At 61.6% G+C, this 57,671-nt stretch carries 24 protein-coding genes and 3 pseudogenes (2 of these 27 running past the window's edge); 19 read left to right on the plus strand and 8 right to left on the minus strand.

What is annotated here, in order from left to right; all coding sequences use genetic code 11:
* Window positions 1-106 carry the final stretch of a hypothetical protein gene (locus ACZ1J6_RS23070; protein ID WP_465128643.1) on the plus strand. The gene continues 167 nt to the left of window position 1, outside the view, so 106 of the gene's 273 nt are visible here — the last part of the coding sequence; the start codon falls outside the window, past its left edge; it ends in the stop codon at window positions 104-106.
* Window position 107: 1 nt separating this feature from the next.
* Window positions 108-1,031, plus strand: coding sequence for a Kiwa anti-phage protein KwaB-like domain-containing protein (locus ACZ1J6_RS23075; protein WP_465128644.1), 924 nt, complete (start codon window positions 108-110; stop codon window positions 1,029-1,031).
* A gap of 538 nt (window positions 1,032-1,569) precedes the next feature.
* On the opposite strand, the gene ACZ1J6_RS23080 is transcribed toward ACZ1J6_RS23075, so the two are convergent.
* The 3 genes from ACZ1J6_RS23080 to ACZ1J6_RS23090 all read right to left on the minus strand — a co-directional run bounded on the left by ACZ1J6_RS23080 (window position 1,570) and on the right by ACZ1J6_RS23090 (window position 4,286).
* A complete protein-coding gene (locus tag ACZ1J6_RS23080) occupies window positions 1,570-2,403 on the minus strand; it encodes a hypothetical protein (protein WP_465128645.1) in 834 nt (277 codons plus the stop codon).
* A 107-nt stretch (window positions 2,404-2,510) separates the two neighbouring features.
* Complete coding sequence (locus ACZ1J6_RS23085; protein ID WP_465128646.1) at window positions 2,511-2,960, minus strand: DUF488 domain-containing protein; 450 nt, start codon at window positions 2,958-2,960, stop codon at window positions 2,511-2,513.
* Between the two features lie 570 nt (window positions 2,961-3,530).
* The gene (locus tag ACZ1J6_RS23090) at window positions 3,531-4,286 is read right to left on the minus strand and encodes a hypothetical protein (RefSeq protein WP_465128647.1); all 756 of its coding nucleotides are present in this window, start codon (window positions 4,284-4,286) and stop codon (window positions 3,531-3,533) included.
* A gap of 433 nt (window positions 4,287-4,719) precedes the next feature.
* Here ACZ1J6_RS23090 and ACZ1J6_RS23095 point away from each other — a divergent pair, with 433 nt between their 5' ends.
* The 5 genes and pseudogenes from ACZ1J6_RS23095 (at window position 4,720) to ACZ1J6_RS23115 (ending at window position 15,791) form a co-directional block, all read left to right on the plus strand.
* Window positions 4,720-11,019, plus strand: coding sequence for a hypothetical protein (locus ACZ1J6_RS23095; RefSeq protein WP_465128648.1), 6,300 nt, complete (start codon window positions 4,720-4,722; stop codon window positions 11,017-11,019).
* Between the two features lie 34 nt (window positions 11,020-11,053).
* The gene (locus ACZ1J6_RS23100; RefSeq protein ID WP_465128649.1) at window positions 11,054-11,710 is read left to right on the plus strand and encodes a hypothetical protein; all 657 of its coding nucleotides are present in this window, start codon (window positions 11,054-11,056) and stop codon (window positions 11,708-11,710) included.
* A 661-nt stretch (window positions 11,711-12,371) separates the two neighbouring features.
* Window positions 12,372-13,153 (plus strand): annotated as a pseudogene (locus tag ACZ1J6_RS23105) (IS5 family transposase).
* A gap of 83 nt (window positions 13,154-13,236) precedes the next feature.
* The gene (locus ACZ1J6_RS23110; protein ID WP_465128650.1) at window positions 13,237-14,916 is read left to right on the plus strand and encodes an AAA family ATPase; all 1,680 of its coding nucleotides are present in this window, start codon (window positions 13,237-13,239) and stop codon (window positions 14,914-14,916) included.
* A complete protein-coding gene (locus tag ACZ1J6_RS23115) occupies window positions 14,913-15,791 on the plus strand; it encodes a hypothetical protein (protein WP_465128651.1) in 879 nt (292 codons plus the stop codon). Before ACZ1J6_RS23110 ends, ACZ1J6_RS23115 begins: the two co-directional genes overlap by 4 nt.
* A gap of 401 nt (window positions 15,792-16,192) precedes the next feature.
* On the opposite strand, the pseudogene ACZ1J6_RS23120 reads toward ACZ1J6_RS23115, so the two are convergent.
* Window positions 16,193-16,485 (minus strand): annotated as a pseudogene (locus ACZ1J6_RS23120) (transposase domain-containing protein); the annotation flags it as partial.
* A 273-nt stretch (window positions 16,486-16,758) separates the two neighbouring features.
* On the opposite strand from ACZ1J6_RS23120, the gene ACZ1J6_RS23125 reads away from it, so the two are divergent.
* The 9 genes and pseudogenes from ACZ1J6_RS23125 (at window position 16,759) to ACZ1J6_RS23165 (ending at window position 45,663) form a co-directional block, all read left to right on the plus strand.
* On the plus strand, window positions 16,759-17,391 hold the full coding sequence (locus tag ACZ1J6_RS23125; RefSeq protein ID WP_465128652.1) for a tyrosine-type recombinase/integrase: 633 nt from the start codon (window positions 16,759-16,761) through the stop codon (window positions 17,389-17,391).
* 603 nt (window positions 17,392-17,994) lie between these two features.
* A complete protein-coding gene (locus tag ACZ1J6_RS23130) occupies window positions 17,995-19,710 on the plus strand; it encodes a ShlB/FhaC/HecB family hemolysin secretion/activation protein (RefSeq protein WP_465128653.1) in 1,716 nt (571 codons plus the stop codon).
* Between the two features lie 119 nt (window positions 19,711-19,829).
* Window positions 19,830-38,780 carry a two-partner secretion domain-containing protein gene (locus ACZ1J6_RS23135; protein ID WP_465128654.1) on the plus strand — a complete coding sequence of 6,317 codons (18,951 nt, stop codon included), beginning with the start codon at window positions 19,830-19,832 and terminating at the stop codon, window positions 38,778-38,780.
* Window positions 38,781-38,790: 10 nt separating this feature from the next.
* Entirely contained in the window at window positions 38,791-39,168 is a 378-nt protein-coding gene (locus ACZ1J6_RS23140) for a barstar family protein (protein WP_465128835.1), read from the plus strand.
* A gap of 689 nt (window positions 39,169-39,857) precedes the next feature.
* Window positions 39,858-40,102, plus strand: a pseudogene (locus tag ACZ1J6_RS23145) (BrnT family toxin).
* Entirely contained in the window at window positions 40,099-40,386 is a 288-nt protein-coding gene (locus ACZ1J6_RS23150) for a BrnA antitoxin family protein (protein ID WP_465128655.1), read from the plus strand. Before ACZ1J6_RS23145 ends, ACZ1J6_RS23150 begins: the two are co-directional and overlap by 4 nt.
* 338 nt (window positions 40,387-40,724) lie before the next feature.
* On the plus strand, window positions 40,725-42,428 hold the full coding sequence (locus ACZ1J6_RS23155) for an arylsulfatase (protein ID WP_465128836.1): 1,704 nt from the start codon (window positions 40,725-40,727) through the stop codon (window positions 42,426-42,428).
* A gap of 110 nt (window positions 42,429-42,538) precedes the next feature.
* The gene (locus tag ACZ1J6_RS23160) at window positions 42,539-44,569 is read left to right on the plus strand and encodes an alkyl/aryl-sulfatase (protein ID WP_465128656.1); all 2,031 of its coding nucleotides are present in this window, start codon (window positions 42,539-42,541) and stop codon (window positions 44,567-44,569) included.
* A gap of 461 nt (window positions 44,570-45,030) precedes the next feature.
* Entirely contained in the window at window positions 45,031-45,663 is a 633-nt protein-coding gene (locus ACZ1J6_RS23165; RefSeq protein ID WP_465128657.1) for a tyrosine-type recombinase/integrase, read from the plus strand.
* A 350-nt stretch (window positions 45,664-46,013) separates the two neighbouring features.
* On the opposite strand, the gene ACZ1J6_RS23170 is transcribed toward ACZ1J6_RS23165, so the two are convergent.
* The 3 genes from ACZ1J6_RS23170 to ACZ1J6_RS23180 form a co-directional block, all read right to left on the minus strand.
* Window positions 46,014-48,278, minus strand: a complete 2,265-nt coding sequence (locus ACZ1J6_RS23170; RefSeq protein ID WP_465128658.1) for a YbhB/YbcL family Raf kinase inhibitor-like protein — start codon at window positions 48,276-48,278, stop codon at window positions 46,014-46,016.
* 26 nt (window positions 48,279-48,304) lie between these two features.
* A complete protein-coding gene (locus ACZ1J6_RS23175; RefSeq protein ID WP_465128659.1) occupies window positions 48,305-49,564 on the minus strand; it encodes an alpha/beta hydrolase family protein in 1,260 nt (419 codons plus the stop codon).
* A gap of 158 nt (window positions 49,565-49,722) precedes the next feature.
* Entirely contained in the window at window positions 49,723-52,587 is a 2,865-nt protein-coding gene (locus ACZ1J6_RS23180; protein ID WP_465128660.1) for a TonB-dependent receptor domain-containing protein, read from the minus strand.
* A 298-nt stretch (window positions 52,588-52,885) separates the two neighbouring features.
* Here ACZ1J6_RS23180 and ACZ1J6_RS23185 point away from each other — a divergent pair, with 298 nt between their 5' ends.
* Window positions 52,886-54,031 (plus strand): lactonase family protein, encoded by a 1,146-nt coding sequence (locus ACZ1J6_RS23185; RefSeq protein WP_465128661.1) that lies wholly within the window; start codon window positions 52,886-52,888, stop codon window positions 54,029-54,031.
* 11 nt (window positions 54,032-54,042) lie between these two features.
* On the plus strand, window positions 54,043-54,411 hold the full coding sequence (locus ACZ1J6_RS23190; protein WP_132269584.1) for a glutathione S-transferase N-terminal domain-containing protein: 369 nt from the start codon (window positions 54,043-54,045) through the stop codon (window positions 54,409-54,411).
* 36 nt (window positions 54,412-54,447) lie between these two features.
* Here the strand turns inward: ACZ1J6_RS23190 and ACZ1J6_RS23195 are convergent, their stop codons facing one another.
* The gene (locus tag ACZ1J6_RS23195; protein ID WP_465128662.1) at window positions 54,448-56,727 is read right to left on the minus strand and encodes a TonB-dependent receptor; all 2,280 of its coding nucleotides are present in this window, start codon (window positions 56,725-56,727) and stop codon (window positions 54,448-54,450) included.
* Window positions 56,728-57,054: 327 nt separating this feature from the next.
* Between ACZ1J6_RS23195 and ACZ1J6_RS23200 the strand changes: the two genes are divergently transcribed.
* A protein-coding gene (locus tag ACZ1J6_RS23200) for a hypothetical protein (RefSeq protein WP_465128663.1) crosses the window boundary here: on the plus strand, window positions 57,055-57,671 show its beginning. 1,255 nt of this gene lie beyond the right edge of the window; only the first 617 of its 1,872 coding nucleotides appear in the window; the start codon lies at window positions 57,055-57,057; its stop codon lies off the right edge, out of view.

Here is a 57,671-nt window from a genome sequence, read left to right on the forward strand (position 1 = left end):
TACCTTCAAAGCGAGCGTGCTTTCAAAAGGCCATCTCATTCCAGGACATTACAAACAGTGCCCACTGCAAGAAATTCTAATTATTAAGCCTGAGGATGTTGCTTAGCATGCCGATACCCCAGAATTTTGCGGACTTCGACATCGAAAATGCCGGGGTCACTGTGTGGCTATTTAAGAAGTCGGGCGGGATGGGCGGCGGAACCCCCATTTTTACCGGGCGGTGGATATCTACTACAGGCGCGTTGGAGGCGGCCCTTAAAGAGGCCGTGGTTAACGCGCGTGCTGCTATCGAAGAAGTTAATCCCTATGGTCTTCTGGCTCAAAACAATGAGGCGAGTGTTCTTAGCATTGACACGCTAGAAACGCATGCTGATCTGATCGTGTCGGCTGCAGCAGACGCATTGCCGGAGCGGAAGGTCAAAAACTTGGGCCATGTACAAAACACAGATTTTTACGTGATCAGGCTCACGAGTGGGACGAACGTGTTGCACGCCGTACGTAAGACCGATGTTTCTTGGCGATCGAGCAGGCGTGGTAACCATATCGACGTTCTATTCCGGGATGAGGGGCTTGAGCTGGATGATTCCCCACAATTCACTTTGTCAAAATATATCGACTTCTTCATTATTAATGATCAGCTTTTGATCAAGGAAAAAGCAAAATTCGAGTCGATTGTAAATTATCGACAAGCGCATGCTGATGACTTTGTTGAGCTTCAGGCCGAGCCCAAGTTCTCCGATCTTTTTACTAATCTTGCACCACTTGTCGCCTTTGTTGGGACTAATAAAATACAACTTCGCCGTGTCTGCGCTATTCGCCAGAAGGGCCACTATCAAGACGAAGCTTTTATGAACCGGCTGCGGAAGCACCACTCCCAATACCAGCTCAACCTTGAGTTCGACGCGAAGGGACTCATCCAACCCACGGCCGAAACCTGCGCCGACATCATTACCGCCCTACTTGATCATCGGCTCTCATCGGCGTTTTCGCAAAACGTCTATGACGTGCCCGACGCAACGCAGGTCAACTAGAGAATCTGGAACGCTGTTAGGCAGCTTGGCCACTTATGTTCATCCAGCATTGCAAAATTGTCGGGCGCTGTGGCAGGTGACGGCTCCAGTCGGTCGAAGGATTTGCCCGGATTTCCAAAATCGGATCGTTCGCCTCGATTGCCTTGGAGGCGGGAAGGAGTTGGATGCCGAAGGCAGTCTGTCCCCGGGCCTGTACATTCATGTGCCGGGCTGCGGGTTCGTGGAGGTGTTATCCATGGGTGATGCGTGAACCGAGACGAATGTGGAGACGGGCAGATATCGCTGGGCAGCTGTTAACTTCGGTTATTAGCGAGTAGGCCGTCATGCGACGATGTTTCTTGAGCCGATTGAGAAGCGTCACGCGCTTTAGCGTGGATCGGCAATGGCATTCGAGCGCAGCGTTGACCCAATCTCAGGGGCGTGCGTTTCATTCATTACGCAACACATACGGCCGGCGGCTGGTATTGCGAGCTGATATGCCGATGCTAGAAGGTAGTGCGCTGTGTGTGGGCGGTCCTCTTGCGGCAGCCTTGCTCGCTCATATGAACATCTCGGATTGAACAGGGCGGTCCGCAGGAATTTTGGGCGGATAGATCATGCTAATGATAAGCCACTGATCGGGAAAGCGATGAATTGTTCCCATCAGGAACTGCAGATCCTTGGCGGGTAGCTCGGTTTCGAGCTTTTGCCTGAAAGGCCCCTCCCAACTGTCGCCGTACTTGTCGACGCAGTGCCAGTATAGGGCTCCAGCTTCCCAATCGGCGATCTTATGGCGATAGCTACGCGTCTCGCCACCAACCACGCATTCGTAGTGGTAGTGGAAATTGTGCGGAAGTTTGCGCAGCAAGCGAACCTCGCGGTCGTCGTGTTCGTCGAAGAGTCCGCCCTGGATCTGGTTGCTGACCAACTTTTTGAGCTCTGCCTCGGTCCAGTCAGGATTATCTGCCTTTGTGATTTCGAGTCGGTTGATCCGTGTCGGGCGCAGTAGGGCCAGGGTCCCGCCTTGACTTCTGCGCGCGGCTTCAAGGGCTGCAAAATCCGAAAAGAGTGGGAGTTTGCTCAGTTCGCTGCGGCGCGCGGCCCATTCGTTCTTGGTGCTGATCGGCTTGCCGGCCAAAGTAATTGTATCGACAGAGATTGTGTGACTTTCGGGACGGTGATCCTTCTGGGCTTTACGGATTTGGGCGGAGATCCATTGCCACTTTTGGAATTGCTGGTTGTCGCGGATTAGGCGAAAGGGAACCGGATAGAGTCTAATGAATTCGCCCGATAGCGTCATTCCCGCAACACAAGATGTCTCTGCGTGCTTTTCGCTGGGAGAAGGATAGGTCTTGCACAGAATGAGTATGCGTTCGGTACGGACAACTGCCATAGGCCCCTCCAAGCCGGAAGTGACCGGCAGTCAGGTCAGTGTTAGCATGGAATGTCGGTAGCGTTTAAGGGCTTTAACGCATCTTAATCGGCAGTTTCTACGCGTCGTCAGGGATTGATGCCCACGTTCTTTACATCGAATGCAGCGAGCCGCACCATTTCGTTTGCCACCACTGTGCGATGGCACTGTGCCGGGCTACGCTCATAGCAAAGCAGGATGGATGGGCTCTCTTCGGCCAACTCAACTGCTACGCGCAAGGCTTCCTGTCCCTCGGGCGTTGCAATATGCGAGGTGTAGATCTCAAGAAAACCCGGATAGTCCCCACGGCGCATGGCTTCTCGCCCTGCTTTGGGATCGCCTAACGCCTTGAGATGGCTGTAGGCGATGCCCTGTTCTTCCAGAGCGTCCGCCAACGCGGTTTTCGAAAAGCCGCGCTTGCGCGACACTGGAACGTCGCGGATGTCGATCAGGCGTTTGATGCCGCAATCCTTCAATGTCCGCAGGAAATGGGCGATATCCGCCCCTTCATAGCCGACGGTATATAGGGCGCTGGGCATACAATTCTCCTTGATGCGCGGCCTGATACACAGAAAGGCGGATTTCCGTTAGTGCGAATCCTGCGTTTTATAGCCTAACCTAGGCGAGCCTCAGGACTACGCCCATGCCCAATGCGGCCATGGCGCCTATCTAGTGGGCCCATCAGCCCCAACAGTCGATCGCAGGACAAGATTCGGGGCATTGCGCTTCTGACCGTGCCGAATCTCATAGGAACCGGACACTTTTAAGCGGGCCAGGCAACGAGCTTAAATAGTCGAACAGGGCGTCATCGGCCGGTATCGGCTCAGACGGGACGCTTCCGGCCCCTCTCTGGAACGCTAGCCCACGCCAGACGCAGTAATCGGTGAACGATGCAGTCGCCTGCCAGCTATGCTGCACGCAACACGGTCGCTTAGCGATTTGTGAACAATGTGCGGTCGTGCGAAGGTAGAGACACATTTTGTTGCAGAAAGTGGCGCCCTTCGACAATTGCCCGCTTCGAGGGGGCAGCCCGGGGCTTCGGATCGCGGAGCCTTTAAGCTCAAACCGGGCAAATTAGAGGAAGTCGGTGGCTCGGCTACCGGCTTCGTTCAAGAAGTCCTGCTGCTGCCCGCCCGCGCAACCTGTCGCAGGTCTCGATACTCTGCGGTCCCTTCGAACGGCGCCACGAACGAGACGAGATCCGCTTGCCCGTTGATCACCAGCGGCCACAGGGAAAGGGGGACGGGGCGACTATCAGCGATGAGATGGAACTGGAAGCCGCCGACTGTGAAGACATAGGTGTTTAGGTCCCTCAAGCGGCGGCGGCTCGGAAGGACATAGACATGCCGGACATCGAGGCGATTGCTGCTGAGCCGGTTCGCGATCACGGGGAACTCCGAAAGGCTGTCGCCAAACGCTATGTCGCGCGCACGATCCGAATGGGGGCCAAGATCAATCCCAGCGAAATCCGGATGGCTTGAAATGGACGCGCGCCATATGACGGAGGTGACGAACGCCGCGAGACGGCTGCATGAAACGCCATCGATCCGTTCCAGCCTGCCGATCCGGGCCTCGGTAAACGGGCGTTGGGTGAATTTCAACGCATAGTCGTCAAGGCGTCCAAGCTTCCGGTCGCACTGAGCGCAAAGAATTGTTTTGTCGAAGGCGCCGAGTTGGTGACGAGCGCGCCGGGCGCCATCGGCCACGACGCGCAGATTATAGCCCCCTTCGCTGTGGAGGGTTCGTGCGAAGCCTGCAGGAATGATGTGCGCCTTGATGAACGAACGGGATGTGCAGTCAGGTCCGTTGCACCGCCCGGCCTGACGATGCGGGTCCTGATCCTCCTTGCCTTGGTTTTCACCCATAAGATCTCGCGGTTGCCGCAGCTAGCTCTTGCCTGCTCTCCGGTTTGCGCAGTCTATAGCACGATCTCCATACGGGTGAACTTCCGCTGCCGCGCTTTTACCCCCGTCGAGGAACGTGAATGGCAGAGAAAGGGGACCCCCTCGCTTACGACTACGATGCCATGGGCAGCCGCGGAGCGCCTGTACTCGAACGGTCTTCCAATTGGGTGGGCAGTTGCAGCAAGCACCTGATGCCGATAGGAAACCAGGCGAGCCGGGGGGCATAGGAAAAGACGCTCAGTGAGCGTTTCAAACTCGCCATCCTATCAGGCGGCATGGGAACAAGGTCCGGCGGGACTCGCGAGGCAGGCAAGTGAGCGATTTTAGAGGCGCGCGGGGTTCAAATACTGGCGACGATTATCATGAGCTCTGGGCGGCACGGCATGCTCTTCGATTGCTCGACGATCGCGACCCGCTTCAGGCCCTGACTGTCGAAGGCATTGCGCCTAGCGATGAGGCCAGCGCCGACGAGGCGACCTGGGATGGCGTTGATTGCGGACTTTACGAGGGCGGGCGCAATGCACGCGAGGCGAGCCGGATCGTCTTGGAGCAGCTCAAGTATTCTGCCGGCAATCCAACGGGGTCATGGACGGTCGCGCGCCTCGTAAAAGGCGAGAAGCGCCAAGACAGCGTGTTTCACCGGCTCGCGCGGGCTTGGGCGGGTATTCGCAAACTGCAACCGGGCTGCGCGGTGGAGGTGACGCTGGTGACCAACCAGCCGATCAATCCGGAGTTGGAACTCGCGAGCGGTTCAATCGCTGCAGGTGGTATCACCGTTCCAAAGGCCAGACCAGCCAAAGAGGCCGCGGATGCGACCAAGCTCGCTTATGCGGCAGGCCTCTCGAAGAAGGATCTGGAGGTCTTCGCCGGCGCTTTGCGGTTTCATGGCGGAACCGGATCGCGCTTTGCGATAGAGGAACAGGTGCTCGCCGAGATGGCCGCCTGGACCGATCTCGAGCTGCAAACGACGGTCGCAGATCTTCGCCAGTTCATCCGGCAGCGTATGCGGCCAGAGTTCAGCGGAGAGGTCATTACCAAGGAGTCGGTACTGCTCGGTTTGGGCGTATCGAGCATGGGCGCGCTCTTTCCCTGTACTCCGGTGCTCAAGCACATACTCGAGCCTGTCCCTCGTGCGAGCGTGGCTCATGCAGCCGAGCGCATCCTGGCCGGCGAACAGTCCATCTGCCTCCACGGACCTGGCGGGATAGGCAAGACGACCGCGCTTCAGCAGATCGAAGCGGCACTTCCTGCTCATTCGATAATGGTGACTTACGACTGCTATGGTGGCGGCACCTTCATGGATGCCGGAGCCCTTCGGCATCGTCCTGAAGATGCCTTTCTGCAGCTCTCGAACGAACTCGCGACGCGATTGAGGATGCCGATTCTGCTTGGCCGCCATCAACTCGCAGATCCGGCGCGCCATTTCCTGAACAGGCTCCGTCACGCAGCTCAAGCGCACAGGCAGGAATATCCCGAGGCGCTGATCGTCATTGCCGTGGATGCAGCCGACAACGCCGTGACCGCGGCGACCTCAAGAAGACCGGCTGAGGCCTGCTTTGTACGGGACTTCGTTGCCTTGGGAGAGGTACCCTCGAACGTGCGGTTCGTGCTCACGGCGCGAAGCGGACGTCTACCCGAGATCGAGCTTCCCGCTGAATTCACCAAGATCGAGATCGCGCCCTTCACAAGAGAAGAGACTGAACTCCACGTCCAGCGGGTGTGGGCTGCTCCTCCCGAATGGCTCGATACCTTTCACCGCCTGACCGCCGGGGTTCCGCGCGTCCAGACTTATGCATTGGATCTGGGCAAGGCGGATCCAGAGAGCGCTATCGAGCGATTGCTGCCGGGAGCCCGGACGCTTGACCAGGTCTTCCTCGAGCAGTTCGAACGAGCGCTGAGTAAGAGCGGCAGCCCCTCCAATGTCGCCAAATTTTGCGCCGGGCTCATCACTTTGGCTCGCCCCGTGCCCCTCGCCGACCTCGCCGTCGTTCTAGCGATCCCCGAGGCGGCATTGGTCGATATCTGCACCGACATGGCACCGGCGATCCGGCTCGCAGATGACAAGGTCAGCTTTGCGGACGAAGACTTCGAGGATTTCGTGCGTAAGGAGGGCATGCCGGAGTTCGAGCAGGTGACCGCAGCTGCGGCCACTTGGCTGGCGAGCCGTTGCAGCACTGACCCGTATGCTGCTCAGCATGTCGCAGGGGCGCTGGTCTGCGCGGGCAAGGGCGCTGAGCTCCTCGATCTTGTCGAGGCGGAACCATCACCTGAGATCATTACCGATCCGGTGCTGCGCCGTGAGGCAGAGCTCACGCGCCTGCGGCTCTCGATCTCGGTCTGCCGCGACGCGGGCGATGCCGCGCGCGCGATGCGCTTCGTATTGATCGGCGGGGAGGGACTCAAAACCGAGCGGGCCCTACGCTCACTCCTGAGCAACAATCCGGATCTGGCGGTCCGATTTGCGCCCGATACAGCAGGCCGGTTGATCCTGACCGACCCTCAACAGATCGGCTATCATGGTGCCTTTTTGCTCCACAAACAGGTCGTCGACGCACAGGCCGGTGATCGCGTCTCGCTGCGCGAAGGGCGGCGGCTAACGGGAGCCTGGATGACCGCACGGCAAAGGCTCGTTAACGAGTACGACAGCGCTGGCTGGCGGCTCAATCGTGGGGATATCGCCGCAAGTATCGAGGCGGAGCTGCGCGTGGAGGGCCCGGAAAAGGCGCTGGCCTCGCTTTGGCGATGGACGCCGAGGCGTATTCGGCTGAAGGTTGCGAGGCTCATCGGGCCTCAACTTCTGGCTCAAGGGGATGGCGAACTTCTTCAGGCAATCCTCAAGACCGCGCGTTTGCATCCAAGGGACGCGCTGTTCCTGTTGGTGCCGATGGCGATGGCAGGTTTGTCCGTTGACATGACGCTGCTCGCCGAGGGATTTGTCAGTTTCCGGTCTCGGCGCCATAATCTTTCCGGCTTCCTCTCCGCTTCGCACCCCGTTGACGAATTGTGGGCATGGATCATCGACATGCTGATGGCTGCCTGCGAAGTACTTTCAGCGAACGGCCTCGCGGCGGCATCGGTCGACGATTTTCTTGATGAAGTGCTGCGTCCGGATCACCGCCAGATTGCGAAGCTGTCAGCCGGTAACACGGCTAAGCTGGATCTGATCTTTCGCGCACATGCGCTGCGTGCCGCGAGGAGCGGACAAACTCCCGACCCTGACGGCCTTTACGTGCCGCGGCCTGTGCCAAGCGACGCGGAGAAGAAGCGCCCGGGCGCTCATGGCGAAGCCGAAGCCGACCGCAAGCTCACGGAGCTCGCCGCTTCGCTCTATCCGACCTATGCCGCAACTGCGATGATCCTGTCCGGCAGAGTCGCGGCGCAAGATGTCGCAAGTACATTGGATGCGGCAGTCAAGCGGCGCATCGACGGCCAATGGCGGTTGACGAGGGAACGCAGCGGTATCGCGCTGGCTATGGCCGCTGGCCGCGCGACACTCATCTTGATGGTGTCCGATGTGGACCGGAAGATGCTCGCCGCCAAGGCGCGCCAAGTACATGGTTTGTGGGGAACCGCTGACCTGGATCCCGATGCCCAGTTTGCGGGGCGGCTGGCACTCTGTTCCGAATTGCACTCCTCAATCGTGACTGAAATTGACGACGCGGTTGCTCAGATCCGTATCCGGCGGATGGGCGCCGAGGACAAATCAAGGGCACTGGTTGCCTACGCGCGCATTTTGCTGCCTATCAGTCCCGACGACGCGAACACGGTTTTTCACGACGCAGTCGAGGCGGCGGCTGAACTCGATCGTGAAATCAATGCACAGCTGCGCCTGCTGGGAACTCTGTTCAAACGCGGCCTGTCGGCCGTCAGCGACGAAATGACAGCGGCGCGGGACCTGTCCGAAGCGCTTGCCGATGCTGCGATCCGGCTGGGCGACGAGGAGATGCTACCCTGGGATGAGGTAATGGATGTGCTTGCCTCCCTCGACCTTCCTCTTGCATTGGCGAACGCGGCAAAATGGGAGGACGCTGATCTCGTAGGGTTGCGGCATACGCTCGAACCTGTGCTGAAATCGGGCCTCTCCTCCGGCCGGCTCAGTCCAGCTGAGGCGATGGCGATCGAGCTTTTCCTCTATGGGGACCATGGAGTGGTTGCGGTGGCATTGGATCGCCTTGCTTCAGGCGCGATTGCGGGTCCGTTTCTCGAAGAAGCGGCATGGAATGCGCTGATCCGCCACAGCCATCGAAGCAACGAGAAACTGGTCATGCGTGTTCGCACGGTGACCAGTGACAAGTGGGGCAGGGCCCTTGTCGATCAGCACACGTTTCTGGCAAGCCTGCCTCCTGTCGGAGCAGCCGCGAGGGGGCAGGGCAAGGCATCTGATCCTCGGCCCAAGCGGGATGGACCGACCAAGCCTGTTTGGACCCGGGAAATTTTGCTCGACGCCGACGAATTTGGCCGCGTCGCTGCAGCTGCGCTCGAGAGCGCCCGGGCTGATCGCCATTACATTTCGCTTTCGGATGTCATCGGCTGGGCAGCAGACAGCGTTGCGCTTCGTGACCGCGTTGGGTTTCTCGACATGCTTCGTGCGCTTACGTCACCGGTTCCCGGAGAGACAACAGAAAAACTGATCGATTTGGTCGAGCAATGGAGATCACCGGCGCTGCGCGGCTGGGCGACCAACGAACTCCCGAAAGTGATCGTAGACCGGCTGCCGGAGCTCATCCGTTACATCTCCCACGAAGAAACCTCGCTCCCGCGGGCGCTCGATCTGACGCAGCTCGGATCGCCACAGATCGTTGACCTGCTGCTGCGCGGTATCGAATTGCACGGCGAGGCGCTCGGCGGCGAACAAGTATTCGACTTGTCGGGGCTGATCGGCGGATACCTCGATCCTGTTGCGTCTGCGCAGATAGGGCAATGGTATGCACGCCGCCTGGCTGCCCGGGTCGCACCCGAACACCGTGATCAGACCTGGGCTGTAGACGAAGTTCCCAAATCCGTGTCAGTGGCCGTCGCGCGTTTTCTATATGCGTGCATGGGCGATTACGATGTCCGGGTTCGGTGGCGTGCCGCCCACGCGATACGGAGATTGGGGCGGCTCGGCGCGGAGGATGCATTACGCGCGTTCGTTGCCGAATACGGTCGCCGCGAGGAGACGCTGTTTCGCTCGCCTCGGCTGGACTATTACTGGATTGCGTCATGCCTCTGGTCGGTCATAGCATGGGACCGGGTCGCCAACGAGACTCCGCAAATGGCTATCGTGGCTGCCGCCAAGTTGCTGGAGATTTCACGTAATCAGGATTTCCCGCATCTTCTCGTCCAATCCTTTGCGCGGGACGCCTGCCTGAAATTGTCGCGATCGGGCCATCTTCACCTCGAGCCTTCGCAGATCGAGGAATTGGAGGGTGTCGCCACTTCGCATTTGGTCGCACAACCCACCCAGGAAGGGCAGCCACGCAGACGGCGCAGCCTTGTCGAGGATGAAGGGCGCCGTTTCCATTTCGATCCCATGGATTCGATTCCCTACTGGTACGATCCCATGCTCGAAGCCTTCTCCGGCGTTTCGCAGGATCAGTTGCTTGCGGCTGCAGAAGGCTGGATCATCGATCGATGGGGTTACCCAGGCGACATTCGGGCATTCGATGCGGACAGGCGCCATCATCGCTTCTCGGATCGTGACTGGTCGCTGACGAGTAACAGGCACGGGACCAACCCGACCCTGGAGAGGCTTAACAATCACCTCGAATGGCATGGTCTGTGGTGCGCAGCAGGCGAATTGCTCCGCACCGAGCCGCTCAATGAAGACCGTTCGGAGTGGGATGCACTTCCGCGCCGCATTGCGCGCGAAATGCTCGCCGAACCGCAGCACTGGTCGGCGGATTTACGCTCGCCCGTTCCATTGCGGGCCGACTTCTGGACCGCTCCGCAGGAACAGCTGGAAGAATGGGTTGCGGCGGTACGGGAGGAACGCATGCGCGCAGAGCTCCAACCATCCGACCGTCCTGGCTATGTCCTCGTGGGCGGCAGCTGGCAGGTCCGCCAATACGATCGGTCCGAGAGAGTGTCGTGTTCCAGTGCTCTCGTCGAACCGACTATGGCAACGTCACTTCTGCATGCCTTGCAAACCATGGATAGTGCCTGGGACTATGGAATTCCGCGCGAGAGCGAGGAGGAAGAGCCCGATGCCGATAAGTCCCCATACCGGATGATTCCTTGGTTGCGCACCGTGAGTTCGAACGGCGGCATTGACGATCTCGACGCTTTTCGGGGCAATGCGACCCTTGTCGATTGGCGTCCGGGCCGACGGGTAATTGAGGCTTGTGCATTGCAGCGAGGTCCTGGCAATGCCCCGTTCTGGAATGCACCGGGCCGACCGCCGATGTTCATCTATGAAGTATGGGGTGAACAGGATCGCGATGATGACCAATACAACACAAGTCCTGTTACCGCGGGCCGCAGGGTGTTTGCCGAGCAGCGCCAGCTGCAGGAATATCTTACATGCGAAGGGCTCGATCTAGTGATCGAAGTGGAGGTGCGACGTGAAGGAAACGACAATCAGAGAAGCTATGACTCGAAAGATACGACGCCCAATTGCTCGTACGATCGGGTCTATCGCCTCGACGAAGCCGGCGGACTTCACGCAGCCGAAGGACGTGTTGGAACTTGGGCGGGTGATCGTCCGCCAACTTGAACTTGAGCAGCGTGGAGAACTTCCTGCGCGATGGATGGCGCACCATCTGGCGGAACTGATCACGACGGCTGAGGAAGCCGAGGGCAAGGCGAAGGAGCAGGCGCAGGACCGTGCAGCCGAGCTCATCCTGAAGCTCTGGGCGAACCGGCGGGCGTTGCCGATACCATCCGATCCCCTCCATGGCCATCTTGCGGCGATCAAGGTCCTCGAAGCAATGCTGCCGGCAGCGAACCCCTGGCGTCGGATCGGGCGCGATCGTTCCGATGAGATTATTCTGGGCGATATGTTTGGCTCGCTGGCGCATCTCGTGATGTGTGGCATTTTGCTCACCCGCGGCGAGCAAAGACGTGAGATAGAAGATGTCGAATGGGCGGCGCTTTCCGATGAGGAACGGTTCATGGCCGAGAACCTTGTTCGCTGGGAGATATTCGCAGCATCGCCCGAACCATCCGTTATTTCGCTCGAAGCATTCTACGCCGCGTTCGTAGAAGATAATGGCGAGGTCGAATCCGAGGCTGAGCCTGCCGCACAAGATCTTGAAGAGACGGAAGTCGATCGGCGACGGAGGACGCAGTCCGCCATCGTGGCTCACATTGAAACATTCCAGGCGCACCTCACAACCTTGAAGGAGAAGTGGTGTTCAGCGTCCGGTCTGAACGGCGCCGAAGAGGGAGTGCAACCTGTCACCTAGATCCGATGCGCGCTACGCATCGAACCCGGCTTCCGGGTCAGGATGTTCGGGGCTTGACCGATCCCGAAGGCGTAATGCGGACTTGAAGCGGATGCCTGCGGTTCAACGCACGCCATTATATGATAATGGAGCCAACCCGTTCGGCGAAGTAATGCCCCGAGCCGCAATCGGTCGCGTGTTCTGCCTTAGGCGGCGTGGACAAATTCGAAGCCACTCAGTCCGAAGCCATACTGCAACATTTGCCGAAGTCGTCGCTTCGTTTAGAATGGCAAGATGCAGTTCCGACTTCTCCGCATTGACGTGTCCGCCCGCGTCATCGGCGTGTGGGCGCTGGCCTTGGCACTACCGGGTCTGATGTTTGGTTCTCTCATCGTTGTGATAGCTATATTCTCTGTACCCTTTTTGATTGCTGCCGCTGTTCTTTCGCTCTGGTTTGGGGCCGCAATCCTGCGTCGGCCAATGCCTTGGTCGCTTGCAGCGGCAGCGGCCCCCTAATTGGCGGCTGCGCGATTTTTGGCCGGGCAGGCTTGTTGTCGCTGGCCATTACCCTGCCAGCCGCCTTCTATTTCATTGCCTCGATTCGCATCATTCCACCAACACTACGAGACCAAATTGACGTAGCCCCTACTCGCTGATTCAAGGCTGCTTTTTGGAGGCAGGTTTGAGCCGGGGCGATCTCACCGAGACGGAATGGCGCCTTCTGAAGGGCTTACTACCGATTGAGCCTGAGAACCGTGGCCCAGGCAGGCGTCCCGAGCAGAACCGCGCTGTCATCAACGGGATCCTTTGGCGGCTCCGGTGCGGAACGCCATGGCGCGACGTCCCGCCTAAGTATGGGAGCTGGAACACCATCTATCGACGGTTCCGCAGGTGGAGCGAAGCGGGGGTCTGGGAAACCGCCGCCGTGACGCTGGCCGAAATCATGGCGGACAGCGGCCATTACAGCATCGATAGCACCACAGTCCGCGCCCATGTCTCGGCAGCTGGCGGAAAAGGGGGCCTCATCGACGCGCTCTTGGCCGCTCGCGGGGCCGGTTCACCAGTAAGCTTCACTGCCTGGCTGATGCCCTCGGACGACCTCTCGCCTTCCATCTGACGGTCGGCGAGGCGGCAGATTGCAGGGCCTATGATGCCCTCATCGGCCTGCCCGAGCGCGCACCCGACGCTTTGCTCGCCGACAAGGGCTACGACGCCGACGCAATCCGCGCCGACCCTGCCAAGCGCAAGATCGAGGCTGTCATCCCCGGTCGATCAAACCGTCGTGTGTAAATCGAACATGACCGAGCGCTCTACAAGCAGCGCAACCGCATCGAGCGAATGTTCGGACAGCTCAAGATCAATCGTGCGATCGCTACCCGCTATGACCAGCTTGCCAACAGCTTCCTCGGCATGGTGCATATTGCCACCGCCAGATACTGGCTCAAATTTGTCCACGCCGCCTAGATCCCTGTCGTTCCAAAGAAAAGCTCAAACACACCCACACTTGCCGTGTGGAAATTGGCAGCCTAGTCAGTCGCCGACGGGGCGTGCAGCTCCACCAAGGCGAATGGGGTTTTGCGCAAGTGGCCGAAAAATTTCTGCGTTACACGGTGGTCTTTGCGAAACATCGTAGTGTCGGTACGCCAACAGTGCCTGGGACAATCGTCATCACTCCCGACATTAGTGAGCGTGACATCGGGCGCTTTCAGATCAACGTCGAAATAGCAATCTATCCGATAATCAGCAGTGATCGGCAATTGACGCCGCTCATTCAGGGCTACGTGGGGTTCTCTGGCGGTCCCAAGCGTTCCGGAGACCTCACAGACCTATTTGAGGCGTTCGACAATGCGAAAACCGACGTGATCCCGTCGGAAAAGCTGCCGTCATACTTTACTATGTTGCGCGAGCTGCGAGGTTACCGGCAGCTCGTATCGGCGCTAGGCCCGGAGGAAACACAGAAGGTCCTGCGAGAGCTGCGCGACATGGCGTTCGCGCAAGACCGCCATCTTACCGCCGCCTGGGTCCGAGCGGCGAGAGAAAGTGACGTGTTCAACCGTGGCTTTTTGCGTCGTTCAGACTCCTATTTTGCTTGGAAAAACTCGGGTTCAATTCTGGAGGGGGAAGAAAACGAGCGCACAGGCCTCCTGTCCGAGAAGCTTCGCATCCGCTTTCAGATGACCGGGCGACCAAATACGCACGATGTCGATTTCAAGTTCTCACTTCAGGAGCCCGTTCTTCCAAAGCGTTTTGCTGTGATCATTGGCAAGAATGGAGTCGGTAAAAGCCAAACGCTCGGGCGCATCGCGCGTGCGGCACTGGGTGGCAGCCCAGAGCTTACAGGAGGGGATGGCGGAAGGCCGCAGTTGACGCGCTTGCTTGCGTTCCAACCAACAGCCAGCACGACATCGGCGTTTCCGATCCACCGCCGGGGCGGCCGGATATGGTATCGCCGCTTTGCCCTGACCCACTCTGGGAATGTCCGCAGACGGCAGACAACGTCAGACGTGATCGTGAACCTCGCGCGCGTTAATGAGCGCATCGCCGGAATCGAGCGGATGGAAATATTCCTGACTGCTCTGCGCGCCATTGAGCATCATGACGAAATAGCCCTCATGCATCGCCGGGATTATCCAGGCTACTTCCTCCTCTACGACGTCTGGGAAGGTGACACGGATGCGCAGCTTGATCGGCTGGCACGTGTCGACGTCAGCATGGAACCTGTGCGCGTCGTCGAAGGCAAATGTTTCCCGCTCAGCAGCGGCGAGCTCGCGTTTGTGCGCTTTGCGGCGCTTGCTAGCCTGTTCATCGAGAACAGTTCGCTGTTGCTGTTCGACGAGCCTGAAACGCACCTCCATCCGAACTTCATCAGCCAGTTCGTAGCACTGCTCGACAAGCTCTTGGAGCAAACCGGTTCCGCGGCGATAATCGCGACGCACTCGTCATACTTCGTTCGCGAGACGTTTCAGGACCAGGTTAGGGTACTGCGATCGGGAGAAGATGGAGCGATTGAGGTTATCGAACCCAGGCTGCGGACATTCGGGGCGGATGTCGGCTCCATCTCCCAATTCGTATTCGGAGAGGGTGAACCTTCGCAGCTGGCGAAGGAAGTTGAGGCGCGCATTGCAGCGTCAGGGGGGCCTTGGGAGACCATCTTCGAGCGGTATCGAGATGAGTTGTCGTTGGATCTGCTGAGCGGAATTCGAGCAAGAATTGAGAAGCGCAAATGAACAAGATTGACGCTCCAGTCTTCGACGACAAGGCTGCGCTCACACTCCTGTCAGGCAAGAAACGCTGTGGTAGTTACCCACTGTTGCAGAGCTACATAGCGACGATTGAAAACGCCTACGATGATTATGAGGCCAACAAAGGTAACGCTACAGTCGTCGTCGGCACTCCTCTGCCTGACCAGTTGAGCACACCCTTTAAGGTGCACTACTCCTCACCGCCGGACTGCCTGCCTCACATCGATGATATGCGAACGGAAAGGCGGACGAAGACCTGCCCAATGTGCGGATCGCAGCGTTGCGGCACACTAGACCATGTTTTTCCCAAAGCTGCGTACGCATGTTTCGCAATTTTCGCGAAGAATCTCGTGCCGGCATGCGATTGCAATTCTCACCGCATCAATGACGTGGTTGGTCCGAACGGCGAGCGGATCCTACATCCCTATTATGACGATATCTTGGCCGAGCGGCTGATTTCCGCGCGCTTCGACGACTTGGGTGCGGTACCGGTTGTCACCATTCAGTTTGTCCTGGACCCTGCGCACGCTCTGTACTCATCAGTTGAATTTCACTTTGAAAAAGTGGTCGAAAGGACCGGGCTTATCGGTTGGCTTGGCGAGCAATGGGCAAAATTCATTTTGGAGCCGGGAGGTCACATCGCGGACCTTAGACGATACAATCCGGTGACCAGAGAAAGTCTCGTAGAAAGCATCGAGTCGGATCGAGGTTACAGCGATCGTCTGCACGAAAGTCGCAACAGTTGGTTGTCCGTATTCATCAGCGGCTTACTCGATGATCACGTAATCGACTGGATATTCGCTGCGCTCAACGCGCCAGGACGCGATCCAGGGGGACCTCTTGTTCCCGGGGTGAGATAGGATGCATAAAGCTCATAACAAATCGCCTTCCGATGATCTCTAAGGGCGCAGCCACACGCCTTGTGATTGCATTACAGCGCCCTGCACCCGATATCGGAGGTGCTTGGCACGCTGCGATATCGTCAGATTGAACACGCTCTCGGGAAGCATGAGCTGGGCGCCAGCATTTGGCACATCGAGGCAAACCTGGAGACGGTATGTCAAGCTCGCCGTCCGCTGCCGCCCCCGCGGAAGCGGTCCCTTGACGCTGCAAATATTTTAGAGCGGGCGTTTCTCGCCGAAGACCGCTATTTTAGAGGCAGCGATACATTTCTTCTGTCGTGACGGAATGTTGCCATCCGGGGAAGCTCGCGGCGTAACGCTGGACAGTCAGCGATACGGCGTTGTGCTGGGTGCCAGTTTCATGGGAGCAACTGCTCGAGTTGGCGGACCGGATGCTCGGCGATTCGAGCAAGCGCATCCGCGAGCCAAGCCTGCGGGGCCACGTTGTTGAGGCGGGCGGTCTGGATCATCGTGTAAAGGACGGCTGCGCGCTGGCCGCCGCAACCGGATCCGCAGGACAGCCAGGCCTTCGGGCCAAGCGGCACGCAGCACAGTGTTCGGCGACATTGTTTGTCAGCCAGACCCAGCCGTCGTTGCGGAAGCGGCTAAAGGCATCCCTGCGGCGCAGCATGTAGTTGATGGCCTTGACGAGGATCAGCCTTCCTAGGCAGCCGGCCATGACATGAAAGGATGCACTCTGCCAGCCCGCTTCAGTCTGGCCCCTTCGCCTGGGCTAAGAAGCGGCATTCAACGGCATCTCCCGTATGTGGCTCCTCAGGATGGGCCGTGGTTCGGTGAATGAAGGGCCGCTTTCAGGGAGCCCTCATGAGGCGCTCGACGTCAGCTATGTCGGCGCTTTTGGCCCGCGAGCCATGCTTCAGTGGAGTACACTCCGGCTGGCAGTTGATGCCAATGGAGAAGCGCCATGGGACATTCAGACTTAGATCCTGCCGTTCATGAGCGGCGCCCTTGGAACGCAGGCCAGAATGTGGGGCCAAAACGTCCGCTGAAGTTACGCGACATTTGGGCCATCCGGTTTTACCTCGACGAGAATAGGCGACTGCGCGACCGAGCGCTGTTTGACCTTGCCATCGACAGCAAGCTACGCGGCTGTGATCTCGTGAAAATCAAGATTGGTGATATTGTTAGTCGAGGGAGCATTCGTAGCCGCTCGACGGTTATCCAACAGAAGACCGGAAAGCCCGTCCAGTTCGAGATCATGACGGAAGCGCGAAAGAGCCTGACGGCTTGGCTGGACAGACGCGGTTGGAACGTAGACAACTTTGTTTTCCCCAGCCGTGTCGATTATCTCGGTCACATGAGCACGCGGCAGTACGCGCGCCTCATCGACGAATGGGTTACGACGGTCGGCTTGGACAAGCGGGAATACGGCACGCACTCGATGCGGCGCACAAAAGTCTCGCTCATTTACAAGGCGACCGGTAACCTGCGAGCGGTGCAGATCTTGCTCGGTCACTCGAACATCGAGAATACCGTGCGTTACCTCGGCGTGGATATCGATGATGCGCTCACTTTATCGGAGCGTACCGAAATCTGAGCAGCATGCCGGCTCCGCGGCTGTTTCGAGGGGCCGGCATGCCGACATTGACGGTCGGCAGGACGGCAAAGCGACCGCGCCTTTGAGGGCTACTATGCCAAGGCAATCGGGGGTCCTCGCGGCCACATCAAAGGGTGTATTGGGCTGAAGAGCCCGTCCGGCTCCGGGGGAGGCGGCTAGGCCGTCGTTTGATGCTGCCTGTCGCCTGACAGAAAGTATGGCGGAAATTTGATGATGGAGGCGAGAATTGCGGTCTATTCGCTCAATCACAAACATGATGAATTTGATTCGCTGAAAGCAACCGTACATTAACCATTGTGGCTATCTCAGTGATAATAGCTTAGCAGATTTCATGCGGAAATTTATTCCGGTCACTAGGCAATAATTGCCGGGTTATCGATAGAGTGGTTAATGTGACCTTTCTGGATTTCAAACTTGTAACCGAGTTTGTAATTATGAGCAAAATTTGACTGTCGACCCGTCGATCGGCTGCGCTTAGTTCACAAGTCTAGTGGGCGCGGGCCAGCAACGTTCTGGTTTCATTTCACATTAAGCGCCCGGCGGGGAATTGGTGTGAGCAAGAGTATTGGCGGGACATGGAGATTGGCGCTCCTCCCCGCATGGTCTGTGGTCCAGATCTGCGGCTCGGCGCAGGCCCAATCGGTTCCGGGGCAAGTCAGCCGCGACGCACAGCGGATACTTGAACAGCAGCAGCAGCAGGCGCGGGAACGCGCCGAGCAGTTCCAGGATCGGCAAGATCGCCCGCCTTCCGGCGAAGTGGTGGAACAATCCACGGAGGCTGTAGCGACCGATAGGGGATGCACAGCGATCCACGCCGTCCGCATTGTCGGTATGACCCGCTATCGCGAAACCGATTTCAAGGGGGAGATCGGGTCGCTCAAGGGGCCGTGCACCAGCATATCGGCCATCGACCTTGCGCTGCGCGCCATCACCAATCGGTATGTGAAGGACGGGTTCGTAACGTCGCGGGCGTTCGTCGGGCCGCAGGATCTCAAGGCCGGCGCCCTAACCATCACGGTGATCGAAGGGCGCGTCAGTAACTTGCAGCCTGTGGCCGATCGTGACGGCGGCATAAGCTATGGCCCCCGAGAAATCGCCGCAGCATTTCCCACAGGCTCCGGCAAAATCCTGAACCTGCGTGCGCTTGAACAGGGCGTCGACCAGCTCGCACGGATGAGCAAGGGTGATCCCAAGATCGACATTGCCCCCGGCGAAACGCCGGGAACCAGCACGGTGCTGATCAAGCGGCAACCGCTGGCCCGCTGGGTCAGGCCTTCAGTGGCTTTCAACAACGAGGGGGCCGCGAGCACCGGGCGCTGGCAAGGCACCGCAGGTCTCGACGTGGATTCGCTCCTGGACTTCGGCGAGGCGTGGTCGTTCTACTATCAGCGCAGCCTCCAGCATGGCGCAGAGCGCGGCAGCCACGCGGTTGGCGGTTTCGTGGCGCTGCCTCATGGCTGGTGGACGCTGTCGCTATCGGGCGGATCATCCGTCTACCATTCGGTGCTGGAGGGTAACGGCCTGCGCTTTGGGAGCGAGGGGCGCACCTGGAACGGTTCCGGCACCCTTGATCGCATGGTCTACCGCGACGCATCGAACAAGCTGTCGATCTCGGCCGGGATTTCTCTTCTCGATACGGAGAATGCGATCCAGGGTATCCGGCTTCAGACCGGCAGCTACCGGATCGTCACCGCGCAGCTTGGTTCCCGCTGGCAGCGGCGGATCGGCAAGAGCCAGTTCAGCCTCGCCGCCGGTTATGACCGCGGCCTCGATATCCTCGGCGCCGAGACCGTTGATACGGGACCCGGCGGTGCAACCGGCCGCTATGATCTCGTGACGGGCGAAGCAGCCCTGCAGACGCCTCTGGCGATCGGCCCCACACGCCTCACGAATACGGCGCTGGTGCGCGGGCAATGGGGTTTCGACAATCTGTTCCCCGCGCAGCGTTTCAGTCTCGGCGGTTCTTCCACTGTCCGAGGGTTTCGGGATGACGGCATCTCGGGGCGCTCCGGCGTGCTGCTGCGCGATCAACTGCGCTTCGGCATCACTGATGTGGCAAAGTCCAGTCCCCACCTCGCCTCGAGCCTTTCCGGTTATCTCGCCTACGATATCGGTGCCATCCGCCCCCACCAGGACGACCCTTATGAACGCGGGGTTCTTCAGTCGCTCAGCGCCGGGTTCAAGACTCAAAGCCGCCACCTTCAGGCGGAACTGTCCATTGCGGTGCCGGTCTCGGCGCCTTCCTGGGTGCGCACCTCGACGGCGCTCGTCAGCACTTCGATCAGGATCCTGCTCTGATGCAAAACGCTTCCTCGCCCCAAGACCCGCGTGCCGCTGTCCGGGAAAAGTGCCCGAAGGCCGCAGTCGCAACTGCCTCCAAGCCCGCACCTCGGGCCGGTCGTGGATCGGGCCGACGGATGCTCGATCTGATCGTCATTGCCGCGCTCACCAGTTCGTCGCTATCGCCCGGTTTGCTCGCGTCGGCATCCGCCCAGACCGCCCCGGTAAAGGCCCCGCCGCTGCAGGTCGCGGGCGGCCGCACCAGCCTCGATGTGACGCCTGCCGGAACGCCGATCGTCAATATCGCCGCCCCCGACCGGAACGGCACATCCTACAACGTCTACACATCGCTTTCGGCAGGTCCGGAAGGACTGATCTTCAACAATAGCCCCGCCACCGGACAGAGCACGGTCGGCGGTTACCTGCTGGCCAATCCCAATATCGTGGGCGGAAAATCGGCCAGCCTCATTCTCAACGAAGTGACCGGAACGGTGCGCACGTCGCTTGCCGGCCCGATCGAGGTTTTCGGTTCGCAAGCGGCACTGGTCATTGCCAATCCGACCGGCATCACCTGCGATGGCTGCGGCTTCATCAATACCTCCCGGGTAAGCCTGGCCGCCGCCAATCTGCAATTTGCCGCGGATGGAACCTTCTCCGGCTTCAGGACGAGCGGCGGCGACGTCACCATCGAAGGCCAGGGGCTGCTGACCGGAAATGTCGATTACTTCGATATCATCGCTTCGGTCGCGCACATCAATGCCGGACTTTACACCCGGGACCTGACGATTGCGGGCGGCTCTGGCACCTATGATTACGCGGCCCGCACCGCCAATGGCAGCGGCGCAGGTCCTGCCATCGCGATCGATTCCTCGCTGCTCGGCGGGATGTACGCCAATCGCATCCGGCTGATCGGCAACGGTACTGGCGTCGGCGTAAACCTCGCCGGTACCGTCGCTGCGCTCGACGGGCCGCTCACCATCACCGCCGACGGCGCCATCGCGCTGGCGAAGGTAGCCTCGTCGGCGGATGCCTCGGTCACCTCTGCAAGCGGCAGCGTAACTCTTGCCGACCAGACCTATGCCGGGGGCAACCTGGCGATAGCTGCGGGGTCATCGATCAAGCAGGTCGGCGGGTTCGCCGGGGCGCTTGGCGCGGCGAGCTTTACGGCGGCAGGCGCCGTCTCGCTTGGCGGCAGCGGCGCCTATGCCGGTCTCGATGCGGACGGCAACCTCACGGGCGACAGCGATCTCGCGGTACGGGGTGCCGCTATCGATACCGGGAACGCCGCGCTTGCCGCTGGCGGGGCAATCGCAATTCAGGGTGACAGCCTCAACACGGGCAGCGGCGGGCAGATCGGCGGCAATGGCCTGTCGATCGACGTTCTGGGCGCGATCGATGCGCGCGGGATCATCCAGTCCTCCGCCGATGCCGTACTCAAGGCCGACCGGATCGACGTAACAGGCTCGCTCGGCGCCAACGGCGCGCTGAGCCTGAGCGGACGCCAGATCGTCCTGGCGGGGACTGCGACGGGTCTGGCAAGTGCCACGGCAGCCGCCAGCGAGAGCTTTTCCATCACGCCTGCAGGCGCCTTCCAGACCAACGGGCTGGCGCAGATCACGGCACCCGTGCTGACCAATGCAGGAACGGTTCTGGGCGATGGCGTGAGGCTTGCGGCGACCTCGCTCAGCCAGATCGGCACGCTGCGGGTCGGCGGCGATCTCGACGCCTCGGTGCTCGGGAGCGCTGTGCTGGGCGGCGTGACGCAGGTTGATGGCGAGGCTGTGCTGACGGTCGGGGGCAAAGCGGCGCTGAACGGCCAGTTCGCCAGTGCGAAGTCGCTCTCGGTCGATGCGGGCGCCCTCGCAGTCGAGGGATCGGTCCAGGCGGCCGAGTCCCTGACGCTGCGTTCCGCAAACGATTTCGCCTCTGCCGCTACGGCGGAGATACTCGCCAACGGCCCGATCAACTTTACGGCGGCGAATGGGCTATCTCTGAACGGCGCGGTCGGTTCGAACGAGGCATTGACGCTTACCGGCTCGTCGGTCGACCTCACCGGCACCGTGCAGTCCATGGGCGATTTGACCCTTACTGCTGACACGCTTGGGCTTTCCGGAAAGGTGCTGACCGGGGGCGCTCTGGACCTGACCGTGCGCGGCGACGCGGGGCTGGAAGGTGTGGTCCAGGCGAACGGCAGGACCACGCTGGCGGTCGGCGGCAAGGCGGCGCTGACCGGAGAACTTTCCAGCGCCAAGGCGCTGTTGCTCGATGCGGGCGCTCTTGCCGTGCAGGGTACGGTCCATTCGGGCGATACGCTGACGCTGCTATCGGCAAACGATCTCACGGGCGGTGCCGCTGCCGAGATCGTTGCCGATGGTGCGGCCAGCCTGATCGCCGCGAATATGCTGGCGCTGAACGGCACGCTGGGTTCGAACCAGGCGCTGACGCTTGGCGGTAGGGCCGTGGATATCGGCGGCACCGCGCAATCCTTGGGCAAACTGACGCTCACGGCGCAGACGCTGGCACTGTCCGGCAAGGCTCTCTCGGGTGACGATCTCGCCGCAAGCGTTGACGGTGCGGCGGACCTTACCGGCACGCTGTCGGCTGCAGGCGACCTTTCGCTTGCTGCTGGTAGCCTGAGCACAGGCGAGACCGCACAACTCCTCTCGGGCAAGGCGGTGACGCTCACCGCGAGGAGCGGCCCCCTGACACATGCGGGCCTGCTCTCGGCAGGCGGCGATGCCACGCTCTCGGCGACCGGTACACTCACGCAGAACGGCGTGTTGGAGGCTGGTGGCTTGCTGCAACTGGCCGGTAGGGCCATGGCTTTTGATGGGCAAACCACAGGTCTGGGCGGCGTCCGCATCAATGCCGACGCTTTGACGCTGGGTGCTTCGTCTGATCTGCAATCGGGCGCTGCGCTGACACTTCATGCCGCACAAGATTTTGCGGCCGGGGGACGGATCGTCAGCCTGGGTGAGGTCTCGCTGATCAGCGATGGGGTCTTGCATCAGGCCGCGGCGATCACGAGCAACGGCGCGGTAACCCTCGGCGCGATTACCGATCTCACCCAGGCCGGAACGGTGAGTGCGGGCGGCCCGGTGCGTCTTGCCGCGGCCAACCTCGACAACCGCGGCGTGGTGCTGACGGACGACACGCTGGACCTCGCAGCGTCCGCCTCGCTCACCAACAGCGGCGATCTCAAGGCAGTCGGCGCCCTGAGGCTGACGGCGCCCGAGCTCACGCTGGGTGGCACGACCGCGACCAACGCCGTGCTTGGGTTGAATGCCTCCAGGGTTACGATCGCTGGAACGGCCTCGGGGCTGACCGGCATTGCGAGCACGATCGGCGAGCTGACCCTGACGGCCAGCGGTGCCTTGCAGAGCGGCACGGCGCTGACCCTCGACCTTGCCGGGCTTGATAACGCTGGTCTCATTTCCAGCAGCGGACCGCTGCGGATCGGCAGCACCGGGGCGTTTGCGAACAGCGGCCAGATCGTCTCCGATGATGCGCTGACGCTTGATGCCCGCGGCGATCTCGTGTCGTCGGGGCTGTTGCAGGCAGGTACCGACCTTGCCGCGGTGGCTACCGGCAAGGCGCAGCTTTCCGGCACGCTATACGCCGCGGGCGATCTCGAGCTTACGGCCGGCAGCCTCGCGTCCGCCGGCAGCATGGCTGCCGGCAATACCCTGACGATTACCGCGAGCGGCGATGCCGACTTCGCGGCGACGTCTGCGACGTACGCCAAGACCAGTCTCGGCGTGACCGCCGGTAACCTGACCACCGCGGGCGCGCTCCAGAGCGAGGGCGCGCTTTCGCTCGCTGCCGATCAAACGCTGGCGCTGGGCGGCACCGCGCAGGCCAGCGGCGTGACCACGCTGAATGCCGGGACGAGTGCCACGCTTGCTGGCACGCTCGCCAGCGGCGGAGCGCTCTCCTTCACCGCGCCCGAGATCGCGGTGTCGGGCCAGATTCTCGCCAACGACACCGTCAACCTGCTCGCCGATGCCCGCAACCTGACCCTCAGCGGTACGATCCAGGCGGGCAGCGATGTGTCGCTTACCGCCTTGAAGCGGCTGACGATCGGCGCGCCAGGAAGCGCATCGGATTCCGTCGGTGGCGGCTCTGGCGGCAGTTCTTCCGGTTCGGCAGGGGAGTCCGGTTCATCCGGCAGCGGCAGCTCGACCGGTGGCAGTTCGGGGAGCGGCAGTGGTTCGGGTGGCTCCACGACCTCGCTTGCGCTCGACGTTCCGCAACTGGCGGACTCCACCGGCGGGAGCACGATGCTGGCGTTGCCGGGGACACTCGCCTCGAACGGGGCGGTTTCACTCACCGCCGAAGATATCGATGTCTACGGTCTGGTGTCCGCAGCGGGTGACCTCACCGCGCTGGCGAGCCATGTCCTGAATGTCGAAGGCAGTGTCTGGGCCGACGGCAAGCTCACCGCCGACCTTGGCGGCCTGTCGCTGGGCAGCACCGGCACGCTGGCCTCGGCGGGGGCGCTCAAGGTCGTCGCGCTTGGCGATATCGCCAATCTCGGGACGATCGCCTCCAACCTTGCAGATATCACGCTCACCTATGGCGGCGCGTTCACCAATGCCGGCACCGTGTTCGCCAAGGGGGCGTTCACCGTCGACACGAGTGTCGACTATGCGGCGGCCGGGACGATCTCGGCCGATACGATCAAGATCACTGCCCGCGACATCGCGCTTGCCGGGACGTTGATCGGGACCAGCAGCCTCGACCTGTCGGGCCGCACCCTCGCGCTCGGTGCCGGCAGCGATGTGCAGACCGGCGGGGCGCTGTCCCTGACGGCGAGCCGCGATCTCTCGCTTGCCGGCAAGCTGCTGGGCGGTGCCTCGACGCTGCGTGCGGACGGCGCCCTGTCGCTGCTGAGCAGCGCGGATATCCAGGCAAGCGGCATGCTGTCGCTGACTGCGCTCGGTGATCTGTCGAGCGCGGCAGGCAGCACGATCGTGGCCGACAAGGGTCTGACGCTCTCGGGCGCCGGTCTGGCGCTGAACGGCGATGCCGTCAGCAACGCCGGTCTTGGTCTCGTCAGCACGGGCGGCATGGCGGTAGGCGGCCAGTTGACCGCGCTGGGCGATCTGACCGTGCACTCAGCGGGCAGCCTCGATCTGACCGGCATGCTGGCCGCTGGCGGCAAGCTCACGCTCACTGGCGGTGCGACCACGCTGGGGGCCGCCTCCATCCTGCAGGCGGGCGACACGCTCTCGCTGACGACGGGTGGGCTCACCGCCGCGGGCATCCTTCAAGGCGTAAAGGACGTGACGGTCGCCAGCACAGGGGATGCCTACCATACCGGCACCCTGATCGCGGGCGCCGTCGATGCCAGCAGCGGTGCGGTAACCAGCCTGGCTGATCTCTCGCTTTCTGCCACCGGCCTGCTCGACCTTCGCGGCGAAGTCAGCGCCACCGGCAATGGCACGCTGTCGGCAGGAACCCTGGCGGCGGGCGGCACTCTCGTCACGCTCGGCAATCTTGGCATGACCGCCGGCACGCTGGGGATCAGCGGGACGCTGCAGGCCAATGGCGTTCTGACCGCTCGCGGTACGCAGAGCGTCACCCTGGGCGGTACGCTTTCCGGGCTCTCCGGCCTGACGGTGACCAGCGGCGGCACTCTTGCCCAGAACGCGGCGATCGGCTCCAACGGCGCGCTCACGCTCGATGCCGCCGGCGCCCTGACCCACGCCGGTTCGACGATGGCCGTTGGCGCCATCACCCTCAAGGGCGGTTCGCTCGCTCTCGGCGGCACTGTCAGCGGGAACGGCGCGCTTGCGCTCACCAGCACCACCGGCAACACGGAAATCGCCGATGGCGCTGTACTGTCGGCGGGCGACGTAACGCTGACATCGGCGGGCTATGCCAACGTCGCCGGCACGATCGTTGGCACCACGCGGCTTGCCGTCGATGCCCGCGATACGCTGTTCCTGACCTCGACCGGCACGCTGCAGGCAGGCACGTTCGATGCCGAAGACAATGTAGACAGCCCCGGTCACATGGCTCTCGGGGCAGGCGCCGGCATCGTCAATGCCGGCCTGCTGTCTTCGAGCGGAAGGATCGCCTTCAACAGCCCCGATCTCATCAATACCGGCACTGTCATCACCGGTGCGGATCTCGACCTTGTTGGGCAGAGCTTCTCGCTGGGCGGCACCTTCACGTCGATGGGCGATATCTCGGTCCGTACCACCTCGGGGGTGCTCGAGGTCATTGGCGAGATGGAAGGGCGCAATGTCACGCTTGCCGCCAGCGGCGGCGGCCTCACGCTCGGCAACGCCTCGCACCTCACGGCCTATGGCACAGGTTCAGACGGATTGCTCAGCCTGTCGGGCAGTCATGCGATTGAAGCGCTGGGCTTGATTGCGGCGAATGGTGACATTGCGGTCTCGACCGCAGGTAGTGTGACCATCGGCGCGGATCAGAATGCCACCCAGGCGCTGGCAAGCGCGGGCAACGTGACGATCACTGCGGGCAGTGCACTCACCAACCTGGGAACCCTCCAGGCGGGCAAAGCCCTGACGCTTTCAGGGGCAAGCCTCGACAGCAGCGACCTGCTGAGCGGCGAAACGCTCCTCGTCACCACCTCCGGCAACATCAGTCTTGCCGGTGCGGCCTATGGTGCAACCGGGGTCTCCGTGACCTCGAGTGCAGGGACTATCGCGCTGGCCAGCAAGGCGACCCTGCAAAGCGCCGGCGCGATAGACTTGAGCGCGGCACGGAACATCACGAATGCCGGATCGATCGTCGCAGGCGGTCCGGTACGTCTTTCCGGCGCCGCGATCATTAACAGCGGTACGGTGCAGACCGACAAAACGCTCGATCTCAATGCCTATCTCTTGCTTGCTAGTTCCGGCGCCCTCGAGGCCGGAGGCGCGCTGACCTTGACAGCGCCGGAGCTCACGCTGACCGGCAAAAACGTGACCAACGCCGTTCTTGGATTGAATGCCTCGAAGGTCACGATCTCCGGAACGGCATCGGGCCTGACCGGCATCGCCAGCACGATCGGCGAGCTGACCGTGACAGCGAGCGGCGCATTGCAGAGCGGCACGGCGCTGACCCTCGACCTTGCCGGGCTCGATAACGCCGGGCTCATTTCCAGCAGCGGACCGCTGCGGATCGGCAGCACCGGGGCGTTTGCGAACAGCGGCCAGATCGTCTCCGACGATGCGCTGACCCTCGATGCGCGCGGTGATCTCGTGTCGTCGGGGCTGCTACAGGCAGGCACCGAGCTTGCCGCAGTGGCTACCGGCAAGGCGCAGCTTTCCGGCACGCTATACGCCGCGGGCGATCTCGAGCTTACGGCAGCCAGCCTCGCGTCCGCCGGCAGCATGGCTGCCGGCAATACCCTGACGATTACCGCGAGCGGCGATGCCGACTTCGCGGCGACGTCTGCGACGTACGCCAAGACCAGTCTCGGCGTGACCGCCGGTAACCTGACCACTGCGGGCGCCCTCCAGAGCGAGGGCACGCTCTCCCTCGGGGCAGGGCAAGCGCTCGCGCTGGGCGGCACCGTGCAGGCCAGCGGCGTGACCACGCTGGATGCCGGGACGAGCGCCACGCTTACCGGCACGCTCGCCAGTGGCGGTGCGCTCTCGTTCACCGCGCCCGAGATCGCGGTGTCGGGCCAGATTCTCGCCAATGACACCGTCAACCTGCTCGCCGATACCCGTAACCTGACTCTCAGCGGCACGATCCAGGCCGGCAACGATGTGTCGCTCACCGCGCTGAAGCGCCTGACCATCGGCACACCGGGAAGCGTTTCGGGATCGACGGGCGGCGGTTCCAGCAGCGGCTCCAGCGGTAGTTCATCCGGTTCGGCAGGTGGGTCAGGTTCCTCAGGCAGCGGCAGTCCTACTGGAGGCAGTTCCGGCAGCGGCGAGCCGGTTGGTTCTACCACCTCGCTCACGCTCGACGTTCCGCAGCTGGCGGATTCTAGCGGCGGCAGCACGATGCTGGCGTTGCCGGGGACACTCGCCTCGAACGGGGCGGTTGCGCTCACCGCCGAAGACATCGACGTCTACGGTCTGGTGTCGGCTGCGGACGATCTCACTGCGCTGGCAAGCCATGTCCTGAACGTCGAGGGCAGTGTCTGGGCCGACGGCAAGCTCACCGCCGATCTCGGCGGCCTGTCGCTGGGCAGCACCGGCACGCTGGCCTCGGCCGGATCGCTCAAGGTCACAGCGCTTGGCGATATCGCCAATCTCGGGACGATCGCCTCCAACCTTGCAGATGTCACGCTGACCTATGGCGGCGCGTTCACCAATGCCGGCACCGTGTTCGCCAAGGGGGCGTTCACCGTCGACACGAGTGCCGACTATGCGGCGGCCGGGACGATCTCGGCCGATACGATCAAGATTACTGCCCGCGATATCACGCTTTCCGGGACGTTGATCGGGACCAGCAGTCTGGACCTGTCGGGCCGCACCCTCGCGCTCGGTGCTGGCAGCGATGTGCAGACCGGCGGGTTTCTTGCCCTGACGGCGAGCCGCGATCTCTCGCTTGCCGGCAAGCTGCTGGGCGGTGCCTCGACGCTGCGTGCGGACGGCGCCCTGTCGCTGCTGAGCAGCGCGGATATCCAGGCAAGCGGCATGCTGTCGCTGACTGCGCTCGGTGATCTGTCGAGCGCGGCAGGCAGCACGATCGTGGCCGACAAGGGTCTGACGCTCTCGGGCGCCGGTCTGGCGCTGAACGGCGATGCCGTCAGCAACGCCGGTCTTGGTCTCGTCAGCACGGGCGGCATGGCGGTAGGCGGCCAGTTGACCGCGCTGGGCGATCTGACCGTGCACTCAGCGGGCAGCCTCGATCTGACCGGCATGCTGGCCGCTGGCGGCAAGCTCACGCTCACTGGCGGTGCGACCACGCTGGGGGCCGCCTCCATCCTGCAGGCGGGCGACACGCTCTCGCTGACGACGGGTGGGCTCACCGCCGCGGGCATCCTTCAAGGCGTAAAGGACGTGACGGTCGCCAGCACAGGGGATGCCTACCATACCGGCACCCTGATCGCGGGCGCCGTCGATGCCAGCAGCGGTGCGGTAACCAGCCTGGCTGATCTCTCGCTTTCTGCCACCGGCCTGCTCGACCTTCGCGGCGAAGTCAGCGCCACGGGCAATGGCACGCTGTCGGCAGGAACCCTGGCGGCGGGCGGCACTATCGTCACGCTCGGCAACCTTGGCATGACCGCCGGCACGTTGACCACCAGCGGGACGCTGAAGGCAAACGGCGCCCTGACCGCTCGCGGCACGCAGAGCGTCACCCTGGGCGGTACCCTGTCCGGGCTCTCCGGCCTGACGGTGACCAGCGGCGGCAGTCTCGTCCAGAACGCGGCGATCGGCTCCAACGGCGCGCTCACGCTCGATGCCGCCGGCGCCCTGACCCACGCCGGTACGACGATGGCCGTTGGCGCCATCACCCTCAAGGGCGGTTCGCTCGCTCTCGGCGGCACTGTCAGCGGAAACGGCGCGCTTGTGCTTACCAGCACCGCCGGCAACACAGACATCGCCAATGGCGCGGTGCTGTCTGCTGGCGACGTAACGCTGACATCGACGGGCGATGCCAATGTGTCCGGTGCGCTCATCGGCACTCGGCAGCTCGCTACCGATATCAGGGGCACCCTTTCGCTGACGGCGGCGGGCATGCTGCAGACCGGTACGACCGATGCCTCGGGCAATGTGATCAGCGTCGGCCAGATGACGCTCGGTGCAGGGACGGCCATCCGCAATGCCGGCCTGCTGTACTCAACCGGCGGTATTGCCTTCAACAGCCCCGGTTTCGTCAACACCGGCACGGTCAGCACCGGCGCGGATATCAATCTTGTCGCCCAGACCCTTTCGCTGGGCGGTACCTTCCAGTCGCTGGGCAACATATCGGCGGGAACGACGGCAGGCGCCCTCGAAGTGATGGGCGGACTGGAAGGACGTAACCTCACGCTGTCCGCCACGGGCGGCGATATCACGCTCGGCAGTGCCTCGCATCTGACCGCCTATGGCACCGGCGCGGACGGGCAGCTCAGCCTGACCAGTAGCGGGGCGATCAGCGCCATGGGCGTGATCGCGGCCAATAACGACGTAACGCTCACTGCGGCGCAGGGCATAACCATCGGTGCGGACCGGGCGGGGAGCGTCGCGCTTGCAGGGGCCGGTAACGTCACGATCGCTGCGGGCGGCGCCGTGACGAACCAGGGCAGCGTACAGGCCGGTAAAGCCCTGACGCTTTCCGGAGCAAGCCTTGTCAGCAGCGGCCTGCTGGCAGGCGAAACGCTTACCGCGACCACCACCGGCAATATTACCCTGTCGGGGGCAACCTACGGCCAGAACGGCGCGACGCTTGTCTCCACCGGAGGTGCTCTCTCGATGGGCAGCGCGGCTAGTGTGCAGAGCCTCGGCGCTGTCACCTTGCGGGCGGCGGGCGATCTTACCAATAGCGGCCTGATCGGCGCAGGCGCACAGGGCGCCGGGACACCGCTCGGTGCCATCAGCCTGACCAGCGGCGGCACGCTTCGTTCCACTGGCGCGATCGTCTCCAACAACGCTACGGTGGCGCTCACTGGATCAACCATTGTGTTGGGCGGCAAGCTTGCCGGGAACGGCGGCACGTATGCTGCGACTGGCCTCACGCTTGATGCTGCCGCGCTGACGGTGCTTGACGGCGGCGAAGTCGTCGCGAACCAGGCATTGACCTACAACGGTACCGATCTGACGCTGGCTAGCGGGGCCTTGCTCCAGTCGAACACGGCGATGTCCCTCATTCTGGACGGGGCCTATCGATCGGCGGGAACCCTGGTGTCGCTCGGTGATCTGTCGCTTGCCGCCAGCGGCGCGCTGACCAATCTTGCCGGGGCAGGAATCTTCGCCGGGGGTTCGGGCGCGAGCCGCAGCGGCGGCACACTTTCGCTTGCTGCGGCCTCCATCGACAATGCCGGAACTATCGTCGCGGCGGCAAGCCAGAGTGGAAGCAAGGGGAACGCCACGCTCGCCGCCGGTTCGATCGTCAACACCGGTCTGATCCATGCCGACAATACTCTTGGCCTGTCCACCGCAAACCTCAGGATTGAGGGCAGCCCCGCCACCGTCGAAAGCGGCGCGGCGCTCTGGCTCGACATTCCCACTGTCACGCTGGCAGCAGGCGGGACGCTCAAGAGCGCCGGCGACCTGACGCTCACTTCGACTTCGCTTGCCAACGGCGGCGCCATTCTGTCGGGCGGCGCGCTTGCGATCACCGCGCGCAGCAGCTTCATCTCGCCGGGCACGATCGGTGCGGCGCAAGGCGTAACGCTGCGCAGCAACGCCGACATGACGCTGGACGGCGTGGTCTCCTCGGACGGCGGCCGCCTTTCGGTCATAACCTCCGGTGCGCTCAAGTTGGGGGCGAACGCCGGCCTTTATGGCAAGACCGGTCTGACTGCCGAGGCCGGTAGCATCGATATTGTCGCAGCTGCGAACCCGGCCAATACCGCCATGGCCTCGCACGGCGACATCACTCTGACCTCGGCTCAGGGCCTGACGCTGGGCGGCGCGATCGTTGCCGATGGCAGCGTGTCGCTGACCGGCACGAGCGGGATGACGCTTGCCGCAGGCAGCCTCATCTCGGCGGGAAGCGCCCAGACGGCCCCCTCGATTACGGGTAGCAACATCACGCTGAGCGGACCTCAAGTGTCCAGTCTCGGCACCCTGACGGCGACTGGAGGGCTTGCCTTCAGGACCGGCGCCCTGACCGTGGGCGGCAGCGCGGTCGCCAATGGCGACATCACGCTTGCCGGCTTCGGGGGCGGTTCTGCGCCAACGCTTACCGTGGGGCAGGGCGGAACGCTTGCCAGCTATCTCGGTAACGCCAACCTCGGCACGCTGTCGGGCCTTACCTTGGCAGGTTCGTTGATCGCCAGCAGCGGTGACGTAACTCTGACCACACCTTTTGCGACGATTACGGCGACCGGTAAGCTGGGTGCGGGGCGCAACGTGTCGCTCACAACCGGCGTGCTCGATCTGGCGGCGGGCGGAGAGATCGCTGCTACGAACGATCTCTCCCTTGCCGTCACAGGAAGCCGTGCCGGCGGCACTGTCGCGGTAAATGGCGTCACTTACGACCTCAGTGGGACGCCGGTCTCGGCGGCGGTCTTCGGGAAGCTGAGTGCGGGCCGCAATCTCTCGCTTACGATGCCGGGCGCGCTGCTGATCGGCGGAACAGCGCAGCTTGTCGCCAGCAACGACATGTCGATCGGCGCGGGCCAGGCGATCATCGGCGCGCGCTATACCGCCGATGGCGCGGGGCAGCCGCTGACGCTAGGCGTCATCGCCGGCCGCGATCTTGCGCTGACCGGCGGGCTGACGCTCGACGGCAGCATGCAGGCCGGGCGCGACTTGACCATCACCGCAAACGGGGCGGGCGTGACCAGCACTGCCGCCGCGCAGTTCGTCGCGGGCAACACCCTGAGCTTGTCGGGGGCGTCGCTTGCGCTTGCGGGCACCAATTCCGGCGAGACGTCCGTCAGCTTCTCCTCTCCCGGCAACGTGACGCTTGCCGGTGCGACGGTGTCGAATGGCCGGATTGTGCTGGCTGCCAACACCGCCACCGTAACCGGCAGCGGCTCGCTCACGACCCATGGTGGAGCTGGCAACCTGACCGGGGTCGGCCGCAATGTTGGCGCTTCGGCAAATATCAACCTTGAGACCACCGGCGATCTTACCAACAACGGCGCGATCTGGTCCGATGGCTTGGTGTTCCTCAAGTCCGCCGGCGGCAATATCGTCAACAACGCCGGCGGCGCGAACGGCGGGATCACCGGTCTGACCGTCATAACCCAGGCCGACAGCGGTTCCTTCCTCAACCAGGCAGGGGCTTTCAAGGCGGCCAACGCCGGGCTGTTCCTGACCGGAGACTTCAACAACAGCGGCAGCTTCGCGCCCTCGGGCAACTACTGGATTTCTGCGGCCAACATTATCAATTCGGGCCTGCTCGGCGCCTCGGGCGATCTCACGCTCACGGCCGTGAACAACATCACCAACACCGGCACCATCTACAGCGGCCGCAACCTGACGCTCACGGCCGGAGGCACGCTCGCCAACGACTATGTGGGCGACGCACAAGGCAATGGCCAGCACGGCCTGATCCTCGCGCAGGGCAACATTGCGATCACCGCGCATGACGTGGCCAATCGGTCTGCCACGATCCAGAGCCTGGGTGGCGGCATCGGCATCGACCTTACCGGCGGAAGCCTGACCAACGAGATCAAAGCGTTTAGCTTTTCTCCCGAGACCAAGCGCGTCAAAGTCTGTTTGCAAAGTAACGGTAAGGGCTGCACCGAGCCAGATTGGGTTGTGCTGGAAACAGGGGGGCTCAACCTCTCCGGCACGACCGGAACTGCGACGATCTCGTCGGCCGGAGACATTCGCATCAACGCCGGTGGCGGCAATGTGGTCAACCGTAATGCCGCCATCCTCGCGGGCGGGGCGATCGCGATCACGACAACGGGTACCGTCAGCAACATAGCAGATCTGCTTGTCAACGCGACGGTATCCACGACCGCCTCCGGCGACCCTTATGTTAGCGGCACGTCCAACAGTTTCATGCCCAATGCGCCAACGCTGATACAGGCTGGCGGCACCGTGACGATCCAGGCGGGTAATTTCGAGAACATCCTGAACAATCGTATCAGCGCGGATTCCTTCCCCGCGCTGGCGCCGATCGAGCATGCCGGAACCTCTGGTCCCGGCAATGGCAGCCCGGCTACCGGCAGCACCGGCAACAACGCCTGGGGAGCTACCCGGGAGACAAATATCGGATCAGGGGGAGGAAGCCTTATCGGTGGAAGCCGCGCGTCGTCGGCCGGCGCCGGCAATTCCGGCTCAGGCAATTATGTCACTTCCGCGCAGGGCGCTGGCAGCGCTGCGACGGCGTCGACTTCCATTGGTGGCAGCGGAAATGTGGCCACAGCCCAGCGTAGCCACTCTGGCGGAGCGGGCGACACCGATGCCGTCACCGCACTGACCGGTGCCGCCGCGCTTGCCGGCAATGGCAATGCGGGCGTCGCGGGAACCGTTGGCACCGTTTCCGGCGTCAGTGGCGGCGTAGCAAGCTCTGGGCTTGTCACGTCTTCTCTCGATCAAACCGGGATCGATCGCAGCAATGTTGGCGGAGTGCCGATCGAGGCTGGCAACGCCGGAAATGTCTCGATCACGATGGGCAGTGGCGGACGCATCGATGCGTCGAAGCGCACCGACACCTCCATCGGTAGCGGCGGGACTTTGATCACAGAACAGCGGGAAGGCTCGGTGGTCTCGGCCAACGTGGTTGGCGCGGATTCAGCCTCGATTGATGCGGCCAATGCCGCCGCCGGCGGCGTGACCAGGACCGGGTTCGTCAGCGGCACGCTCGACGGGCTCTCGGTCGATCCCGGCAGCGAGACCGCGCTTCAGACCGCGAGCGGTGTATCGACCGGCAACGGCAATGCAAACCTTGCCCAGAGTTCCGGCAAAGCTGCGCTGGGCACCGCCAATCTCTCAGGGTTTGGCGGCGCGAGCCTGCCTGCGATCGGCAGCCAGAACTTCGGCGCATTCCTCGGCACGTTCCTGACGAGCCTCAATCTGACTGGCCAGAAGGGCGGATCAGGCTTTGCGAGCAATGGCTCGCTGTTCACTTATGCCAACAATCCGAACTCCGCCTATCTCTTCACGACCACTGCAGCGCTCGCTTCCGAGGCGGCGCTGTACGATTCCTCGTATTTCTTCGATCAATTGAACCTTGATCGGGCAACCACCTACACCCGGCTTGGCGACGGCCTGTTCGAAGCCATGCTGGTTTCCAAGCAGGTGCAGGCCGAGACCGGCCAGGCCCAGCTTCAGGACTACGGATCGGCGCTCGACCAGTATCAGGGCCTGCTCAAGAACGCGGCCGATGTGCAGAGCGATCTTAACCTCAGCCTCGGCATGGCGCTGACCGACGACCAGGTGGCAAAGCTCACCGCACCGATCCTCTGGTATGTCAGCACCAACGTCGATGGCCACGACGTGCTGGTGCCGGTGCTCTATCTTTCGGCCTCGGATCCGAAGGCCATCAGCGGCGGCGCCCTGGTAGGCGGCACGAATGTCCTGATCACGGCCAACGGCGGGATCACCAACAGCGGTACGATCAAGGCGAACGAAATCGCCGCGCTGGCGGCGAACGGCGGCGATCTGGTCAACGCCTCGGCCGGTGTGATCGCTGGCGGCACCGTCGTCGCCAAGGCCGCGCAGGACATCGTCCTGCAAGGCGGCAGCACGATCGCGGCGAATGGCACAGGCACCTACACGCTGGCCGACGGCCAGGCCTTGTCGGGCGGGATCGCCTCGCTGACCGCGGGACGGGACATCGTCAGTTCCACGATCGCTACCAGCAGCGCCACCGGCGGGACCGACCGCGCGGGCAACGGCCAGTTCACTATCACGGCAACAATGACCGAAGGTGTGGCCGGCGCAGCGGTCAATGCTGCATCGGGCCTCCAGCTCAATGCGGGCAGCAACATTGCGCTGAACGCCGCGCAGCTCGCCTCTGGCGGTTCGGTGAGCCTGATCGCCGGGCAGGACGTGACGCTCAGCGGCAGTACCGCGACCGCGACGACCACCGAGTTCGAGCGCACTGGCAAGCGCACTTATTCTGACAGCACCAGCACGCAGGAGACCTACATTGGCACCAGCATAACCGCTGGTGGTCCGGTGCAGATCGGTGCCCTGGGCGGGACGCTCTCGATCACCGGCGGCACGATCACGACGACCGACAAGATCGCGGGAACGATCGCACTCTACGGTGCCCAGGGGATCGATATCAGCGCCGGTCAGCAAAACGGCACGCTTCAACAGTTCGAACAGACCGGCAAACGCAGCACCGTCACTACGATAGCCGCCAGCACGACGGGCAGCCTTGCCGCAATCGATGCTGCCGGAGGCCTTTTGATATCGACGCCCGGCGCGCTAGCGATTACCGGAGGCAGCCTCACGAGCGGTGAGGCCCTCACGGTGACGGCGGGCTCGTTCGCGGTGAACGGCGTGATCGATACCGTCACCGCCGATGTCTCGACCCGGACGAAGAAGAAGGGCCTGCTGTCCTCTAAAACGAAGACGACCACAACCAGCACCAGCGATGAAACGGTGGTGGGTTCGGTCCTGTCGGGAGACACCCTCGCCATATCGACGCCGGGCGCGGTGACCATCAACGGATCTGCCCTCGTCGCTTCCAACGGCCTTGGCATAAAGGCGGGCGGCCCTGTTTCCATCGGCACGCTGGCGGAAAACGATACCCTCAGTCAGACCGTCAATGTCAAGAAATCCGGCTTCAGCCTGGGCAGCGGCGGCCTGTTCCTCGGCGTCGGCAAAGTCAAGACCACGGCCAATACGGCGGATATTACGAACATCGGTTCGCTCATTGGCACCACCGCCGGCGATCTCTCTATCGTCTCCAGCGACAAGCTCTCGATCACCGGCAGCCAGGTCGTCGCCGGTGGCGACGTGCTGCTTGCGGGGAAATCCATCGATATCGCCAATGCGCTTGATATCAGCAAAAACACGCAGACCACGAAGTCGTCGAGCTTCGGGCTGTCGATCAAACCTTATGAAAACGTTTCCGCAGCCGCGAACAGCCTGGCAGGCTTGCCAGGGCGGATAGGTGACAACGCCTCTGGTGGGGCTGCGCAGACAGGCATCACAGCGGTATCCGAAGCGCTGCGGTCGACCCGCGCCGTAATGACAGCCTTGACCAATACAGCGGGTATCTCGGCGAACCTGGGCTTTTCGTCGTCCCGCTCACACAGTCACACTACGGAAAGCGCGGTCGTTGGCTCATCCATCGCCGGCAACAATGTTATCATCGCCGCCACCAACGGCGATCTTACGATCACCGGGTCGACCGTCACTGGCCAGAATTCGGTCAATCTGCTGGCGAGCAAAGATGTCATCCTGAATAGCGCTCAGGCGCATACCGAAACGTCGTCGAGTTCCAGCACTTCGGGTGCGGGCATTGGCTTCAATGTAGGCGTTGGCATCGTTGGCGGGGTTAACGCTTCGCTTTCAGCGACGCTCAGTCACAGCAAAGCCTCGGGAACCAGCGAGCGCACGGCTCAGGTCAACACCGTAATAGATGGGGGACAGCAGCTTACCATCGTCTCCGGACGCGACACCACATTATCTGGTGTCAATGCATCGGCTACGAACGTTTCGGTGGAAGCAGGTCGTGACCTCACCCTCGAGAGCCTGCAGGACACGGCCTCGCGATCAAGTTCGAGCTATAGCGTAGCCTTGGGCGCTACGTTGTCCGGACCACAGCAGACTTACGGCAAGCCAACTCTGGGAGGCAACATCGGGGCAGCCGTTGGCTCCGGTTCCGGACACTCGGCGGTAGTCACAGATCAGACCTCATTGATCGCGCAAGGTGGATCCCTTGATGCGCATGTAGGCGGAACCACCTCGATCATCGGTGCGGTTATCGCAGCAGTGGATGACGCCGGCAAGGACAGCGGTCAGCTGACACTCGCCACCGATCGGCTAATCGTGGGCAATATCACCGACAGTGCGTCAAGTCACGACGTCAGTGTTGGAGTATCGGCCAACATCAATGACCCGACACGTAGTAGTGAGCATAATAACGGTAATAGCCCCATATTGGACGGGGCCTATGCCAGCACGGCATTTGGCCAGCAGACCACCGGTACGATCGGCCAAGGTTTGGTCACCATCGCCGATACCACCTCCAGTACCCCTCTAGCCGATGTAAACCGCGATCTGGCGCAGGCCCAGGTGGTGACCAAAGATACCGCGTCCGGATTCAGCGTCTATGTCGATGCAGGAGCAGCCAATGAGCTCGCCGCGCTTGCCGGTGGGGATACCACGAACAGTGTCATCCTGGAGGGCGTAGCGGCGCTTGCCAACAATCCGTTCAAACCCGTTAGTGACGTGGTCAATGAAGTGAAGGCCCTTGCCGACAGCGAGCCCGGCAACAGCGTCATCGAGCGATTTGCGACGAGCCTTGTCCAGCTTGTTAACGATCAGAAAGTTCCAAGCTATGTGGCCGCTCAGATTGGCAACGATCAGGCCTCCAAAATGCTTGCCGCAATCGTGGGAGACACGCCTCCCACGGCCGAGCAACAATCAGCGCGCGACGAATACGCGCAAGCACAGTCAAGCCTCTTGCAACACCCCGACGATCCAGATGCCAAGCAACGGGTCGCGCAAGCATTTTCGGCCCTGCTCGACACAGCGCAGGCCGATCCGCGCCAGCAGGCGATCGTCGATGATTATCTGGACATGGTGTCGAAAGCATCGCCTGCGAGCGGGCCTGAAGAAACGCTGGTCGAAGGCCACCGAGGCTACGTTATAAGCTCCCTCATGGACAATGCGCCCATCTATATCGGCGAAACAAAGGCCAAGATCGGGGGAGCTGTCGGGGCCTTTGTCGAGCAGCATCCGGGCGCGGGGCTGCTGCTCAATGTCGCGACGGCTGTCGGCTCGGTTGCCGACCCTGTCGGGTTTGCGGTCAATCTGATCGGCGATCAGGCCAAGGATTTTGCTGCGGGGAAGATCGGCGAAGTCTTCGTTGATTCAGGATGGAGCGATGGCAAGGGGCAGGCCGGCGGCGACGGAACCGTCTTTGCTGTCGGCGTCCTCGCCGGGAGCGCAAGCGCACTGGGCAGCATCCAGTCCGTGGGTAAAGAAACCCCAGATGTGAACGCTCCACCTGAGTTACCGAACATCGCTCACAGCGCGAACTCTGCCGCTGAGAGGGTTCCTACTCGCTTTATCGATACCGTCGTGGTGATTGATCGAAAGGCAGGTAAAACTCTGACGGGAACCGTCGACCTCGGCCCGACGCTAGATCGCATCAAGACCGGAGGGAGTTTCCCTCACAGAAATGACGGTTCGATATTCCAGAATAGAGCTCCCAAGGGCGCATCGAGCCCACTCTTGCCAGCGAAGCCTGCTGGCTTTTACAAGGAGTATGTGGTGCCAACACCGGGGGTCAATGGCCCTGGTCCGCAGCGAATCGTCGCCGGTAGCGACGGAAAAATGTATTATACTCCCGACCACTACGTCAGCTTCATTCCAATTAATTAGGTTATCCGTGATGAGCATACCAAGGTTTATATTTACAGACTGCGACGATCACCCGGAGTTGCAAGGCTCTTTCAAAGGAATCGTTGGGTCAGCGATTTTTGACGCTGATAGGCTTCTGGACGAAGTCGCTAAATCTCTGAAATTTCCGGCGTACTTTGGAGAAAATTGGAATGCTCTCTTTGACTGCCTAAGGGACCTCAGCTGGATTGAGGAAGAGAGAATATGCCTTATTCACGAGGAGCTTCCTTCAATAGGAAATGAAGATTTGAGAGTCTATTTGGAAATTCTTCGAGACGCGACTGATGATTGGAAAGCTGGAGAAGTTCACCAATTTTATGTTCTGTTCCCTGCTTGCATTGAGGAACGGGTTCGGAGTTTATTGCAGTAATCTCGTTAGACAATTGTCACAGAAAAGGCAGGAGGTGCTGGACTCCCGGAAATTTATGACGGTGAACTTGAAATCCGCCAATTGCATGACGCGAATACTACACCAGGTGAACGCCCCCACCTGCGTTTTTCACCGCGGCGAGATCAAGGGGCTTTTCGAAGTTGAAGGGAGAGGTCTCGGGCTTTGGGCGGCACGGCCGCGCAAACTATCTGGGTGCAGTCCGGAGGCTAGTAGCGATATCTTTCAACACGGTTGCATTGGGGCAGTCTGACGCAAAGGCGATACGGATGCGTGAGTCGCTTTCGATGACGCAGGCGTCTCCTCGCTCTTGATCGCGCTGGGCTGTCTGCTCATTCTGTGCTCCTGTTTCGTAGCCTTCCTGGCTGCTCTCAGGCAGGAAATTCAATCATCTCAGTGTGCAGATTCTTCAGGTCACCTCTGACTGCGGTAACGAAGGCCAAATTTTGAGGAAGGCGATTGACGCCATCTATGCCAGTTTGGCCCATAGGTTGGCCGTTAATGGTCGCTAGTGGCTAGATGAACAAATGGCGGCTTTCATGGCGCGCGAATAAGACACTGTATGTCGGCTTTGTCGGCGGGCGCGGTCGGGCTTCAAATCCCGACGCCAAGAGCGAACTGCAGTTACGAGAATCGATTGACCACAGATCAAATTGTAGCTACAAAAAGCTATGATCATCGTTTGGGATGAGCCCAAACGGCAAGCGAACCTCGTCAAGCACGGGATCGACTTTGCTGATGTGGGCGAAGGATTCTTCCTCTCGCTCTGGTTACCCCTGCGAAGGACGGACGCTTTGCCGCCATTGGTGAGATGAACGGCACGATCACGGTGATTTTCGCTGTGCTGGGCACCGAAGGCGTTTCGATCATCTCTGCCCGCCCGGCCAGCATTACGGAACGGAGGCTCCTGTCATGACCGACCCGAAACATGCCGCTCCCGGATACACCCAAGCCGATATGGATGCGGTCAGCAATAACCCTGAATGGACAGCCGAGGACTTCGCGAAGGCGAAGCCTTTCGCTGAGGCCTTCCCGGACCTCGCAAAGACGATTCGCGCACGCGGTCCGCAGAGGGCCCCGAAAAAGGTCAGCACCACACTGCGCCTTTCGCCCGAGGTGATCGAGCATTTCAAATCCAGCGGCCCCGGTTGGCAGTCGCGGATCGATGCAGCTCTCAAGGATTGGGTTGCTGCGCACTGACGCCGATTGTCCCCATGGGTCGGGACCGGAAGCCGACGCCGGGGCGGCGGAATGGCCGCCATCCCGCGTTCGTGTATGCAAGATTCGCTCTTGGTCGTCCCTTAAGGCTGGGACAAGCGCCGCCAGCGCCAAGCGTTTCACCCGGTGCATTTCCTGAGATTGGGCGCGAGGATCGCGATAGCCGGGCTTGGAGAAGTTTCTCTACTAATTTAGTTGAGAAATCTTTTTAGGCTACCGTGCAGCGCGTGGTTAGGGTTGCCGCGTCATACATAGCTAAGAACGGAACCGACGTGACCGGAAAGGCCGCCTTGATCGCCGCAGCTCTTGTGAGCACCTTGATGTCTCCCATCGCTATGGCGCAAACGAGCCTGGCGGAACCGGTAAATCAGTCGCCCTTGGGCAGACCTTCGGCCGAGCGTGAGGCTTCCCGGCCCAATTTCCTGGTGATCGTGGCCGATGATCTCGGATGGTCGGATCTGGGCGCCTTTGGTGGTGAAATCGCAACCCCGAACCTCGATGCGCTTGCCGCCAGCGGCGTTCGGTTCACCGGATTCCATACCGCGCCGACGTGTTCGCCCACCCGCTCCATGCTGCTGAGCGGAGTGGACAATCATGAAGCGGGGATCGGCACCATGGCGGAATCGCTATCGCCGTCACTTGCAGGCCGGCCGGGCTACGAAGGCTATCTGAACGACCGCGTAGCTTCGATAGCCGAGCTTTTACAGCAGGGCGGCTATCGCACGTTGATGTCTGGCAAATGGCACCTTGGCTTGACCGAGGATCGCGGCCCAGCGGCGCGCGGATTCGAACATTCCTTTGCCTTGCTGCAGGGGCTGGGCAATCATTTCGGGGCCGATCAGGACGGCGCGTGGAAGAAGGCCAAGGCGAACACGCTTTACCGGGCGGATGGAAAGCTGGTCCGGTTTCCCGTCGGACGTTACTCCGCGGACTACTTTGCCGATCAGCTGATCTCCTTCCTGGATGGCGGTGCGAAAGATGCACGTCCCTTCTTCGCTTATCTTACGTTCACCACACCGCATTGGCCCATGCAGGCCCCGGCCGAAACGATCGCGAGGTACAAGGGCCGCTACGATGCCGGTTATGAAGTGCTTCGCGCCGAACGTCTTGAGCGGCAGAAGAAGCTCGGCCTGGTCGCACTCGACCAGCAGCCCCATCCCCTTGACGGAGTGAAGCCATGGGCCAGCCTGACGAGCGACGAAAAGGCGCTCGAGGCGCGAAAGATGGAAGTTTATGCGGCCATGGTCGATCGCATGGACCAGAATGTGGGCCGCGTGATTGCTGAGCTGAAGCGCACCGGCCAGTACGAGAATACCGTCATCGTTTTCTTATCGGACAACGGCCCGGAAGGCAGTGAGATTGATGCGCCTTTTCAGGTTCGCGGAGTTCCCGGCGGGGCCAAAAAGCTGGGCATCGACAATAGTCTCGAGAATATCGGGAATGCCACTTCATATGTGGGCTACGGCGCCGGATGGGCGCAGGCAAACAGTACCCCTTCCTGGCTGGTCAAAGGCTATCCGACCGAGGGCGGTACCCGGGTCAGTGCCTTTGCCGCTGGCAAGGGCGTCGTCGGCAATCGTGTCGCCCGTGGGAATCTGAGTGTCACCGATATCGCGCCAACGCTGCTTGACCTCGCCGGGCTGGCGCAGCCGACAACGTTCAAGGGCCGCGCGATCCTGCCGTTCGAGGGGCATAGCCTGGTGCCGGTGCTCGCCGAGAAATCTGCCGAGGTTCGAACCCCCGACGAGCCTGTCGGCACCGAACTCTTTTTCCGACGGGGGCTTCGGAAGGGAGACTGGAAAGCCGTCTACCTGCCGACTTCCGGTTCGACCTATCCTCGTGACGGCGTGGGCGAGGGCAAATGGCAGTTGTTCAACCTTGCGACCGATCCGGCAGAAAGCACGGATCTGGCCGTCAGATATCCGGACAAGTTGGAAGAGCTTGTTGCGGACTGGGGCCGTTATGCCGCGCAGAAAGGCGTGGCAATTCCTGAGGCGGCCACGGGCCAATCGTCCAAGCCCTGATTTAGGCGTAAATTCTACCGGCAAGCGGAGTGTGGGAGAGGCGGGCCGATTGCACGGCGCGCCTCTCCTTACCTTGAGATCGCCGCCGTCAACCGGTCTTCCATCATTGCTTGAAAATTCAAGAGGATATCATGCGTAATCGCAGTGTTTGTGCCGTTTCAACCGCCGTTCTTGCTCTGTTGGCGGTGCCTGCCCTGTCTCAGGAAGCCGCGCCCGGTGGCGCGCCCGAAGTTGGGGCTACGGTGAACGCTGGAAAGCCGGCCAGCGCCGTGACCCGTGAGCGTCTCAACACCTTCGCACAGACGCTACCGACGAGCGATCGCGAAGATTATGATCTGGTCCAGCGCGGCTTCATTGCGACCGTGGCGGATGGCAAGCTGCGCAATCCGGATGGTCAAGTCGTCGGGGATCTGGATAGCGACGCCTTCTTCAGTCAAGCGTCGCCCGATACGGTGAACCCGAGCCTTTGGCGCAACGCGCAATTGCTGCAGAAGCATGGCCTCTTCAAAGTGGCTGAACGGATATATCAGATCCGCGGATTCAGCATCTCCAATATGACGGTGATTGTAGGCGATACGGGCTATATCGTCGTGGACCCGGGATACGACGCTGAAGCCTACACGGGGATGAAACTCGTTTACGAGCATCTCGGAAAAAAGCCGGTCACGGGCGTCATTTACACCCACAGTCACACTGATCACTATAGCGGCGTGCGTGCGGTGATATCCGATGAGGAAGTCGCGGCCCGGCACGTGCCGGTGATTGCACCGGAAGGCTTCATCAAGGAGATTCTTGGGGAAGCGGTCATCGCAGGCCCGGCGATGATCCGTCGGGCTGCCTTCCAGTTCGGCTTTGGACTTCCCGTTACGGCTACCGGCAACGTCAACCTGGGTCTCGGTCCGCAGATCAAGCCGGTCGAGGCGCAGCCGGGCCAGGTTCCTGCCACACCACGCGCTCGCCTGCCGATCATTCCCAACCACGATATCAAGCAGACCGGCGAAACGCTGGCGATCGACGGATTGCGCTTTGAGTTCCAGATGGCTGCGAATACCGAGGCTCCGGCGGAGATGTTTTTCTATCTACCCGAGCTCAAAGCCTTGTGCCTGGCCGAGGATGCCAACGGTACGCTGCACAACGCCTTGCCTGCGCGCGGCGCCCTGGTGCGCGACACCAAGAGCTGGTCAAATGCACTGACAGAGGCGATCAGCCGCTACGGTGGTCGCACCGAGGTTCTTTTCACCTCGCACTTCTGGCCCCGTTGGGAACAGGAGAAGATCGTTGATTACCTGGGCAACCAGCGCGACGCTTACGAATACCTGCACGACCAGAGCGTTCGCTTGATGAACGACGGCCTCACCGGGCCCGAGATCGCGCGCACCCTCCAGTATCCCGATAGCCTTGCGGCCAAATGGTACAATCACGAATACTACGGCACGCTCAGCCACAATTCCCGGGCCGTCTACCAGCGCTACATGGGCTATTATGACGGGAATCCGGCCAACCTCGATCCCATGACGCTGACCGAAGGCGCTAACCACTATATCGATGCGCTCGGCGGCGATGCGCACGTTCTGGCACTGGCCAAAGCCGCGATCGACAAGGGCGACAATCGCTGGGCGGTCGAACTGCTCAACAAGCTGGTCTTCGCGGATCCGAAAAACCGCAATGCCCAGCTCGTGCTGGCCGATCTGTACGAGCAACTTGCCTATCAGGCGGAGAGTGCAACCTGGCGCAACGGCTATCTCGAGGCCGCAGTCGAACTGCGACGCGGTCCGCTTGAGCCGAAACGGGCCTCGCCTTTCGCCGGGCTACAGGGTCTGCCCACCGACCTGTTGCTGGATACCATCGCGGTGCGACTGGTGCCCGAGCGGGCAAAAGGCGTGAAGCTTGCCTTCACCATCGTCGACCCGGCGACTGGAAAACGACAGATCGTGCAAGTGCGCAACTCGGTGCTTATCCATGAAGAGGCCGACGCGCCGCTTAGCGGCGCGCCGATTTTGAAGCTTTCAGCCGCTCAGTTCTTTGCGGAATTGACAGGTGATGGTCATTCCATCCTTGGGTCAGACGATTACGCCTTGGTGCGGCGCTTCGCCAGCCTGTTTGACGGGCCTTTGGGCAACTTCCCAATTGTTACGCCGTGAGTATTGGAGCGATCTCCAGGTTGTTCGACTACGATGAGCCGAATGGGGCGGATAAGCCCTTTATCCGCCAACACTCATCTTCGCACTGAACCGAAACATGCATGATGGAGTTGTGATAAGTTCGCTCCAAGGAGGGCTTGATGACGCTATTACTCACTGTTGAGAAGAGTTACCCGACCAAAATATTATAAAACTGCCCGCTTCTTGGCTGTCTACCGCTATGATCGCGAACGGCTCGCTAGCCAAGACTCGTGGTTCGCGTTCAGACTGACAAACACGGTTTGGGCTCACGCCGGGTTGTTCAGGTTCATCCATAACGGGGAGAACCAACGGCAGCTATCAGGGATCCGAGATCACGTGCTCTACTACCGCTCTGTCGGCGGAATAAGTGCTTTTGCCCCTCGAGCCATGCTTCAATGGAGTATACTCCGGCTGGCAGTTGATGCCAATGGAGAAGCGCCATGGGACATTCAGACTTAGATCCTGCCGTTCATGAGCGGCGCCCTTGGAACGCAGGCCAGAATGTGGGGCCAAAACGTCCGCTGAAGTTACGCGACATCTGGGCTATCCGGTTTTACCTCGACGAGAATAAGCGACTGCGGGATCGTGCGCTATTTGACCTTGCTATCGACAGCAAGCTACGCGGCTGCGATCTCGTGAAAATCAAGATTGGTGATATTGTTAGTCGAGGGAGCATTCGTAGCCGCTCGACGGTTATCCAACAGAAAACCGGAAAGCCCGTCCAGTTCGAAATCATGACGGAAGCGCGAAGGAGCGTGACGGCTTGGCTGGACAGACGCGGTTGGAACGTAGACAACTTTGTTTTCCCGAGCCGTGTCGATTATCTCGGTCACATGAGCACGCGGCAGTACGCGCGCCTCATCGACGAATGGGTTACGACGGTCGGCTTGGACAAGCGGGAATACGGCACGCACTCGATGCGGCGCACAAAAGTCTCGCTCATTTACAAGGCGACCGGTAACCTGCGAGCGGTGCAGATTTTACTCGGCCACTCGAACATCGAGAATACCGTGCGTTACCTCGGCGTGGATATCGACGATGCGCTGACTTTATCGGAGCGTAACGAAATCTGAGCAGCATGCCGGCTCCGCGACTATTTCAAGGGGCCGGCATGCCGACATTGACAGTCGGCAGGCAACGGCAATGCGTCATGGGACGTTTGGAGGGCGGCTATAACGGCGAATTCACTCACAATTACAGGCTTTCCCACGATTATCGCAAGCGCCTTTGGGCTATCCGGTGAGGCCGCGCCAGTCTTACCCTGATGGAGGCAATTGATCTGCGCCCGGTAAACTGTCCTTCATTGTCATCGACGATTCCTACACCACCCACGGTGGGCCATGACCAGATAGCGGGACGATCAAATATCAAATAGTCGAATTATAGCCCGAACCAGACTGCCGCTTCCAATTCGTCGGCCAGCTTACCAAGGCGTCTGGGTCGCATAGAACCGTTTCCAGAAGTCGATCTTTTCTAAAGACGCCAAAGGCATTGGGGCAAAATGATCTCCCAACTCCATGACCTGTGGCAGCTGGGCGCTCCAGGCCGGCCATTGTGGGAGCCCGGGACCGTTGGGATTTCCAGTCTTCACAATGTTAGCCCAATAGGATGACATCGTGTCCGCGATCTGGCGGTCTTCGCGCGTCCACGGGAGGTCGACCGCATCCAGACTGTTGAAGGCATAGGGGATCTCAGAGCCATGGAAGGCGCCGCGCGTATCGTGGGTCGGTCCGGGTTGGGCGTGGGTCCAGAAATAAGTGTGGAGGGGCAGAGAATTGGTCTGGCGCCACAAGGTGCCCCAAAGCCAGGTCGAGATCCGCGAATTATCCCGTGCCGAAGTATTATTCTGCAGCGCCGCCTCCGCATCCGTGGAGGCTGGATAGAGCTTGAGGAAATCATCGGCGAGGGGGCCGAACTTGCGACGCGCCGCAGCCTGGAACTGAGCGACCGTGACGCTAGTCTGGGGCATGCCAGCGCGAGGCGGGGTCGTGCGGGCGCGCAGCACGGCAAAGGCGGTTTCGGGGACCGCGCCGGTCTCGTCCTTATTGTTGCCCGCCACGTAGGCAACCTTGTTCTGGCTGCCTGATTGATACGTATCCCAATAGGACTTTGGGATCACCCAACCGTCGACTACCGGCCGGAAAAGCGGTGGTTTGCCGTCGCTGCCGGTCTCCACGTCGGGATCGATCGCGGAACTGCCCTCGATCAGTTGCTGCCAGGGCATTTGGCGCAGCTCTGCAAGGGTGCTGGCACCGTGCTGGGCAGCGTACTGCGTGCCGGACTTTTCTGCCGAGGCAAGCGAGCGCCAGGAAACCGACAGATAGCGTAGCTCGGTATCGCGGGGATAGCGAGCATGGCTTTCGGCTATCCCGGCGCGGAAAAGGCCTTTCGCGAGGGGTGACATCGAGAGGAAACCGACCGATCCCGCCCCTGCGGACTGCCCCCCGATCGTCACTTTCGCAGGATCGCCGCCGAAAGCGGCTATGTTGCGTTGCACCCATTTGAGCGCGGCGATGTCGTCCAGCAATCCGTAGTTGCCCGAGGCGCCATGCCCGGATTCCCGGCTGAGTTCCGGCGTCGAAAGGAAGCCGAGAACCCCGACACGGTAGTTGAGGGTGACGACCACGATGCCCTTCTTCGCCAGCCCTTCGCCGTCGAATTCAGGACTTGCTCCGGTACCGCCGATGAAGCCGCCACCATAGATCCAGACGTAGACCGGCCGCTTTTCACCGCTGCTCGGCGCGGCCGCCGTCCAGACGTTGAGCGTAAGGCAGTCCTCGCTCTGTGCCATGCCCTGCGCCATGTCTCCGCCGGGCTGCGGGCAGGCCGGCCCAAAGGCATCGGCCTTGCGTACGCCTTGCCAGGCAAGGGGCGCAGCAGGCGCACGCCAGCGCAGCGGCCCGACCGGGGGGGCGGCATAGGGAATGCCCTTGTAGACAGAAATCGAGGGATCGCGGCCAGGAATACCGCTGAGAAGGCCGGTCTCGACCCGGATCGGCGTTCCCGTGGTCTGAGCCGCTGCCATCGCCGGTTTCGCGGCGTAGCCCACGAGATCACCCGAGGCCAGCACATGCCCTGTCATGGCTGCCTTGAGTGCCGAGAAGCTCTGGCCGTCCCCGCGGGCAAGGACGATGTCGAGCGCGAACACTTGCGTGTGATAGGCGTGACGGTTGGCGTCGTGAGTATGGGGGCCGGCATAAGCGGCGGCGGGGCCGTGGACATTGGGCCCGTAAACCGCGCCGGCAGGTGCCTGCGTCATGCCCTCGGGAAGCGTCGTGGTTCCAGCAGGGAGGTTGTAGAGCACGAGGTGAATACTGGTTACGGCCCGGCCCGCGTCGCTTTCTGCAGGCATGCCCTGCATGACCACGACATAAGAGCGCGTACCCTCGGGGCCTTTCGACCATGAAAGGCCGGGAAAGCGGTTTTCGCCATATTGCGTGCTGATCAAGGGCATGTTCGCATCGGCTGGAAATGCCGGACTGGTCACTTTCAAGGCTGCGCCGACCCGGGCGGGGACCGCTGCGATCAGAAGCTGCGGGTCGTGGCCGATGGTCGATGCAGCATCTGGTGAAAGCCGCGTGGAAGCGTCCTGAGACCACGCCACGCCGGAAACCGCCAGAGCAAAACCTCCCGCTGCCAGAACAGTGCAATGCGCTAGGGCACGACCGGTTTTCATGGTCATCTTCATATTCCTGTTCTTCCGTGGCTGGAACCTCAATGCACCGCTGCGAAGCGGCCGGGCTTGCTCAACCAGCTGTCGATATGATCGTAAGTCGTCTTTTCGGTATCGCCGAACTCGCCGGGTCTGCGCTCGCATTCCTTGCAGGTGTCATACATGTGCGTCGCACCTTCCACGAAGGCGATCGACTTGTCCGGGCTATGCGAGAGCTGGTAGAGCGTCTCGCTGGCAAGGTATTCCCAGTGCCCGGTCATGCCCATCACCAGCAGGGGCACCTTGATACCCTGCACGTTGCCCGGCGGGCTGGCATAGGTGGAAGTCCAGTCCACACCGTGCACGCTTGTCTCGTCGTAGCCGAAGCCGGGTCCAGTTCGAATTGCGTAGGAATTGAGGTAGTTGCGCAAGGTCGTCTTCAAGGCGCCTTGCATGAGCGAGGGAGTCTGGCTGCGGGTGTTTTGGGGCACGCGCACGGTATGGACGATCTCGGTCGTCTCGCGGCCGCCGGCATGAAGCAGGGGCCAGGCCTTGCGGGTATGCGCCATGAGCGCGACATCCTGCGAGAACAGCTTGTTGTTGCTGCCGAGCAGGATTGCGCCAGGCACGACGAAGGGGGCGTCGTCCTCGTAGGGCCCCTTGCCAGCGGCGACGGCGGCCAGCCGGCCTTGGGCTTCCGATAGGAGGGCAATGTTTCGGGCACCCTCGGCCTGGAGAAACCGCCGCGTGAAGACGGGACCATACGCAGAGCCGGTCGGCCGGAAGCCGTTGGCGGGCGCGTACATGTCGAGCCGAGTATCGGTGGCCATCCCCCCATCTTCGCCGCGCACGGCAGGGTCGATGCTGAACAACGTCATCGCTGCCAGCCCCCAGTTGGAGTCGATCAGCATGAGCCCGTCCGCGGGAGGAAGGTCCGCCAAGGTATCCGGGCACTTCCAGATCTTCTCTTTCGATCGGCAGGCGTTCGTGCCACCTTCCGCGATGAACTGGTAAGCGCTCATCACTGTGCCGCCCCCGCTGTGGCCCAACAGCACAACGTGCTTCACGCCGGGTACCTTGCGTAGCCAGGCGATACCTGCCTTTGCTTCCAGCAGGACCCGATCGAGCATGCCGTCATTGGAAATGCCGGACTTGCTCGTACTGTTATTGGCGCAAAGCACGCGGTACCCGCGCCGGGAGAGTTGGGTGCAGGCCGAAAAGCTCAGGTAGTCAGCGGAAGAGTGCATCACGAACACCGCCGTTTCGGCCTTGGGGCCGATATTGGCAGGCTCGTAGAGCACGGCCGGCACACCGCGTGCCAAGTGTACGAAACCGGTGCGGGGCGCGGCTGTCTCCGGGCCCTCGGCACGTGCAGCGGTACCCTGCTGGCACGCCAGCAGGATGAGTGCCGCGCCTAGGGCCGCCTTTATGTTCGAGATAGCGCGAATGATCGCCTCCTGTTCGCCTGCGCGGGCAGGTCTCAACCCTTGACCTTGAACCCGATCACGAACGCTCTGCCGGTGGGGTCGTCGGAGAATTCGTAGGACTGTCCCGCCGAAGTGGTTCCGCTGTAGTAGCCGCTGAGCGGCGGTTTGGCATCGAAGAGGTTGGAGACGCTGAAGTACAATGAGCTGTCGGCGATCTTCCAGGCGGAGCCGGTGTCGAAAGTCAGCGTCAGGTTGGTCGTGGCATAGCTCTTGACGTAAGGGTCCGTGAACACCTGCGTGGCCACGCCGCTGCGGCGGAACTTGTTGCGATAGTGCTCGAAGAGATCGAGTTTTACGCCGTCCGTCAGCTGATAGCTCAGGAAGCCGGCCAGTTGCACGCTGGGGCTTGGCATCAGTCCGTTCTGGCCCCAGCCCGCACCGCCCTGATCGATCGTGGGAATGCCCGGCTGCTCATAATAGATGTGCGGCTGATAGTTCACCAGGAGTCGCAGGCCGAGCGGCCGGCCGGCAAGCGACGTGTTGTAGTCCAGTTCTCCGTCGATGCCCCAAGTGCGGACTTTGGCGATATTCTGCGGCTGGATATAGAAGGCGGTTACGTTGCCCGCTGCGTCACGCTGGATCAGCGAGCAATAAGGCGAGGTTCCATTGCTGGAGTAGCAGGCGTTCTGGATCGCGGCGTTGAAGCCTTGAACGGTCGTGATCGCGTCGTCGACGACTGTGTGATAGTAATCGACCGTAAGGGTAAGGCCCGGCACAAAATGGGGCTTGTAGACGCCGCCGAACGTATAGGTATGCCCTACTTCGGACTTCAGAGCGGTGTTGCCGTTGTTGATGGACGGCACGTAGACGGTTGCCCCGGTGGACGTGTCCACGAAGGACCCGGTGACCACCGTTTCCGGCTGGAACAAGTCATAGAGCGTGGGCGCGCGGATGTCTCGGGAGAGTGTGCCGCGGAACTTCAGGTCATCGTTCACTTCCCAAACGCCGCCGAGCTTCCACGTCGTGTAGTGGCCGCTTGTGCTGTAGTCGGTATAACGGGCAGCGCCGTTCAGCGCGAGCGACTTGGCGAAGGCGACGTCCTGCAACAGTGGGAATTCCACCTCGATCGCGGCTTCCTTCACGCTTTGCGAGACGGTGTCGCTGTTCGGGAAGGTCGTGGGATAAAGCGTCGTGGTAGAGGTGCAATTGTAGCGCAGACCCGTGCAGTCGGCATAGTCGGTGGGTGAAGTGGTGCTGGCGGCGTCGAACGAGATCCTGCGCCATTCTCCCGAAAGTGCGACGTTAACCGGGCCCGCCCAGTTGTCGAACACCGGGCCGCTGATCGAGGCGTCGGCCGCATCCATCTTCGTGTGCGTGAGGAAGCCCACGCTGCCCAGCACATAGTCCAGCGCGGCGTCACTGCTGGCGGTCGGGCCGAACAGGCTGAGCGGCACGCAGCCGCCATAAGCAGACGGATTGGTCAGGCTGGCCTGACAGACGGTCTGGCCGGTCGCCGGATCGGTGACGGCATCGAGCGCGGCGGCAAGGCGCTGGGCATTGGGCAGGTTGCTGATCGTGGTCTTCAGGCGCGAGGTGCCATGGGTGTAAGTGCCGTTCCAGTCGAAGGCGCCCAGTTTGCCTTCAATCCCGGCATTCAGGTAAATTTGCCGGGTCTTGGACATAGCCTGGATACGCGGCGCCCCGTTCCAGATCTCGTTCATCGTGAAAGTCGACTGGCCTGCCGCCGCGAAGGCATCCTGATAGTCTTGCGCAAGGTAGGCGTTGGTGGCGCTGAAGGTCAGGCCCTGAAGCTGATTCCATCCGGTGTAGGAGGTATTCTTCTTCAGGTTCGCCGCGCCCTGGACATAGACATGAACATCGTCGGTCAGATCATAGTCGAAGCGGCCGAAAATCTGGGTGCCCTGGAAGGGGGAGATCATCGAACTGTTCTGGTAGGCGCCGTCGCCGCCGATCTGGCAGCAGGACGACCCTGTCGCAGTACCCCTGTCGAACGCGCCGATTACGCCGTCGGACGCGAATTGCTGGCCGGAAAATGCGCCCTTGGACGTGATGTAGCCGCCGAAGGCATAGTTACTCAGGCGGACATTCGTGGCGAGCGTATAGGGATTGGCCGCTGTCCCAGCGCCCTGCAATGCAGCCAGATTGTCCCAGTTTCGCGCCGTGGCGCGGTTCAGGATGCCGTCATTCTCGCGGTGCTGGACGCTTGCCTCGAAATGCCCGCGGGAACCGACGTCGAAGCCCAGGGCGCCGCCGAAATCCCGGTTGGCGGCGTCGCCGCGCTGCGAGATACCCGCTTCGGCATGGGCCTGGAATCCGTTGAACTTGCGGTTAAGCACATAGTTCACGACGCCCGAGACCGCGTCCGACCCGTAGACGGCCGAAACACCGCCGGTTACCACATCCACGCGTTGGATCAGTTCCTGAGGGATAAGGTCGACATCGACGGTGGAGTTGTAGAGCGTAGGCGGAATGCGATGGCCGTCGAACAGCACCAGCGTGCGATAGGCGCCAAGGTTGCGCAAGTTGAGGACGTTGGCCGCGCCGTTACCGCCTTGCACACCCGTGGCATTGGAACCTGGGTTACTGAAAGAATTGCGGGAGCCGGAGAAGACCGGGAGGTTGTTCAGCGCGTCCGAAATCGAGCCTGAAGGCGCAGCCGCCATAAGCGCGTCAGTGGTTACCGTGGTCAGCGGCGTGGGGCTGGCCGAACCGTTGCGTAATACGCGTGAACCGGTGACGATGATGTCGGCAGCGGAGGGAGCGGCCGGTTCCGACGCGGGTTCGACTTCTGCGGAAGTGCCTTCCGAAGCCGCGCCCGATTGTGCGAGAGCAGGCATTGCCAGGCCCAGGGTGCTCACGCCTACCAGCAGGCCGCACGTCAGGATTCTGGTGTTCATCATATTCCTTCCCGATATCGTTCGCGGCGCGCGCCCTTGCAGCGCGTCGTTCCGTCCCGAACGTTCGAGACGCTGATCGCATGGTCCAGGATGTCTGCGGATATCAGTTTTGGTCGGCGCCGAATAAGATCAGCATTATAGAATTGTAACTCTGGCTTGTTAAATCGGCCGCAGGCCTTTCCTCAGGCGCTATGAATCGAGCGCCCTCCGATAGGTTTCGAGAGTACGATCCTGTCCACGGTTCCGGTGGTGGTTTACCTTTGGCGATTCAAACAGTTTGCATTCGGAGAGAGGCGCCATGAAACCAAAGTCTTTGTTGGTCCCTGGAATTGCCGGGCTATTGCTCTCCGGCTGTCAGTTGGAGTCGGGGCCGGTCGCGCAGACTTTGGCTTATGTCGGCACCCAGGCGAGCGGGCCGGGCGAGGGGGTGGTCGCGATCCGGCTCGATGCCGCGAACGGGTCCCTCAAGTCGCTCGGCGTGATGGCGCAAGTCGACAAGCCGACCTGGGTCCTGGCCGATCCGGCGCATCGGCGCATGTTCGCGGTGAGCGAGGTGGGCAACGACGGCAAAAGCGACGGCGCCGTCTTCGCTTTCTCCTACGACCAGGAAACGGGCATGTTGCGAGCGAACGGACAAGGCGCATCGGGCGGCGGGGGACCGACGCACCTGGCCCTGAGTGCTGCGGGTGAAACCCTGTTCGTGGCCAATTACGGCACTGGGCAAGTCGCGGCGATCTCCGTCGGCAACGACGGGAGGCTGGCCACAGCACCGACAAGCATCGCCGCACATAGCGGCACCGGGCCGAACCGCCGGCAGAAAGGTCCGCATGCGCACGGCGTGACGCTGGATCCTTCCGGGCGCTATCTTCTGTCCCCTGATCTCGGTGCTGACAGGGTTTTCGTCTATCGGGTCCAGCCTGGACCACGCCAGCTGGAGCCTGCCGATGCCCCCTTCGTCCAACTCCCGGCGGGATCGGGACCTCGGCATATTGTCTTCGCGCCGGATGGACGCCTCGCGTTCCTCATGGCCGAGATAACGGGCATGATCTTCAGTTATGGCTGGGAGCCGGGTAAGGGCAAACTGACGGAACTGTCGCGAAAGCCCCTCGATAATGCCGGTTACAGCGGCCCGCCCAGCGGCTCCGAACTGGCGGTTTCCCGCGACGGGCGCTTCCTCTACGCCGGCAACCGTGCGGCGGATCGCATCCAGGTCTATGCGATAGCGCGTAGCGGTGCGCTCGCCCTGGTGCAGAATATCGATTGCGGCGGGAAAGTGCCTTGGGGGTTCGCACTTAGCGGCAGCGGCAAATGGCTGGTGGTGGCCAATCAGGGATCGGGGAACCTGGCGAGTTTCGCGGTGAACAGGTCCAGTGGTCGTCTGAAGGCAACCGGCAATCGACTGGAGCTTGGCAAACCGACCTCGGTGTCGTTTACGGACCGTTGAAAGGACCTGCCATGATCGAAGCATTCCGACCTGTCCTCTATCTCAAGTCCACTTGTCCCCACTGCCTCAAGCTGCGGATATTCCTGTTGGAAGCCGGCTTGCTGGAGCGGTTCGATCAGCGCATCTTCACCCAGGGAGACGATGCGGAAGCTGCGATCCGCGCTGACCTCGCGGCTCATTTCGACAAGGTCACTTTTCCGGCCGTCCAATATGAGCCGGGACGCTTCATGAAGGATTCCGACGCTATCATCGCCCATTACGCGGCGGTGGCAGGGGTGGACGTCGAAGGGCTGCCGATCTTCGCCGCCTATGCACAAGGCGTGCTGCCGAAATACATGGAAACCCGCCGGGAATTGACTGCGCTGAAGCAGGATGCCTGACGTGAGGGGGGACCGTGCCGGTCCCCCCTCCGTTCCTCAAAACTCGAAGCCTGCCGTTACCCCGTAAGTGCGCGGTGCTGCATAAGTGCCGTTGTCGCCGCTGTTGGTGGCTCCGATTTGGCTCCAGTAGAACGTATCGGTCAGGTTCTTGCCCCAGAGGCGCACGAAGAGATTTTCGCTTGCAGGTCGCCATGTCAGCGAGGCATCCAGCGTCTCGTACGACTTCTGCTTCACGCGCTCATCCGGCGAACCGACGAAGCCTGAGTTGTGGTAGAAATTGCCGGCAAGGGTGAATTTGCCGATACCGGTCCGCAAGTCGTAGGCACCGCCGACCGAAGCGGTGAAAGTGGGCGTGTTTTGCAGGCGGTTGCCCGAAGCGTCCCCGATCAGCAGGCAATTGCCGCCCAGCTGGGCATAAGGGCTGCCATTGGTGCCAAGGCAGGTCTGGCCCGCCGGGATCGTGAAGCCGGTCGGCAGCGGATAAGGCGTGGTGATCACGGCCGTCTCGAAGTCGGTATAGCGGGCATGTGTCCAGTTGAAGCCACCGAAGAGGCGGAAATCGTTGGTCACTCGCCACGTAAGGTCGGCATCGATGCCGTAGATATGCGCGCCGTCGGCATTGTAGACGGTTTGTGCGCCCGAGATCACCTGCATGACCTGGATGTTCTTTTCGTCATAGAAATAGCCGGACACGTTGAAGCGCACGCGGCGGCCGAACAAGTCGGATTTCAGGCCCAACTCGTATGCGTCGACGATTTCCGGCTGGAGCAGGACGATAGGATCGGATTGGGTGATGAAAGTGCCCGATCGGAAGCCGCGGTTATAGCTGGCATAGGCAAGCAGTTCGGGCGAAAAGCGGTGGTCGAGCGAAAGGCGCCAGGTGACTTTGCTGAACGTCTTGGCCTCGTTGACCGTGTCGCTGGTTGTCTTCAGTCCGGCCGGAGGCACATTGCCGTTGAACGAGACATCGTAGGCCGAGAGGTTGCGCTTGTCGCTGGTGTAGCGGATGCCGGCGATAAGGTGCGTGCTCTCGCCGAAGCTGTAGGTTCCTTCCGCGAAGCCGGCATAGCTGTCCAGCTTGATCGAATTGTAATCGTCGACATAGCCGTTGTTGCCGAAAGTGAAGAGGCCGGTGGTGCGCGATCCATCGTTACCGGCGTTCCCGTGCATGTAGAAGCCGCCCAGCACCCATTTGAACGGGCCGTCACCTTCGGAGACGAGGTTGATCTCCTGGGTGAACTGTTTGTCGTAGAGATGGTTGTCCACGACGATGCGCTTCGCGGTCGTGCCGTCAGGATCGAAGTTGTAGTTGAATTCGGAATGGCGGTAGGCGGTAATGCTCTTGAACGAAACGCCGCCAAGGTCCTGCTCGACAGTCAGGCTGGTGCCCCAGGCGCGCGTCGTCATGTTAGGATCGACGTCCGCCAGGATGTCGCGATGTGGATCGCCGCCGAGAGCCTCGATCTGCGCCGGCACATTCTGGCCCAAGGCATTTGTGGTGAAGTTACGGAAGGCCGGCGCCGCCGCGTTACGTCCGTTGAAGTCGCCGGATAGCGTCACTTTGGTGAGTTCGCTGGGCTTCCAGAGCAGCTTGGCGCGCCCAGCCCACGACCTGCTGGTCTGGATGTCGTTGCCCGTGAACAGGTTTTTGCCGTAGCCGTCCTGCTGGTTGTCGTATTGACCCGAGAGACTGATCGCGACGGTATCGGTCAGTCCACCCGAGACATAAGCAGCCGAATGGACCGTATCGTAGTTGCCGTAGCCAATCTCCGCCTTGCCGTTCCAGTCGAAATCGGGGCCGAGAGTGGACATCTGGATCAGGCCGCCGGTGGCGTTCCGCCCGAACAAGGTGCCCTGCGGGCCCTTGAGCACGGTCACCTGGTCGGTGTCGAAGAAGTTCTGGAGGATACCGAACGAAGCGCCGTAATAGACGCCGTCGACATAGACCGCGACCGGGTTCTCGATGCCCGGTCCCTGTCCGGTGGCGCCGATGCCGCGGATGCGGGGAAGTCCGATGCCGCCCGTGCCCGTCGTGATATTGAGGGCGGGAACGGCCGCCTTGAGATCCAGAGTGCTGGTCACGCCGGCGCTCTTCAGCTGCTCGCCGCCGAGTGCGGTAATGGCGATCGGCACGTCTTGTGCGGATTCGTCGCGCTTTTGGGCGGTGACGATGATCTCCTCCACCCCGCCCGCATCGGCGGTCTGCTGCCCCGCCGACTGCGCTGCGACAGTGTGCGGCGCGCAGGCGGCGAAAGCGGCGCCCGATAGAAGCGCTTGGCGCAGCGAAACGAATAGTGATCTCGAGATATGCTTCACGGTTTTCCTCCCAGGTTCCGACCCTTATTGGATCGGACAATTTCCCCCCCGATCAATCGCCGCCCTGCCTCATGATGCCGAGAACCGGCGTGCCGGTCTGACCGGCGCACAGGGCGCAATTGCGGTATGGCCTCGATGTAGTCCGGGAAGCGGAGCCTGCAGATATAGGCACTCGACCGGCGCCGATAATTTCGGCGACGGCGCTGATGCAATGAAACGAAGCGTCGCCTAACACGAGTGTCTGCACAGGAAACGGCTTTGCAAGGGGCCGTACCGGGAAAGCAACTTGTCCAGAAACGCGAACCGGGTTGGCGGGGAGAGAGTGAAGTGAAGCGTAGAGATTTCCTGGCGGCCGTCCCCGCATCCGTCCTCATCAGTCAGATCGGGATCGCCAAGCCGGTTCCGGCAAAAAAGGGCGTGATGATGATGAACCGCATCGCCCCTTCGGTTTCGGAGCTTTACGTCGCCGCCACAGACGGTAGCGGAGAACGCAAGGTGTTGGCCGAGAGCGCCTACGACTACAACGTCGCGCTGTCGCGCAACGGCGCCCGCATGGTGTTCACCTCGGAGCGACTGGGCGATGGCAACTCCAGCCTGTTCACGGCGAGCGGGGACGGCACCGGCGTCAGGGCGATCGCCGGAGGACCGAGCGTGGACGATGCCGCCGCCCTGTCGCCGGATGGCAAGTGGCTGGCCTTTGTTTCGACACGCAACGGCTACAGGGCGAATATCTGGCTGATGAACATCGATACCGGCAAGCTGAAGCAGCTGACCGGTATCGGCGAAGTGAAGGGTGCGGCCGATAGTCCCGACACCTACTTCCGACCCGCCTGGTCACCCGATGGCAAGTGGATCGCCTTCTCGTCGGATCAGAACACCGGTTGGCGCGGGCATGATGAGGGGCACGGTTGGGAACATACCCAGGAACTGGCCATTTATCGGAT

The organism is Novosphingobium sp. BL-S-21, assembly GCF_055521655.1.

Coding starts and splice junctions, on each gene's coding strand:
- ACZ1J6_RS23075 (WP_465128644.1), top strand. CDS start 108: ATGCCGATACCCCAGAATTTTGCGGACTTCGACATCGAAAATGCCGGG.
- ACZ1J6_RS23080 (WP_465128645.1), bottom strand. CDS start 2,403: ATGGCAGTTGTCCGTACCGAACGCATACTCATTCTGTGCAAGACCTAT.
- ACZ1J6_RS23085 (WP_465128646.1), bottom strand. CDS start 2,960: ATGCCCAGCGCCCTATATACCGTCGGCTATGAAGGGGCGGATATCGCC.
- ACZ1J6_RS23090 (WP_465128647.1), bottom strand. CDS start 4,286: ATGGGTGAAAACCAAGGCAAGGAGGATCAGGACCCGCATCGTCAGGCC.
- ACZ1J6_RS23100 (WP_465128649.1), top strand. CDS start 11,054: ATGGCGCACCATCTGGCGGAACTGATCACGACGGCTGAGGAAGCCGAG.
- ACZ1J6_RS23115 (WP_465128651.1), top strand. CDS start 14,913: ATGAACAAGATTGACGCTCCAGTCTTCGACGACAAGGCTGCGCTCACA.
- ACZ1J6_RS23125 (WP_465128652.1), top strand. CDS start 16,759: ATGGGACATTCAGACTTAGATCCTGCCGTTCATGAGCGGCGCCCTTGG.
- ACZ1J6_RS23135 (WP_465128654.1), top strand. CDS start 19,830: ATGCTCGATCTGATCGTCATTGCCGCGCTCACCAGTTCGTCGCTATCG.
- ACZ1J6_RS23140 (WP_465128835.1), top strand. CDS start 38,791: ATGAGCATACCAAGGTTTATATTTACAGACTGCGACGATCACCCGGAG.
- ACZ1J6_RS23150 (WP_465128655.1), top strand. CDS start 40,099: ATGACCGACCCGAAACATGCCGCTCCCGGATACACCCAAGCCGATATG.
- ACZ1J6_RS23155 (WP_465128836.1), top strand. CDS start 40,725: ATGTCTCCCATCGCTATGGCGCAAACGAGCCTGGCGGAACCGGTAAAT.
- ACZ1J6_RS23165 (WP_465128657.1), top strand. CDS start 45,031: ATGGGACATTCAGACTTAGATCCTGCCGTTCATGAGCGGCGCCCTTGG.
- ACZ1J6_RS23170 (WP_465128658.1), bottom strand. CDS start 48,278: ATGAAGATGACCATGAAAACCGGTCGTGCCCTAGCGCATTGCACTGTT.
- ACZ1J6_RS23180 (WP_465128660.1), bottom strand. CDS start 52,587: ATGAACACCAGAATCCTGACGTGCGGCCTGCTGGTAGGCGTGAGCACC.
- ACZ1J6_RS23185 (WP_465128661.1), top strand. CDS start 52,886: ATGAAACCAAAGTCTTTGTTGGTCCCTGGAATTGCCGGGCTATTGCTC.
- ACZ1J6_RS23190 (WP_132269584.1), top strand. CDS start 54,043: ATGATCGAAGCATTCCGACCTGTCCTCTATCTCAAGTCCACTTGTCCC.